Below are 56325 nucleotides of genomic sequence, written 5' to 3'. Positions count from 1 at the left end.
CGATTATGCTGCTGGCGATTGGCGGCGCCTGGTTGTTTATCCGCATCCAGAACCGACCCTTGGTGGATTTGGAGCATGCGGCGTTACAGGTCGGTAAAGGCATTATTCCGCCGCCGCTGCGTGAATACGGCGCGTCGGAAGTGCGTTCGGTGACGCGGGCGTTTAACCAGATGGCGGCCGGTGTGAAGCAGTTGGCCGACGATCGTACCTTGTTGATGGCGGGTGTCAGCCATGACTTGCGTACGCCGCTGACGCGTATTCGTCTCGCCACCGAGATGATGGGCGAGCAGGATGGTTATCTGGCGGAGTCGATCAACAAAGATATCGAAGAGTGCAACGCGATCATCGAGCAGTTCATCGATTATCTGCGCACCGGTCAGGAGATGCAGACCGAGCGCGCCGATCTGAACAGCGTGCTGGGCGAAGTGGTGGCGGCAGAGAGCGGCTACGAGCGCGAGATCGAGAACGCGGTGATGTCCGAGGATTTGATGCTGGATATCAACCCGCTATCGATTAAGCGCGCGCTGGCGAATCTGGTGGTCAATGCGGCGCGTTATGGCAACGGATGGATTAAGGTCAGCAGCGGCAAGGAGCTGAACCGCGCATGGTTCCAGGTGGAAGATGATGGTCCGGGCATTAAGCCGGATCAGCTACAGCATCTGTTCCAGCCGTTTGTGCGCGGCGACAGCGCGCGCAGCACCAGCGGCACCGGCCTCGGTTTGGCGATTGTGCAGCGTATTATCGACGCGCATGAAGGTTCGCTGGAGATTGGTGATAGCGACCGCGGCGGATTGCGGATTCGTGCCTGGTTGCCGATTCCGGAAGGTAATAGCAGTACGGCGGTGGTGAGTATTAATCACAGTTCGTGATAGCAGGCTTTATTGTGGTAGATAACCAGGTGGGCATAAATGCCCACCTTACAAAATCTGATGGGCACAAATGCCCCATCAGATTTTAACTTACAACTGCGGACCCGCCTGCACCAACGCCTTCCCGGCGTCGTTATCCGTATACTTCTCAAAGTTCGTAATAAAGCGATGCGCCAGATCCTGCGCGGCTTGCTGCCAGGCCGCTTCTGTTGGCCAGCTGCGGCGCGGATCGAGAATCGCGCTATCCACCTGCGGCAGAACTTTAGGCATCTGCAGGTTGAACACCGGCAAAGTTTCAGTCTCAACCTCATCCAGCTCACCGGCCAGAATCGCGTTGATAATGGCGCGCGTGTCTTTCAGCGAAATGCGCTTACCACTGCCGTTCCAGCCAGTATTCACCAGATACGCCTGTGCACCTGCCGCTTCCATCCGCTTCACCAGCACGTCGGAATATTGCGTTGGGTGCAGCGTCAGGAACGCCGCGCCGAAACAGGCTGAGAAGGTTGGCGTTGGCTGCGTAACGCCGCGCTCGGTACCGGCCAGTTTGGCGGTAAAGCCAGACAGGAAGTGATATTGCGTCTGTTCCGGCGTTAAGCGTGAAACCGGCGGCAGTACGCCAAAGGCATCAGCGGTGAGGAAAATCACTCGCTTGGCATGGCCCGCTTTTGACACCGGCTGCACGATGTTTTCGATATGCTCAATCGGATACGAGACGCGGGTGTTCTCGGTCTTGCTGCCGTCAGCATAATCAACAGTGCCATCGGCGCGCACCACCACGTTTTCCAGCAGCGCATCGCGACGAATCGCGCGGTAGATTTCCGGCTCCGCCTGCTCAGACAAGTTGATGGTTTTGGCGTAGCAGCCACCTTCAAAGTTGAACACGCCATCGTCATCCCAGCCGTGTTCATCATCGCCAATCAGCTGGCGATCCGGATCGGTGGACAAAGTGGTTTTGCCGGTACCGGACAGGCCGAAGAACACCGCCACATCGCCCGCTTTACCGACGTTAGCCGAACAGTGCATCGAAGCGATGCCTTTCAGCGGCAGCAGGTAATTCATGATGGCGAACAGACCTTTCTTCATCTCGCCGCCGTACCAGGTGCCGCCAATCAGCTGCATGCGTTCGGTCAGGTTGAAGGCGACGAAGTTCTCGGAGTGCAGACCTTGCGCCTGCCAGTCTGGATTAGTGCACTGCGCGGCATTCATCACCACGAAATCCGGTTTGAAGTCAGCCAGTTCGGCTTCGCTCGGGCGGATAAACATGTTTTTTACGAAGTGTGCCTGCCACGCCACTTCCATCACGAAGCGCACGCTGAGGCGCGTGTCGGGATTGGCACCGCAGAACGCATCAATCACAAACAGACGCTTGCCGGAAAGCTGCTGGGTGCAGCGATCTTTTAACGCCTGCCAGGTTTCCTGTGACAGCGGCTGGTTATCATTTTTGCCGTTGCCGACATCGTTCCACCACAGCGTGTCGCGCGTGGTGTCATCCCGAACGATGTACTTATCTTTTGGCGAGCGACCCGTGAAGATGCCGGTATCCACGGCAATAGCACCGCTCTGCGTCAGAATGCCTCGCGCATAACCTTCCAGCTCTGGGCGAGTTTCTTCCTGAAACAGGGTGTCGAAATCAGGGTTGTACACCACTTCAGTGGTGCCGCTGATGCCCATAGAGGCGAGGTCTTGCGATGTCAGGCCGTTAACGCGCATGTGACTGCTCCTTTAATCGGTATCTGTTACTGCATATTTTTTATGGGGTGATTCTGCTGCCTGCCTGCATAGCCACGCAGGGCAGATCGCGCGCAGTGTACTCTTCTGAGCACGGCGGAAAAGAGAAGATAGTCAGAAATGCGAGCTGGAACGTGACAAGTAGAGAAATCTGCCACTTATGAAACTAAAGTCAGCGTTATTTAGCTAATAACCGTGATAAATGATAGGGATACGTTCAGCAGGAAAGCGGGCGGATGAACCGCCCGGCAGGTGATTAATGCACTTGATCGCTGTTGTTGGTTGGCGCGTTGCGAAGGGCGGCAATATCTACCGCATCGAACACGTAATGCGAATTGCAATAGTCGCAATTCATGTCGATTTCGCCATCCTCTTCGAGTATTTCGTTTACTTCTTCCACTGGTAGCGTGCTCAGCACTTCGCCACAGCGCTCGCGTGAACAGGTGCACTTAAAGCTCACCGGCGTTGGGTCAAACACCGTGGCTTCTTCCTGATGGTACAGACGCCACAATACGTCGGTCGCTGGCAATTCGATCAACTCTTCGCCTTTCACGGTTTCCGTCAGCGTAGCGAGGTGATTGAAATCATCGAGGCTCGACTCTTGCGCAGGCAACACTTGCAGCAGAATACCGGCTGCGCCTTTGTCGCTGGTGCGGATAAACAGGCGCGTTGGCAGCTGCTCAGAACGCATGAAATAATCTTCCAGACAACCCGCCAGCGTATCCGCTTCCAGGCCAACCACGCCTTGATAGCGCTCGCCTTTCTCTGGCGAGATGGTGATCACCAGATAGCCGTTGCCGACCATCTCTTTCAGGCTGCTGCCCGGTGCGATCTCCGCGTCTTCTTGCACGCGCGCCACGCCACGCAACTCCTGACGGTTATTACCGTTGATCACCGCCAGCGTCAGCGGACCGTCGCCCTGCAACTGCACCGTGATATCACCGTCAAACTTCAGCGTTGCCGTCAGCAGGCTGGTGGCCACCAGCAGCTCGCCCAGCAAGGTTTTTACCGGCTCAACGTAGTCGTGATTTTCGACGATTTCACGCCAGGTTTCGGTCACATTTACCAGCTGGCCGCGCACGGCGACGTTTTCGAACAGGTAACGGTGCAGTTGATCGTTTGTAGACATAGTGTTTCTCTCGTTGGGGCGCGTTATTTATCGCCCGACAATTTAAATTTCATCAGATCGCGGCGCTCTTTCTTATCCGGGCGACGATCGGGGTGCGGCATGGTTAGTGAATTCATCTTGCGTGCCAGCGCAGTTTTCTCGCGCTTGTCGATGCTGGCGGCGGTTTCGGCATACAGCGCCTGGGCTTCGCTGGCCGGGCGGCGCTGATCGGTCACTGCGGTGATCACCACCGTGCGCTCATCGTTGCCCTGACGCAGCGTTAATTCGGCATTCAACTCCACCAGTTTGCTTGGCTTGCTGCGCTGGCCGTTGTAATGCACTTTACCGCCTTCCACCATTTCACGTGCCAGCGCACGGGTTTTATAGAAGCGCGCGGCCCACAGCCATTTATCGAGGCGCACGCCTTCGCTCACTTTCTCTTTCATGGTATTGCGGCTCCTGCTTTAACGCAGCGTCTCGCACAATTGACGATAATCGCCTACCGCCGGATGACGCTGGAAAGATTGATCGGGCCGACCGGAATCCGGATTGCTGACGCCTAAGCACCAGCGAATGCCCCAACTTGTCGCTGCATCCAGAATCGCTTCGCTGTCATCAATGAATAGCGTGCGCGCGCTGTCAAACGCAGTATGTTGCTGAACGGCCTGCCAGAGACGCGGATCCTCTTTCGGATATCCAAAGGTATGGGTGGAAAGTAATAAATCAAGGTGGGCAGCTAATCCGGTCTGCTCCAGTTTCACATCCAGATTGTAGGGATGCGCATTGGTCAGCAGAATGGTGCGTTTACCTGCGGCACGCAGCGCCTGCAACAGCGGCAGCGTATCTTCACGCATTGCCGCGCGGTGGCGCTTCTCCCACGTCATGGCGCGAATATCCAGCGCCAGCTCCTGCGACCAGTAATCGAGACAATACCAGTTTAGCGTATGCATCACGGCCTGATACTTCTGCTCAATCAGCTGATGCGCTTCGCCCAGCGTGATGGCGCGTTCGCGGCTCAAGGTTTCCGGAACATGTTCCAGCCAGAAGTGACGGTCGAAGGCGAGATCGAGCAAGGTGCCGTCCATATCCAGCAGCACGGTATCAATCTCTGACCAGTTAAGCGTAACCTGCATTTTCTTTCTCGCCGCAAAAAAGTGGGCGACAGGGTAGCACAGAAGGGAAGGGCTCAGAACAGCGAGCGCACGCTCTGCATAGTGTTCAGATTGTGGTTGAAGCACTTATCGTAATACTGCTGAATTTCCGCCATGCGCAGGCGATTACGATGAATACGACGCAGCGCCAGCAAGCCGTTTATCACCGCGCTGGCAATCAGCACCAGCATCAACAGCGCGGTGCCCAAATAGCGCCACTGCGCCATGGCATCCGGCTCGTTATGCAACGCGATATGGCGTGTGCCGTTGGCATCGGTAGTAATGCTGGTGATGATACCGCTGGCGGCGAACGGCGTGTGCAGCAGCATGCCGGACATGCGTTGCAGTTCGCGCCATTGTGAAGGTGCATCAAGATCAAACAGCGCGACCGATGGCTGCGGCTGCGTCACCATCTGACGACCTTCATCACTGATAATCAGGAAGCCACCCGGCGGCGGGCTGTTGAGGTTTTCCGCCGCGCGACGCGTTTCACGCGCGAAGAAGCTGGACGTGGCGGTGTTCACCAGGTTTTCCAGCGCTTCGGCACTCACCGGACGCAGCAGCACGTTCATGCCATTCAGCTTGCCGGAATCCGCTCGGTGAATCAGTGAATCCCAATCTTTAGCGTTGCCGAGATTCACCAGCGCATTTTTCAGGCGTACACAATCCTGCTGCTGGCTGCATAGATCCTGAGTTTTCAGTACCAAATCGGAGAAATCATCCAGCAGAATCATGCCGGATTTCTGAATCGCCGAGGCCAGCTGCGGGTTGAGTTTGGGATCGGTGTTAGTTTCCGGATGCAGCTGGCGCGTAGTGGTATCGAGCAGCGCGGAGGCTTTATCGATGATATCCGATTGCGGCTGTGGCAGCGGCGCGGCGTTATTCCAGTAAATTGCTGAGCAGTCGAACGGCATATAAGCGTAGCTGCGATTGCTTTGGTAATTGCCCGGCACCGAACACATGCCGGTGCCAGCCACTTTCAGGCTATCGCCGATGTGCAGCGGCAGCGCATTCAACTTATCCACGCTATTCACTTCAATGCTTTCGGTGCCTTTGACCCACGCAAGGCTGAGCTTGATCGGCATGCTGAGAGGAATCCAGGTGAACAGCATCACCAGCACCAGCAGCGAACCGCATGCCAGCACCAGATTTTTACGCCAGCGCTGCACCGGGAAATTACGCACTTCATCCTGCAGCGACAGGAAGCGACCCTGACGCACCACTTGACGATTGAGATACATCTCGACGTCGGTGGTCTGGCCTAAATCATGCGCCACATACGGCTGCCAGTGCGCGGGATAGATTAAATCGATAATACCCAGCGAGATGTTGCTCTGCTCCTGATTGGATTCACCAAACAGGCCCCAGCGCTTAGGCGCGCCGCGCAGGCAATGCACATCACGTAAGCCTTTGGCGCCAGGGAAGCGATAGAGGAACCACAGGCTGACGGCGATCATCAGGCAGCCGAGCAGGGCAATCCAACCCATCAGGCTGCCGGGCAGCACCAGACTCAGGAAGAACAGCAGGAAAGCGAAACAGATGGCGACCGCTTCGCGCGTGCCGTCGGCGCGTGACAGTTGATACTCTTCCGAGGTCTCTTTGCGTACCTGCAGCAACTCAACGTTTTCGCTCTCTTCTTTGCGAATCGATGCGTTGGTGGACATCGGACGCACCAGCGGCGGCAGCGCCGGTTGTTCCACGGCGTAATTCACCAGCGAATGTCCGTTGAGTGAAATCACCAGCGGCAGCGTTTGCGTGCGGATCAGCTCTACGTAGTTCTCTTCGGCGATGTACTGTTCCCACAGCGGCGGCAGATGCACTTCGACTTCGTCGAGATAGTAGCGCCATTTCTGCGGATCGTCGGTGGAGAGGCCATAGCGGGTAATGGAACGGGTGACAGGGTAAACATTGTTGCTTTGCGCGGTGAGCGTCAGCGCTTCAGGTTCGCGCGACTTCTTTGCCGAGCGTGCGCTGCTGTGTTGCTGCTGTTTGGCGATGAGCGCGATGTACTTTTCAACAGCGGTGCGTTCTTCGTCGGTGAGCTTGCGATTAGGCGGACTGATAAACGGCAGCGGTTTCGCCAACGGCGGACGATGCCGCATAGCGTACCAATAGCCGATACCTGCTAAGAGGGAACAGGCGAGCATGACAGCCAGAATGACAATGTAAGTGCTCATGCTTTGCTCAATCCAGCCAAAAAACTGCCTTCACGTTAACGATTTACTCCCGGTGAATCCATCAATACAAGTCAATTTTGGCGAGCAGATGTCATTCTGACAAGGGAAAAGTCAGATAAAATAACGCGCAAAATCATTTAATTATAGTTTGTTAGATTATTCCTCAACGGGATGTTAACCAGACATGACTCAATTAAATATCGGTATTTTCTGAATTTAACAATACACCGTTGACTTATTGTGAATTTTTAATTGCATAGATAACAAGAAGTTGTTAGCAGCCGTAAGTGAATGTGTGTCACCATAGTTTACTTACGCTGCGTGTCGCACAATAGTTCTGGCTTCGGTATGCTGGCGTCATCACGTTTCACAGGGTTGTGCTAAGTTTGAGGCTGATATGAAAACCCCAATGAAAAAACCTGACATCCTCAATGTGGCAGCGGTGGCCCGCTCCCGCCTGTTCACTATCGAAGCGGTCGATCTCGCTTTCAGTAATGGCGCGCGCCGCGTCTATGAACGCATGAAACCTTCCGATCGTGAAGCGGTGATGATTGTGCCGATTATTGGCGATGACGTGATCCTGATTCAGGAGTACGCCGTCGGTCTGGAAAGTTACGAACTGGGCTTTCCGAAAGGGCTGATCGATCCCGGCGAAAGCGCCTTTGAAGCGGCCGATCGCGAACTGAAAGAAGAAGCGGGATTTGGTGCCACCAAGCTGGAAGCGCTGGGCAAGCTGACCATGGCACCCTCATATTTCTCCAGCAAGATGAATATTGTAGTGGCGGAAGGGTTGTACGAAGAGAAACTGGAAGGTGATGAGCCGGAGCCGCTAATCGTCCATCGTTGGCCGCTGAATAATCTGCTGGCGCTGCTGGAGGAACCGGACTTCCGCGAAGCGCGTAACGTCAGTGCGCTGTTTATGGTGCGCGAGTGGCTGGTGAAGCAGGGCCGTTTAAGCTACTAAATTTCATCATGGTATAAAAAAGAAAGCCGGCAAATTTGCCGGCTTTTTTGATCAGAACAGTTCGTGGCTTTGGCCGTTGTCCATGATGGTGGTGCCCACATCATGCACCGAATACTCCGTTGGCTGCGTGCCGTTGATGAAGTACTCCTGACGCGAGTTGCCGCCATTGGCCAACTTGCCGGTGCCGCGATCGATGTTAACGGTGACCACGCCATCTGGCGGTGTCAGCGGCTGCACCGGCACGCCTTCCAGCGCGGATTTCATATAGTCATCCCACGCTGGCTGTGCACTCTTCGCGCCGCCTTCGTAACCGGAGATCTGATCCGGAATCGCGCCTGACATGGTTGAGCGACCCAGCGCGCGTGAATCATCGAAACCAATCCACACCGACGTCACCACGCCCGGACCGTAACCGGAGAACCACGCATCTTTCGAGCTGTTGGTGGTACCGGTTTTGCCGCCGATATCATTACGCTTCAGGTCACGACCGGCACGCCAGCCCGTTCCCATCCAGCCTGGTTCGCCGAAGATGTTGGTGTTCAGCGCGCTCTTGATCAGGAATGACAGCGGCGTGTTGATCACGTGCGGGGCATACTGCTGCTCGCCACCCGGCTGCGGTTGGGCAGGAACTTGCTCCAGCTCCGGCTGCGGCACGGTTTGGTTCTGCGATTGATCGGAGGTCGCGACATTCTCGACGCTCTCTTCGTTCAGCGCGACCGACTTTTTGGTATCGCCATAGATCACCGGCAAGTTGCACTGCGGACAGGCAATCTTCGGTTTCTCTTCAAAGATCACGCCGCCTTGTTCGTTCTCAATCTTAGTGATGAAGTACGGGTCGACCAGGAAGCCGCCGTTCGCCATCACCGCGTAGCCACGAACCACCTGCATTGGGGTAAAGGACGCGGCGCCTAACGCTAACGATTCGGTATGCACGATGTTCTGCGCCGGGAAGCCGAAACGCTGCAGATATTCCGCCGCGTAATCCACGCCCATCGCACGCATCGCACGCACCATCACCACGTTTTTCGACTCGCCTAAGCCCTGACGCAAACGGATTGGACCCGCATAAGTAGGCGGTGAGTTCTTCGGACGCCAATCGGCACCTGCACCGGCATCCCAGCGCGAAATCGGTACGTCATTGAGAATCGATGCCAGGGTTAAACCGCGATCCATCGCTGCGGTATACAGGAATGGCTTGATGTTGGAGCCCACCTGGCGCAGCGCCTGGGTCGCGCGGTTGAACATGCTCTGGTTGAAGTCGAAGCCGCCGACCAGCGCGCGAACCGCACCATCTTCTGGATTGAGTGACACCAGCGCGGAGTTCACCGCCGGAACCTGGCCGAGCCACCAATCATCATTCACTTTACGCACCCAAATCTGCTGACCAGCTTGCAGCACCTGCGTCACGCTACGTGGCGTAGGGCCTTGCAGCGTGTCAGATTTGTAAGCACGCGCCCAGCGCACGCCCGCCATATTCAGCGTGACGCTGCTGCCATCTTTCAGCATTGCCGTGGCTTGATCGGCGCTGGCGCTGGTGATCACCGCAGCATTCAGCGGTCCGTAAGTCGGCAGATTTTTCAGCGCGTTCTGGATGCGGGTTTGATCCCAGCTCGCTTCGCCCACTTTCCACAGTACGTTGGTCGGGCCGCGATAACCGTGGCGCATGTCGTACGCCATCACATTGTTACGCACCGCCTGCTGCGCAGCTTCCTGCAGATGGCGAGTAACGGTGGTGTAAACCTTGTAGCCATCTTCATAAGCGCTGTCGCCGTAACGCTTCACCATCTCCTGACGCACCATTTCACTTAAGTATGGTGCAGAGAAAGCGATTTCCGGGCCGTGATAGCTGGCCGCCAGCGGCGTGTTACGCGCGTCGTTATATTGCTGCTGCGTGATGTAGTTTTGGTCCAGCATACGCGCCAGCACCACATTACGACGCGCCAGCGCACGCGTATGAGAGTAGAGCGGGTTGAAGGTCGAAGGGGCTTTCGGCAATCCTGCAATCATCGCCATTTCACTCAGCGACAGTTGATCAATAGGTTTACCAAAGTAGACCTGCGCCGCCGCGCCCACGCCGTACGCGCGATAGCCGAGATAAATCTTGTTGAGATAGAGCTCAAGAATTTCATCTTTGCTCAGCAACTGTTCGATACGGATCGCGAGAAACGCTTCCTTAATCTTACGCATCAAGGTGCGTTCAGGGCTGAGGAAGAAGTTACGCGCCAACTGCTGAGTAATGGTACTGGCGCCCTGCGAGGCGTGACCGGACATCAGCGCAATGCTGGCTGCACGGAAAATCCCCACCGGATCGACACCGTGATGCTCGTAGAAACGGCTATCTTCGGTGGCAATAAACGCTTTGATTAACTCAGGCGGCATCTGTTGTAGGGTCAGCGGGACACGGCGCTTCTCGCCGTATTGGGCGATCAAATCGCCATCCGCGCTGTAAACCTGCATAGGAGTTTGCAGGCGCACATCTTTCAATGTGTTCACATCAGGCAGCTGCGGCTCTATGTATTTGTACAAACCATAAACCGTGCCGGCTCCCAGCAAAATGCAACACACTGCAAGGATCAATAAATACTTTACGAACTTCACCTGAGAATTCCCATCTGTTGTCGTTTGAGCAGTTTATAAGCAACCGCGCGGTAGTATAAAGACAAGCCTGACGCTTTGATATACCCGCAATAATTGAAGTTGGCCGGGTATTGGAGCTCATTACCTTCAATGATAAGGAGATCATGCGTATGGCTTTTCAGCGCTGGCAAATTGGACTGGACATCCAAAACGGGCAACTGTGCGCCCTTGGCATCGAACGTCGACGTCATGGTTGGCAGTTGCGACACTGGTGGCAACAAACGCTGCCGCAAGATACGTTAAGAAACGGCGTGCTGCAAACCACGCCTGCGTTACTGGATATGTTAGGGCGCTGGCAGCGCCATCTGCCGAAACGCTATTCACTGCGCGTTGGCCTGCCGCCGCAGTTGGTATTGCAACGCACTTTGCCCATGCCGGAAACCTCGCTGCGTGAGCCCGCGCTGGGGCGCTATGTGGCGGCTTCCGCACAGCGCCTGTTTCCCGTCGAGCCCGCTTCGCTGTCGCTGGATTATCGCTCGCCGGGCAAAGATTCTTCGCTGTGCGTCACCGCCGCGCGGCGTGAGGTGATTGCACAATGGCTGACGCCGCTCAAGCAGGCCGGTCTGCGCCCGGACGTGTTCGAACTGAGCAGCCTGGCGCTGACGCAGATCGCCATGCGCCTGCCGTTACGCCACAACCAGTTAATGATTCATCCGCTTAGCGATCATTGGCTGTGGACGCTGGCGGGTGAAAGTACCACTTCAGGCGCGGCCACCGAACCTCTCAACCTCGCGCAACTGCGCGAAACCTTCCCGCAGATGGAAAGCGTGTTCTGCACCTCAAACCTGGTTTTGCCCGAGGAGCAGGTTAAACGCTGTAAACCCTTTTCGCTGCTGCATTACCTGCAACCGCCGCTGCCCGTGCAGGAAGGTATTTTTACCATCGCGCTTGGGCTGGCGCTGCGCCCGGAGGATGTCTGATGCTGGCGGTTAACCTGCTTCCCTGGCGCATTCAGCAATCGCAGCGGCGGCGCCAGCAGAGCATCTCGCTGCTATTGCTTACGGTGGCGGTGACCTTGCTGGTCCTCTCATTATTATGGTGGCGTGGCGTTATTGCGCGGCAGCAACAGACGGACGCACTGATGGATATCACCTTTATCCTCAGCGCACTGCAGCAACAGCTGGAACAGCAGCAATCGCTGTTGAAGCTGCGTGAATCACTGCTCCAGGCGCAGCAGGAACAGCTGCAACGGCAAGATCAGCATCAGCGCTGGCAGCATTTTTGGCAGCAACTGCCGCAGTTAATGCCTGACACCTTGTGGCTGAATCGCCTCGAACGCCGGCAAGGGCAATTGGTGCTGGAAGGGCAGGCGCAGAGCATGGCGGCGGTCAGTGATTTTCGTCATCAGCTGATCACCCAGCCGCTGTTCAGCAGCGTAAAGCAGGGCAGTGTAAAGCGCGAGACGGGTGGCGACTATCGCTTTGCTTTGCATGCGCGGGTGCAGGAGGCGACAGATGAATGAACTCCTGCAGCGCTGGCTGATGCTAACGCTGCCACTGCGTATGGTTTGGCTGCTGATGTTATCGCTGCTGCTGTTTGCGCTGATGTGGATTGTGCTGCTTCGTCCGCAGCAGCAGATGCGTGAAGTGCAAGCGCGGCAGTTGGAACAGATGCGGCAACAGCAGCAACAGCGGCTAAAACAGCTGGCTTCACTTCCGGCGATTGATGCCTTGCAGAGCGAGATTAGTCTGCTTCAGCAACCTAAGAAGGATGCAGACGCTCAGCAAACGCTGGAGCGAATCGTGGTGGCGCGCGGCAATCAGCTGGAAGCCTGGCATCCGGATAGCCAACCGCAACAGCTGCAGTTAAGGCTGATCTGGCCGCAATTTCTGCCGTTGTTTAGCGAATTAGCCAACACCCGATTACCGGTGCCACAACGCTTTCAGCTGCAAGCCGAGCAGGGCGTGTTGAACACGCAACTTTGGCTGGAGAGTGATGATGCGGAGTAGCGCATTGCTGTTATTGCTCTGTAGCTCGCTGGCGTTGGCGCGCGACCCTTTTCAGCCGCTGGCAGAAACGCTGTGTCAGGCGCAGGTGGCTGCCCCAGAAGGCTGGCGTTTGCAGGGCATTATTGGCACGGCGACGCACTACGTGGCGTGGCTGGTGTCGCCACAAGGCAAAAGCCATCGGCTGAATGATCAAGCGTCTTTACCCCAGTCGCCCTGGCAGGTCGTGCAGCTTACGTCGCGCACGCTGGTATTGAGTGCAGCACAAAGCTGCACGCCGCAGCAAATTACATGGGTAATAAAAGGAGGTTTCTATGAAATGGATGACGTTACTGATGCTGCTGTGTCTGAGCATGCCGCTGCGCGCTAATGACGACCGCTTAAGCCTGACGTTTGATGATGCGCCGGTTGAACGTATTTTGCAGGCGCTGGCCGATTATCAACAGACTAACCTGCTGATCGCACCGGGCGTTGAAGGTCGGCTATCGCTGCGATTAGATAATGTTGGTTGGGATCGTGCACTTGCTCTGGTCACACAGCTGGCAAAACTCACCGTGGTGCAGGAAGAGGGCGTTTTGCTGGTCTACCCGGAAAGCTGGCAACAGCTGCAGGTGCAACAGGAAAAGGAGGAACGCGAGGAGGAGAAGCAGCAAACGCCGCTGGAGCAACAAACCGTAACGCTGCATTACGCCAGCGCCAGCGATATTTATCGTAGCCTGCAAGCCGAGCGTTCGTTGATGACGCCGCGCGGTAGCGTCACGGTTGATAGCCGCACCAACAGTTTGCTGCTGCGCGACACGGCTGAGGCGCTGCGTGACACCGAACGCTGGTTAAAAGCGTTGGATTTACCGCTCGAGCAGGTTGAGCTCACCGCACACATCGTCACCATCAATGAAGAGCATCTGCGTGAGCTGGGCGTTAACTGGGGCACGTCACCGGCCGAAGTGGTGACGCAAGCGCTTCGCAACCCGTTGCTTGAGATTCCACTGGCGGTGAGCAATCCGGCGTTTCGCGCTGGTGTGACGTTGGGCCAGGTCAGCGGCGAATTGCTCAACCTCGAGCTGAGCGCGCTGGAGCAGGAGAACCAAATCGAAATCATCGCCAGTCCGCGCTTGTTTACCTCGCATCAGCAAACCGCCAGCATCAAGCAGGGCACGGAAATCCCTTATGAGGTGAAATCAGGCAACAGCGGCGCGACGGCCATTGAATTTAAGGAAGCGGTTTTGGGCATGGAGGTGACGCCAGTGGTGCTGGGAAATGGCCGCATCCAGCTCAAATTACGGCTGAGTCAGAACTTGCCGGGACGCAGTCTAAACATTGGCGACAATCAGGTGCTGAGTATTGATAAGCAGGAGATCGAGACTCAGGTAACGCTGCGCGATGGCGAAACCTTAGCGCTGGGCGGCATTTTCCAGCAGCAGCGTTCGCAGAGCGAAAAACGCGTGCCCTGGCTTGGCGATCTGCCGTTACTGGGCAATTTGTTCCGTCAGCAAACCGATGAGCAGAAGAAAAAGGAGCTGGTGATCTTTATTACTCCCCGACTGGTCAGGGAAGCAGCGCTTACTGCCGGATAAAGCGGAAAATTCGCTCTGTGAGGCCAACTGCGTTGACGCAGGGCTGGAATTAGCTTACAAGGTTTAGCGATTTTCAAAACGGTGTAACGGAACGCGGCAGAATAACCTTCCGAATGACGTTGGTCACAAGCGATACTGACGTCAAAAGAAATATCTCCAAAATAATTCGAGCTCCAGTAAGACGTTAAATGAGTGAATGCACTGTGCTTACATCGGTAAGCGATTACAGTGGATGACCCCGGCCAGCGTGCCTGTAGCACGAAATATAGCGGATTAGCGGAGGTGCGTTACCGTCTCGCGAACCACAGACCGGTCCTGTTAAGAGGTCGCCGGGGGCAATTTATTCGGTTGCCAAACGGCCATGAGTGTTGAGATAATTTTCCGTCTGACTCTTGTTAACGCTCATGAGGTCTCAGTTCCTGTCCCGCCAGCTACGCTGAACGCGGGGTATCATCAACGAATTCTTAGTAATACCGATAAAATGGCAGAGAAACGCAATATCTTTCTGGTTGGGCCGATGGGTGCCGGCAAAAGCACTATTGGTCGTCAGTTGGCTCAGCAACTCAATATGGAATTTTTCGATTCCGATCAGGAAATTGAGCGACGCACCGGAGCGGATGTAGGCTGGGTATTTGATGTGGAAGGCGAAGAAGGCTTCCGCGATCGTGAAGAAAAGATCATTAATGAGCTGACCGAGAAGCAAGGCATTGTCCTCGCGACCGGTGGCGGCTCAGTCAAATCCCGCGAGACCCGTAATCGTCTCTCCGCCCGCGGTGTGGTCGTATACCTTGAAACCACCATCGAAAAGCAACTTGCTCGAACCCAGCGTGATAAAAAGCGTCCGCTGTTGCAGGTTGAATCACCGCCGCGCGAAGTACTGGAAGCGCTCGCAGGTGAACGTAATCCGCTTTATGAAGAGATCGCTGATGTCACTATTCGCACTGACGATCAAAGTGCAAAAGTGGTGGCCAATCAGATCATCAACATGCTGGAAAAGAACTAATCCAGCGCCCTGAGGGCTCAGCAATAGGTATCGGTCATCATGGAGAAGATCACTGTCTCACTCGGGGATCGCAGTTACCCCATCACCATCGCTGCCGGACTGTTTAACGATCCGGCTTCTTTTTGGCCGCTCAAAGCAGGCGACAATGCCATGCTGGTGACAAACCAGACACTGGCGCCGAGCTATCTTGAATCTCTGTCAGCGCTGCTCAGCAATGCCGGCATTAAGGTAGATCAGGTCATTTTGCCTGATGGTGAGCAGTACAAAACGCTGGCGGTCATGGACGAGGTATTCACCGCGCTGCTGAAAAAGCCGCACGGTCGTGATACCACGTTGATTGCACTTGGTGGTGGCGTGATTGGTGACTTGACCGGCTTTGCTGCAGCCAGCTATCAGCGTGGTGTGCGCTTTATTCAGGTGCCGACCACGTTGTTGTCTCAGGTTGACTCCTCCGTCGGTGGAAAAACCGCGGTCAACCATCCACTCGGCAAAAACATGATTGGGGCGTTTTATCAGCCCGCGTCTGTCGTGGTGGATACCCATTGCCTGTCTACTCTGCCACCGCGCGAATTAGCGTCCGGTCTGGCGGAAGTGATCAAATACGGCATTATCCTTGATGGCGAATTCTTCCAGTGGCTGGAGCAGAACCTTGATGCTCTGCTGGCGCTGGATGAAAAGGCCCTGGCTTACTGCATCCGTCGCTGCTGCGAGCTTAAAGCAGAAGTGGTTGCGGCTGATGAGCGCGAAACCGGCGTACGTGCACTGCTCAATCTGGGCCATACTTTTGGTCATGCGATTGAAGCGCACATGGGTTACGGCAATTGGCTGCACGGCGAAGCGGTGTCGGCTGGCATGGTGATGGCCGCACGTACCGCTGAACGTTTAGGGCAGTTCACCTCTGCTGAAACCGATCGCATTATCGCGCTGCTGTTGCGTGCTGGTTTGCCTGTCCATGGCCCGGCGAGCATGGCGGCGGAAGATTATTTGCCACACATGATGCGCGATAAGAAAGTGCTGGCGGGCGAACTGCGTCTGGTGCTGCCTCTCGCTATTGGCCGCTCTGAAGTGCGTGGCGGTGTGGCACATGATATGGTGCTGGCAGCAATCAACGATTGCCAGAAACCCTGAATATTAGAAGTGAGTGGTGATGCGGCGTGTGGGAAGCGCGTCGTTTTACGGAGGAGGCTAAATGGATGAGTTCAAACCGGAAGACGAGTTAAAACCTGACGCCAGTGACCGCCGTCCGACGCGGCCACGCAAATCGTCTTCTGCGCCGAAAGTGAAAGTACCGGTTTCTCGTCAACATATGATGATGGGCATTGGTATTTTGGTTCTGCTGTTGGTGGTGCTGGGAATTGGTTCAGCATTAACCGGCCCAGACGAGAAGAAACCTGCAACCAATACCGCAAATAATGGCGCGGCACCTTCTGCCGGTGGCAGCGAAAAGAACATCGACCTTTCGGGATCGACGTCCATGAGCGGCCAGCAAAACGCCACGCCTTCTGCTGATGGCAGCGCACCGCAAAACACAGCGGGCAGCGACGGCCAATCCATCTCGATGCCATCAGTCTCCTCTACGCCGACGCAAGCTGCACCTGTGGATACGCCAGCCAACCAGCAGCGTGTCACGCTGCCGGGCGATCTCAATACTGCGCTGAATAATCAGCAAGGTTCTGTCGATGCCGCAGCACAAGGCGCGCAGGGTAATAGCTCGCTGCCAACCGCGCCGGCCACGGTCAGCGGCAACGGTAAAGCGATTACGCCACCCGCAATGCGTTCAGAAACCCCAGCGCGCACCAGCAACAACGGTACACGCGAGACGCACGCATCGACTCCGCACAAAACACCGGCCGCCACTAAACCGGCACCCGTGAAAGAGAACAACACCCGCACCACCGCGACGCGTAATTCCGCGCCTGCCAGTACCAGCGGTGCCAGCAAATCGCTGCCTTCGGGCGGAAATTACACGCTGCAGTTGAGCGGTGCGTCGAAAGAAGAGAGCCTGAACGCCTGGGCGAGAAAACAGAACCTGAGCGGTTATCACGTGTATAAAACCACGCGTAACGGCGAGCCTTGGTATGTGTTGGTGAGCGGCGCTTACGCCACGCCAGCCGATGCGAAACGCGCCGTGGCATCGCTGCCAGCGGAAGTGCGAGCAGCCAATCCGTGGGTAAAACCGCTTAGCCAGGTGAAGAAAGAAAGTCAGTAATGAGATGTGGGGCCGCAAACATGCGGCCCCGTTTAAAGCGCAGAGCTGCTGTCGGTTTCACCACAGCCAATAATTAAGATGTAATAACCACGACAGCATGAAAAAAAATCGCGCTTTCCTGAAATGGGCCGGAGGAAAATACCCGCTCCTTGATGACATCCGTCGTCATTTGCCACAAGGTGATTGTCTAATCGAACCCTTTGTCGGCGCCGGTTCCGTGTTCCTCAACACCGATTATGACCGCTATCACCTGGCGGACATCAACGGTGATCTCATCAATCTGTATAACATCGTCAAAACGCGAACTGCGGCTTTCATAGAAGACGCGCGTCAGCTCTTCAACGCTGAAGGCAACACGGCAGAAACCTACTACGCGCAGCGCATCGCCTTTAATGCGAGCAAAGATGAATATCAGCGCGCGGTGCTGTTCCTGTATCTCAATCGCCACGGTTATAACGGGCTTTGCCGCTACAATTTGCGCGGTGAATTTAACGTGCCATTTGGTCGTTATCGCAAGCCGTATTTCCCGGAAGCGGAGTTGTTATGGTTTGCCGAACGGGCGCAAAAAGCGACCTTTGTCTGTGAATCGTACGATGTTACTCTGAACAACGCCGTTGAAGGCTCAGTGGTTTATTGCGATCCGCCGTATGCACCGCTTTCGGCGACAGCGAATTTTACCGCTTACCACACCAACAGTTTTAGTCTGCGCGAGCAGCAGCATCTGGCGGAACTGGCCAATAAGCTGGCGCAGCAAAACCGCATCCCGGTACTGATTTCAAATCACGATACGCTGCTCACGCGTGAGTGGTATCAGAATGCGGATTTACACGTAGTCAAAGCCCGGCGTTCCATCAGCCGAAGCATAAGTGGTCGCACGCAAGTCGACGAACTGCTGGCGCTTTTCCGCTAGCCTGTTTCGTCCGCGACCAAGGCATTACGCCAGCTCAGGCTGGCGCACAAAATTGGGAGAATCGGATGAAACAATTTTTACTGGCCCCTTCAATTCTGGCTGCTGACTTCGCGCGTTTGGGTGAAGACACAGCTAAAGCGCTGGCGGCAGGTGGTGATGTGGTCCATTTCGATGTGATGGACAACCACTACGTTCCCAATCTGACGATGGGGCCGATGGTGCTGAAAGCGCTGCGCGATTACGGCATCACTGCACCTATTGATGTGCATCTGATGGTTAAACCTGTGGATGCATTGATCCCGGAATTCGCTAAAGCGGGCGCCACCTTCATCACTTTCCACCCGGAAGCCAGCGAGCATGTTGATCGCACGCTGCAGCTGATCAAAGAGCACGGTTGCAAAGCGGGTCTGGTATTCAACCCTGCGACGCCGCTCGACTACCTCGATTATGTGATGGATAAGCTGGATATCATTCTGCTGATGTCGGTGAACCCAGGCTTCGGCGGTCAATCCTTCATTCCCGGTACGCTCGACAAACTGCGTCAGGCGCGTCGCCTGATTGATGAGAGTGGCTACAACATTCGTCTGGAAGTGGATGGCGGCGTGAAGATCGATAACATCGGCCAGATTGCTGCCGCCGGTGCCGATATGTTTGTGGCCGGTTCCGCGATCTTCGGTCATCCGGATTACAAAAAAGTGATCGATGAGATGCGTGGCGAACTGGAGAAAGTTAATGGCTCATTTCACTGATATCCGCGCGCTGGCGTTTGATCTCGACGGTACGCTGGTTGATAGCGCGCCCGGTTTGTCACAAGCCATCGATCATGCGCTGAGCGATCTGCAGCTACCGCCGCCGGGTTTGGCATTGGCCTCGACCTGGATTGGTAACGGCGCTGACGTGATGATGACCCGCGCACTGACCTGGGCGCTGGGACGCGAGCCGCATGCCGAAGAGCAACGCGACGCGCGTGCGCTGTTTGATAAGTATTACGCGCAAACGGTGGAAGCGGGCAGCACGCTGTTCCCGCAGGTGAAGGAGACGCTGGCGGCCTTACAGGCGAAAGGCCTGCCGCTGGCGATCGTCACCAACAAGCCCACGCCGTTTGTGGCGCCGCTGCTGAAGTCGCTTGGAATTGACGAGTACTTCACGCAGATTATCGGCGGTGACGACGTAATTGTGAAAAAGCCCCATCCGGCGGCCATTTTCCTCGTCCTCGGCCATTTTGGCGTGCTTCCGGGACAATTGCTGTTTGTCGGCGATTCCCGCAATGATATTCTCGCGGCCCAGGCGGCAGGCGTACCGAACATCGGTATGACTTTTGGCTACAACTACGGTGAGCCGATTGCGACAAGCCAACCCGATTTAACTCTCGACTCTTTTGACGAACTTTTGCCCGCTATCGGGCTGTGATTATCAGGACATAACATGAGCAAACCCATCGTTTTCAGCGGCGCCCAGCCTTCCGGTGAACTGACCATTGGCAACTATATGGGTGCGCTGCGTCAGTGGGTGCAGATGCAGGATGATTTCCACTGCATTTACTGCATCGTCGATCTGCACGCCATCACCGTACGTCAGGATCCAACCGCGCTGCGTAAAGCCACGCTGGATACCTTAGCGCTCTATCTTGCCTGCGGCATCGATCCGGCGAAGAGCACCATCTTTGTTCAGTCGCACGTGCCAGAGCATGCGCAACTGAGCTGGGTGCTGAACTGTTACGCCTATTTCGGCGAACTGAGCCGCATGACGCAGTTTAAAGATAAATCCGCGCGCTACTCGGAAAACATCACCGCAGGCCTGTTTGATTATCCGGTGCTGATGGCGGCCGATATCCTGCTGTATCAAACCAATCAGGTACCGGTTGGCGAAGATCAGAAGCAGCATCTGGAGCTGAGCCGCGACATCGCCCAGCGTTTCAATGCGCTGTATGGCGATGTGTTCAAAGTGCCTGAGCCGTTCATTCCGAAATCGGGTGCACGCGTGATGTCGCTGCTTGAGCCGACCAAGAAAATGTCCAAGTCAGACGACAACCGTAATAACGTGATTGGTCTGCTGGAAGACACCAAAGCGGTGGTGAAGAAGATCAAACGCGCGGTAACTGATTCCGCCGAGCCGCCAGTGGTGCGCTACGACGTTAAAGAGAAGGCCGGCGTTTCTAACCTGCTGGATATTCTCTCGGGCGTGACCGGTAAAAGCATTGCGCAGTTGGAGCAAGAGTTCGAAGGCAAAATGTACGGCCACCTGAAAGGTGAAGTTGCTGAAGCGGTTTCTGGCATGCTGACCGAACTGCAGGAGCGTTATCATCGTTTCCGTAACGACGAAGAGCTGCTGAATCAGGTGATGCGTGATGGCGCAGCGAAAGCCCGCGCCCATGCGCAGGAAACGCTGAAGAAAGTGTACGAAGCGGTAGGTTTTGTCGCACAGCCGTAAGCGGCTAGCGGGATAGAACAGAACGGCGGGTCATTTAACCCGCCGTTTTTTATTTGATGCGATGTAACGCCAGTTCCGCGCCATCCCAGAACAAGCGGGCGTTACCGTCAGCCAGCACGCTGATCACCGCGCCTGGCGCAGGTCCCCACGCCTGATTGCCACAGCTCACATTGAAGCCATAACGGAAGGTGAAATCACGATCCTGTCCCGCGCCATTGGCGGCGCTGAGACGCGGTTTACCGTTGCAGTTATCGACAGAAGGATTGATGCTGCGCTCGTCAGTACCGCGCGTCCAGGTTATCGCATTTGGCTTAAACGCCACGCGCGCGCCCATAAACTGCGGATCATTCTTGATATACAGTTGGCCGACTTCCTTCTTAGGCGTTACCGCCACCACTTGCCATTCACCCACCACGTTCGACCAGGTAACGGGTGCAGCGGTAGCAACCGCGCTCAACGGCAATAACAACGCGCAAACCAGTGAAGCAACGCGCATGGAAACTCCTTATTGATGAGAAAGATGGCCTGTAGTCTGGCGACAAAGCGCAGCGCTGTACAGTTTTTTGCCGTGTCAGAACCAGCGTAACTGTGAACGCAGTTCCACTACGCGACCAACAATAATCAGAGCCGGACTGGCAAACTGCTGCGCCAGCGTGGCCAGTTCTGCCAGCGTTGCGGTCTCTACGCGCTGCTGCGGCGTGGTGCCATTCTGCACAATCGCTACCGGCATCGCAGCATCCATGCCGTGCTGTAACAGCTGCTGCTGGATTTCCGGCGCCTGCGCCAGCCCCATATAGAACACCAGCGTTTGCTGCTCTGCCGCCAGTTTGCGCCACTCGATTTCGCCGTGCTGCTGCAAATGACCGGTGACGAAACGCACGCTCTGCGCGTGGTCGCGATGCGTCAGCGGAATGCCGCTGTAGGCAGAACAGCCCGATGCGGCCGTAATACCCGGCACCACGCTAAACGGGATGTTATGCTGCGCCAGCAGTTCCAGCTCTTCACCACCGCGACCAAAGATAAAGGGATCGCCGCCTTTTAGTCGCACCACGCGCTTGCCGCTCTGCGCCTGCTCAAGCAAAACCTGGTTGATCTGCGATTGCGGTACGCAGTGATTGCCGGCTTGTTTGCCAACAAAGATGCGCTCCGCATCGCGGCGTACCAGATTGAGAATAGGCTCGGAGACTAAGCGGTCATACACCACCACATCGGCCTGCTGAATATGCTGCAAGCCTTTCAGCGTCAACAGTCCCGCATCGCCCGGCCCGGCGCCGACCAGTACCACTTCGCCTTGCTGCGACAGCGGCGCATCGAACAAGGTTTCGACGATGTGTTCCGCGCGTGGCCGATCGCTATTCGCCAGCGTTTGCGCCAGCCGGTCGCTCACGAAGAAGCGCTCCCAGAAAGCACGCCGCTGCGCCATGCTGTTAAAGGTGCGTTTGACGCGACTGCGCAGCGATCCGGCTAATGACGCTAACTCACCAAGATGTTGTGGCAGCATCGCTTCGAGTTTTTCGCGTAGTAAACGCGCCAGCACCGGCGCGCGACCGCCAGACGACACGGCAATCATCAGCGGCGAACGATCGACAATCGATGGCATTATCGCGCTGGCTTCCTGCGGTGCATCCACCAGATTGCAGAAGATGCGACGCAACTCCGCCGCATCGCCAACCTGCTGATTAACCGCATCATTATCGGTGGCGGCAATCACCAGCCAACAATCCTCGAGCCAGCGCTCATCAAACGCGCCGGGTAATAAGGTCACCTTTCCCTGTTGTGCCCACTGCTGAAAAGCAGGGGAGAAATCCAGCGCGCCAACCTGCAAATCGGCACCGGCGTCCAGCAACAAACGCGCTTTGCGTTCTGCTACATCGCCACCGCCAACCAGCAAACAGCGTTTGCCTTGCAGGCGGCAAAACAGCGGAAAGTAGTCCATAGCTCATCCTGAAAAAAGCCCGCGCAAGGCGGGCTGAAAAAGTGTTATGCCATTTTGAGCGGCGCGGCTTGCGCTTCAGCCTGCGGGCGCTGCGCCTGCGGTGTGGCGTACCAATAACCGAGGCCCATCAGCACCATGCCGGAGAACATATTGCCCAGCGTCACCCACAGCAAGTTGTGGCCGATGCCGCTCATTGTGAAGTCCGCATTATGCTGACCAAACCACGACAGCGCAAAGACCGTCATATTGGCAATCGAGTGTTCGTAGCCGGAAGCGATGAACGCCAGCAAACACCACCAGATGGCGATGAACTTCGCCGTTCCTTCGGTACGCACCGCCATCCAAATCGCCAGACAAACCAGCCAGTTACATAGCGCGCCTTTAAAGAATAGCGCCATGGCTGTCTGCGTGGTTTTCGCCAGCGCCGCGCTGTGCAGCAGCGATCCGGCATTCGGCAGCAGCGGACCCGCCGCATAGTAATAAATCAGTGCGACCAATACTGAACCGACAAGATTACCCAGCCAGGTTTGCGGCAGAACGCACCACATCTGGCCTTGCTTGATGCTGCCGGCTTTCACGCCGATGGTCAGAAACATAGTGTGACCGGTGAACAGCTCGGAACCGGCGATGATCACCAGCGTTAAGGCGATACCGAAAGTCGCGCCCATCAGCAGCGGACGATAAGCCGGTTCGACCAGATTGCCGAGCGTGAAGATCAGGATAATCGCCAGGCCAACATAGGCGCCCGCCATCGCCGAGCTGATCCAGAAGGCCAGCGGGCTGTGCTGCGCCGTACGCACAATGCGCGCCGCGTTGGCGGCGCATTTATTCAGGGTGTCAGTAAACATAGTGACGTCTCATAAAGTGAAGGAATGCTGTCAGGCGCAGATCTCGACCTTGCCATCGCGAACGCGCACCGGATAGCTCGCCACCGAGCGCGCTTCGTCTTCCAGACAAAAGCCATCGCTCAGGCGGAAGCGCTGTTTCTTCAGTGGACTTGCCACCCACAGCGCCTGCTGGTGCTCCGCAATCAGGCCGCGTGACAACACGCTGGCCTGGGCGAAAGGATCGATATTGCTTAAGGCGTAGAGTTGCTCATCGTCATGCGGACGAAAGATGGCAATCTGCTGGCCGTTGATCAGCGCGCAAACGCCGGTCGCAGGCAGAATTTGGCTGAGTTCACACACCGAATGCCACTGGCTCATGCGTCGATCTCCTCAATCAGAGTGACCGCAATGCGCTCGGCGGGTTGCGCCGGACGATGCTGATCGCGTTGGTTGATATGCTGCACCAGCGGATCGCGCCGATCGCTGTTGATAAAGGTGCTGAAGTGGCGCTGCTGTTGTGGATCCTGCACCGTTGCGGTCCACTCACATTCCACCGCCGCGCGCAGACGCGCCAGCTCCGTTTCCAGCTGTGTATTCAGGCCGAGTTTGTCATCGATAATCACGCTGCGCAGATAATCAATGCCGCCGTCCATGCTTTCCAGCCACAGCGAGGTGCGCTGCAGGCGGTCGCCGGTGCGAATGTAGAACATCATGAAGCGGTCGAGATAGCTCAGCAGCGTATCGCGATCGAGATCGGCGGCCAGCAAATCGGCGTGACGTGGCTTCATGCCGCCGTTGCCGCACACATACAGGTTCCAGCCTTTCTCGGTGGCGATGACGCCAACGTCTTTGCCCTGCGCTTCGGCGCATTCGCGCGTGCAGCCGGAGACGCCAAACTTCATCTTGTGCGGGGTGCGAATGCCTTTGTAGCGATGCTCCAGCTCAATGCCGAAGCCGAGGCTGTCGCCCACGCCAAAGCGGCACCAGACGCTGCCGACGCAGGTTTTCGCCATGCGCAGCGCTTTTGCATACGCTTGTCCGGTTTCAAAACCGGCATCAATCAGCTGCGTCCAGATAGCCGGCAGATCGTCGCGCTGCGCACCAAACAGGCCAATACGCTGCGAGCCGGTGATTTTGGTGTAGAGATTGTACTGGCGCGCCACGGCGCCAATCGCCATCAATCCTTCCGGCGTGATTTCGCCACCGGCCGAACGCGGAATCACTGAGTAAGTGCCGTCTTTCTGGATATTGCCGAGGAACAGGTCGTTGCTGTCCTGCAGCGGCGCGAGCTGTGGCTTCAGCACATATTCGTTCCAGCAGGACGCCAGCAGCGAACCGACCGTCGGTTTACACACTTCGCAGCCGTAGCCCTGACCATATTTAGCCAGTAGCGCGTCGAACGATGTGATCTCTTCCACGCGAATCAGGTGATACAGCTCCTGACGCGAGTAAGAGAAGTGCGCGCACAAATGATTGTTGACCTCGATGCCCTGACGGCTCAGTTCAGCGTTCAGTACCTGAGTAATTAACGGAATGCAGCCGCCGCAGCCGGTTCCGGCGCGGGTTTCGGTTTTCAGCGCCGCGACGGTGTGGCAACCGCCTTGCACCGCTTTGACGATATCGCCTTTGCTGACGTCGAAGCAGGAGCAGATTTGCGCGCTGTCCGGCAGCGCATCAGCGCCCATCACCGGCTTCTCGCCGCTGCCTGCGGGCAGGATCAGCAAGGCCGGATTTTCCGGTAACGTGATGTTATTCAGCGCCAGCTGCAGCAGATTGCCGTAATCGCTGGTGTCACCGACTAATACCGCGCCGAGCAGCGTGCGGTTATCTTCGCTGACGATCAGGCGCTTATAGATATTTTTCTGCTCGTCGAGCCACACGAAGCTGCGCGCGCCCGGCGTGCGGCCATGCGCATCACCAATTCCGCCCACATCAACGCCCAGCAGTTTCAGCTTGGCGCTCATATCCGCGCCGGCAAACGCGTTATCGCGGCCAATCAATCGGTCGCTGGCGACCTGCGCCATCTTGTAACCCGGCGCGACTAAACCATAAATACGGTTCTGCCAGGCGGCACATTCACCAATCGCAAAGATGTGCGCATCGCTGGTCTGGCAGTTATCGTCAATGGCGATACCGCCGCGTGCGCCAAGTTGCAGGCCGCACTGTTTGGCGAGCTTGTCCTGTGGGCGAATGCCGGTGGAGAAGACGATGAAATCGACATCCAGCGCGCTGCCGTCAGCAAACTCCAGCGTTTTACCGCCTTGTGGATGATGGACGATCTGCTGGGTGTTTTTACCGGTGTGAACGCGCACGCCCATCTGCTCAATCTTACGGCGCAGCTGCTCGCCACCTTGAGGATCGAGCTGTTCCGCCATCAGCACCGGCGCGAACTCAATGACGTGGGTTTCGACGCCAAGGTTTTTCAGCGCACCTGCCGCTTCCAGTCCTAACAGGCCGCCGCCAATCACCGCGCCGCGTTTGCTGCGGCGTGAACAGGCTTCGATGGCGTTGAGATCTTCAATGGTGCGATAGACATAGCAATCGCTGCCTTCCGCGCCTTTAATCGGTGGAATCCACGGATAAGAGCCGGTGGCGAAAATCAGCGTGTCGTAATGCACCGCGCGACCGGTATTCGAGTGAATCAGTTTTTCGTCGCGGTTGATGGTGATGGCACGTTCGCCGAGCAGCAACTTTACCTGATGCTTTTCGTAATAACCTTCGCGAACCAGCGAGAGTTCTTCGGCGGTGTGATGGGAAAAATAGGCGGAAAGGTGGACGCGGTCATAGGCGACGCGGGGCTCTTCACAGAAAACGGTTATCGCAAACTCATTGGATTGATCTTTGTCGATAAGTTCTTCTATAAAGCGGTGGCCGACCATGCCGTTGCCAATAATAACGACACTGTGCTTGCTCATGCTTGCCTCAAAAATTGCGGTATCTGCGCCTACCTTAACTCGGCGCTTTTGGCGCTTATTGATGTACATCAAGCGCGCCCCTATATACCCATTTTGAGGTATGTGGCTGATTTTGAACGAATTAGTTAAGTGGCTTATTTGGCTGATTATTGTTCTGGTTGCCATAAATGGCGTAATGCCGCTCAATTAAGCAATAAATTGCATATGTAAGTAGGTGCGCATGAATGCGCACCCTACAAAATCACCGTAGGGTCGCCATTCATGGCGACCGATTCACGCTTATCTGACAAGCCTTACGCCATACGTGGCGACCCTACGTTGGTTTCCCTTTTTCGTGCTAGCTTTAGGCTTTGTGTTTTACAGGAGTACGGCATGGCAAACCCGTCACTGAAGTGGATCAACAACCTGCGCTTAGCGGGCCAGCAGGGCTTGTGGCAGATCGAAATCGATAACGGCAAGATTGCGCAGATTAGCCCGCAGCCGCCGCAAACCGCAGCACAGCCGGACGCGCTGGATGCGGAGGGCGGACTGGCGAGCGCACCGTTTATCGAGCCGCATATTCACCTCGACACCACGCAAACCGCCGGCGAACCTGCGTGGAACCAATCCGGCACGTTGTTTGAAGGCATCGAACGCTGGGCGGAGCGCAAAGCGCTGCTGAGCCATGACGATGTGAAACAGCGCGCGCAGCAAACCCTGAAATGGCAAATCGCCAACGGTATTCAGCATGTGCGTACTCACGTGGATGTCTCCGATCCCACGCTCACCGCGTTAAAGGCGATGCTGGAAGTGAAAGCGGAAATGGCGCCATGGATCGACATCCAGATTGTGGCGTTTCCGCAGGAAGGCATTCTCTCTTATCCCAACGGGGAAGCCTTGCTGGAAGAGGCGCTGCGTATGGGCGCGGATGTGGTGGGCGCGATTCCGCACTACGAATTCACCCGCGAATACGGCGTGGAGTCGCTGCATAAAACCTTTGCGCTGGCTAATCGCTACGATCGGCTGGTGGATGTGCACTGCGACGAGATCGACGATGAGCAATCGCGCTTTGTCGAAACCGTGGCAGCGCTGGCGCATCGCGATGGCAACGGCGAGCGCGTCACCGCCAGCCACACCACGGCGATGCACTCATACAATAATGCCTACACGTCGCGGCTGTTCCGTCTGCTTAAGCTCTCAAATATCAACTTTGTTGCCAATCCGCTGGTGAATATCCACCTGCAAGGGCGCTTTGATAGCTATCCGAAACGTCGCGGCATCACGCGGGTGAAAGAGCTGCTGGAAGCGAACATCAACGTCTGTTTTGGGCACGATGATGTGTTCGATCCCTGGTATCCGCTCGGCACTGCCAGCATGTTGCAGGTGCTGCATATGGGATTGCATGTTTGCCAGTTGATGGGCTACGAGCAGATTGATAATGGCTTGCAGCTGATTACCGCGAACAGCGCCAAAACCATGCAGCTGGCGAATTACGGTATTGAGGCGGGTAATGATGCCAGTTTGATTATTCTGCCAGCGGAGAGTGGATTTGATGCGGTGCGGCGTCAGGTGCCGGTACGTTATTCACTGCGCAAAGGCGTGTTGGTGGCAGCGACGCAGCCCGCCAGCAGCGAGATCTATTTAGCGGAAAAAGAAGCGGTAACCTTTAAACGTTGAAGAGCAGGGCGGACCGAAATCCGCCCATCAAACTTAGTGCGTTACGTGGCCGTGCTGGCGATGTTTGGTCACAAAGCCGAGCAGTACACACATCACAAACACCACGGCGTACAAACCGTTAGCGGTAGAGAGCGCGGCATGTGCGCCACCTTGCGCCACGATTGGGCCGGTAACCACGAACGTCAGCATGGTGCCGACGGTACCGCAGGTCAGGATGAAGTTCACCAGCTTCGGTGAAGAGACTTTGGTTTGCAGCGATCCCAGCGTGATGATGGTGGTGTAAATCGCGCTTGAGCTGAAGCCCAGCGTCATGATGATCCAGTGCAGCATGCTGGCGTCTTTAGAGGTGACAAACCAGTACATCAAACCGGTCGCCAGCGCGGCCAGCACCATCAGGATGCGCTGCAGATCGAAGAAGCGCAGCACGAAGCTGAACACCCACATGCCGACCATGTACGCGGTCCAGAAGTTACCCACCAGTTGACCAGCTGCAGCGATATCCATGCCCATCGATTTGGTGGCGTATTCTGGCACCCACGAAATAAAGCCGAGCTGACCGAGGATGTAGCACAGCGCAGCAATCGACAGGAACAGCACGCCGATGCCCCATTTCTCTTTCTCAACGCCTGGCTTAGCCGCTTCGCTTTTCAGCACCGGGAACTCAATGAACAGCGTCAGCACAAAGATGGCTACATAAATGATGCCGATGCAGGCGTAAACCCAATACCACGGCAGCGCGCGCGCCAGCAGAATACCGGCGATGATCGGGAAAATGGTGCCCGCCATGCTGAAGAACGAATCGGTAAACAGCAGACGTGCGCCGCGCTGACGGCCATCGTACAGATGGGTGATCAGGAAGGTACCAATCGACATGGTGATGCCGCTCACCACGCCGAGGATGAACATGCACAGTGAGAAGACGGTGAGATCGTGGCTGGTCATCAGACCCGCAACGGCGAGGATCATCAGCACAAAGCCAAAGATCAGCTGGCGCTTCAACGGCACAATCACCATCAGCCAGGCGTTCAGGAACACCGACACCAAAATGCCCGCATTAAGGAATGTGAAGGTGTTGCTCATTTCTGAAATAGGGCGCTGGAAATACTGCGCGATATTGTCCAGCACCATACCGGTAACGATCACCAGTGCGCCGGTGAGCGCATAGGAGAAATAGCTAATCCAGGTAAGGCCAATGCGATTACGGTTTGTCATGTTCTGAACCTGTTAAGCGCCGAGATTGGCAAAAAGTGTCATGAATTGTAAGTGTTGCTGTGATCTTAATAAACAACGAGTGTAACAAGGCGGAAATATTTCATTGAGAGTGTGATTTTCGTCACGCAAATGATTGCGTGGCGGCAAAAGTATGACAATAGCAACATCCGCGTAAATATCGGTAAAACGCTGGCTCTTGGATCACATGCTCTTTACAATCAATCTCGTTTTTGAGCTAGCTCTCCATGGTAAGGAATCTTTCATGCTTAAACGTACTTTGACAGCGGCGGTTGCCCTGTTAGCGCTCTCTTCTGTATCTTCTGCCGCGCTTGCCGCAAAAGGGGATCCACATGTGCTGCTCACCACCTCTGCGGGCAATATTGAACTCGAACTGAACAACCAGAAAGCCCCGGTTTCGGTGAAAAACTTCGTTGATTACGTCAACAATGGTTTCTACAACAACACCATTTTCCACCGCGTGATCCCTGGTTTTATGATTCAGGGCGGTGGTTTCACTACCGATATGCAGCAGAAGCAAACGGTAGCGCCGATCAAAAACGAAGCCGACAACGGCTTGCGTAATCTGCGCGGCACCATTTCGATGGCGCGTACCGCAGATAAAGATAGCGCCACCAGCCAGTTCTTCCTCAACGTAGCCGATAACGCCTTCCTCGATCACGGTCAGCGTGATTTTGGTTATGCGGTGTTTGGTAAAGTTGTGAAAGGCCAGGATGTAATCGACAAGATTGCGCAGGTCCCGACTAAAGATGTCGGTCCGTACCAAAATGTGCCGTCAAAACCGATTGTTATCCTCTCCGCCAAAGTCCTGCCTTAATTCTTAAACGCGCCGTTTTTCACTGGCGCGTCATTTGCACTCCGGCAAAGCAAAAAATTGCTGCTTATACTTAGGGCTCACTGCTTGCCGGAGGCGCTATGACCAGCAAACTCACCGAGAAACAGAAAGCCACCTTGTGGCAGCAGCGCCGTGCTGCGAGCTATCAAGCCAGTTGCCGCCTGGCCGGTTACACGTCCAGTGAGCCGCTCATCGAGGCCGAACATGCCGAAGAACGCCTGGCGTCACTGAGGAGGCAATATGGCGGATAACAGCTTAGCGGTACGCGATCCCTATCTGTGGCACAACGACAGCGTGCTGAAGAATCGTCTCGATATTCATGATGAAGCCCAGCTGCGCAAAGCGGAACTGGCGTTCAGCACCGCGCGCCTGGCGACGTTAGAACTTGGCCAGCGCAGCATCGGTTTGCCGCGCCTATGTCACATTCATCGTACGCTGTTTCAGGATCTCTACAGCTGGTCGGGAGAATTGCGCACCATCGACATCTGGCGCGATGAAACGCCGTATTGTCATTGCGAGTACATTGAGAAAGAGGGCAACACGCTGATGCAGGCGCTGGAGGAAGAGCGCGGCTTGGCTGACCTTGAGCAGGAACTTTTCGTGGCGCGCATTGCGCATTACTACTGTGAGATCTTCGTACTGCACCCGTTCCGCGCCGGCAATGGCCGCGCGCAGCGCATCTTCTTCGAGCAGCTGGCACTGCATGCCGGTTATCAGCTTGCGTGGGAAACGCTCGAACGCGATGAATGGCGCGCCGCAATTTCGGCTGGCGTTGCGGGCGATTTAGCGCCGCTTTCCGCGCAGTTTGCGAAAGTGGTGAGCCCGGCGAACTAAAATGGGTAGAATAGCGCCGCTTTTACTGGCCTGAGGGCGCTATGCTGCTGCTAATCGATAACTACGACTCCTTCACCTGGAATCTCTACCAGTACTTTTGCGAACTGGGCGCGGAGGTGCGCGTGGTGCGCAATGACGCCATTACGCTGGATGAGATGGCAGCGCTGCCGCTGACGCATCTGGTGATTTCGCCGGGCCCGTGTACGCCGGATCAATCTGGCATCTCGCTCGCGGCGATTCGCCATTTCGCCAGGTGCGTGCCGATCCTCGGCGTTTGCCTTGGGCATCAGGCGATTGCGCAAGCTTACGGTGCGCAGGTGGTGCGCGCGCGCCAGGTGATGCATGGCAAAACCTCGCTGATCCAGCACACTAATCAAGGTGTGTTTCGCGATCTGAATAATCCGCTTACCGTGACGCGCTATCACTCATTGATTGTGGCGCGCGATACGCTGCCCGCTGAGTTTGAAGTCACCGCGTGGACCCTGCGCGACGGCCAGCCGGATGAGATCATGGGTTTCCGCCATCGCAGCTTGCCGCTGGAAGGCGTGCAGTTCCATCCGGAAAGCATCCTCAGTGAGCAAGGGCATCAGCTACTGGCTAATTTCCTCAACGCGTAACTTATGTTTGCCTTCGTGTGATTTTTTATGCATATTTTGTGATTATATTTTCACATCAGCTCAACAAATAACCCGATGAGGTCGTCAATGGCAGCGGAAAAACTAGCGGTAACCCGGGAAACGTTCGATAACGTTATTTTGCCTGTTTATGCACCTGCGCAGTTTGTGCCGGTAAAAGGTAAAGGCAGCCGAGTGTGGGATCAGCAGGGCAAAGAGTATATCGATTTCTCTGGCGGGATCGCGGTGACTGCATTGGGGCATTGTCATCCGGCGCTGGTGGAAACGCTGAAAACCCAGGGCGAAACGCTGTGGCACACCAGCAACGTGTTCACCAACGAACCGGCGCTGCGTCTGGCGAGTAAACTGATTGCCGCGACCTTTGCCGATCGGGTGTTTTTCGGTAACTCCGGCGCGGAAGCCAACGAAGCGGCATTCAAGCTGGCGCGTTATTACGCCTGCAAAAAACACAGCCCGTTCAAAAGCAAAATCATTGCCTTCCATAACGCTTTCCACGGCCGCACGCTGTTCACCGTGTCGGTTGGCGGCCAGCCGAAATACTCCGATGGTTTCGGTCCAAAACCGGCGGATATCGTGCATGTGCCATTCAACGATCTCGATGCGGTAAAAGCGGTGATTGATGATCACACCTGCGCCATCGTGGTCGAGCCAATTCAGGGTGAAGGCGGCGTGATGCCGGCCACGCCAGAATTTATGCAAGGTCTGCGCGCGCTGTGCGATGAACACAATGCGCTGCTGGTGCTGGATGAAGTGCAGAGCGGCATGGGACGTAGCGGTAAACTGTTTGCGTATGAGCATTACGGTATCAAGCCCGATATTATTACCAGCGCGAAAGCGCTGGGCGGCGGTTTCCCGGTGAGCGCGATGTTGACCACCAACGATATTGCCTCGGTGATGGCGCCGGGCGTTCACGGCACCACTTACGGCGGTAATCCGCTGGCCTGTGCCATCGCTGAAACTGCGCTGGATATCATCAATACGCCAGAAGTGCTGGAAGGCGTGGAAGCGCGTCGTCAGCAGTTTGTTGAAGCGCTGCAAGCTATCGACAGCAAGTTCGATATTTTCAGCGAAATTCGCGGCAAAGGGCTGCTGATTGGTGCCGCGCTGAAGCCGCAGTTCGCCAGCAAGGCGCGTGACATCCTCAATGCTTCTGCAGCGGAAGGGCTGATGATTCTCACCGCTGGCACCGACGTGATTCGTTTTGTGCCGTCGCTGGTGATTGAACCTACCGATATCGCCGAAGGCATGACGCGTTTCGCCAGCGCGATTGAAAAGGTGCTGGCTGCTTAATCCGCTTTCGGACGTAACACCTTGAGCCAGCGACCATGATGCGGTCGCTGGCTCCACGCCAGCGATGAGATGGTATGCATCACGCTGAGGTGCTGCAAAATCCGCTTCACATGCTGTTCGACAATCGTCACCGGCCCTTCATTCAGATTCTCCGGCGCTTCCAGAATATTGCTGTCGTTGCCCGGTCCGTCATACGCCAGCCGCTGCTGACAACGCTGCAGCGCGATTTCACAGGATTGCAGATAACGTTCCGCCAGCTTGGCCGTCAACATGGTGTGCTCACGCGCCAGAATCGTCATGGCGTTAATATGCTCGACGATGAACTGACTGTGCGTAACCCACATGCGCATATCTTTCAGATATTGCAGGTTAAAGCCCGGCTCGCTCGATGCCTGGTTCAATGAATTGAACAGCGCGTTGTGCGCCTGATTAACCTTCATGCGCTGATAAGCCAGTTTCTCCGGCGACTGTTCCGGCCCCAACAGCATTCGCAGCGCTTCCTGATAGGCTTCCAGCGCATCGTGCGCGTTCTTGCGCAGTAGCCCGCTTTGCCACTGCGGCCACAGCCAAATCATCCCGGCGAAGGCAATTAAACAGCCCATCAAGGTATCCATCATGCGCGGCAGCAGAAACTGTGCACCGTTGAGCGACAGCAGCTGCAGCGAATACACCGCCGTGACGGTGAAGCCAATCATCGACCAGCCGTAATATTTCCGCGTGATCAGATAACTCGCCAGCGTGATCCCCAGCATAAACAGCAGCGTGATCGATTCCGGTACCGCCAGCCGTAACGAGGCGGCGGCGATCAGCAAACCGGCAAAGGTGCCCAGCGCACGGTGCTGGATGCGCACGCGCGTCGCGCTGTAACCGTTCTGGCTGACGAACATGATGGTCATCAGAATCCAGTAAGGTTTGGGGATGTTAAAGAACAGCGCCAGCGCGCTGCCAAACATCAGCATTACGGCGAAGCGTGCCGCGGTGCGTAACGCGGTGGATTTGAATGACAGATAACTGCGCAGCGCCGGTAACAGCGGCAACCGGCGCTGGCGATCGGCCATCAGGTCACGCGTGTAGAGCGGCTTCTGCGTACGCAATACGCGGGCGATGCGGCTGAAGTGATACAGGCAGAAGTTGCCGACCGGATTATCCGGATGCTGGCGCGCAATTTTCTCCAGCGCGCCGAGCTGTTTCTCCATGTGGAAACGGTCTGGCAGCTGATGGTAGAGAATCGCATCCGCCAGCACGCGCAGTCGCGCCGAGATGATTTTGGCGTTCCAGCGAATCACCGCTTCGGCGTGGCTCTCTTCAACCAGCTTCTGCACCTCTTCCGGCTGATGCAAACTCACCGAGATGTGTTCCTGTAAATCCAGCGCCACCTGGAAAGCGCGCGTCAGGCGTTTGTGGCTGTTATCGCGGCTGGCCGACAGCATATGCATTTGCTGGTAGCAGGTGGTGATGAGATCGACCGCCTTTTGCTGACGCGCCAGCAGCGGCGGCAGCGCTTTTTCTGGATCAGTCAGCTGCGTCAGTAAGGTGTATTTAGCATCGCAATAATCCGCCAGTTCGCGGAACAGCAGGCTGAGCGACTCGCGCATCGGCTGCTCTTTCCACAGCCAGAACCAGAACCAGTTGAATAAGCCGTACCACAGCGTGCCGCCAATGTAGAGCAGCGGCGGCACCCACATCGGCATGCGTCCCACTAAGCTGAGCGTAAAGATGGCGGCTATCAAAGTTGCGGGCAGCAAGCGCGCATGCAGCGGGCCGATTTCGCCGGTTACGCCAATCAGCAGCGGCAGCGCCAGCAAAATCAGCGGCAGCGGAATCTGGTAAGCGGTGAGGATTTGCATCAGGAAACTGCCGGTGGCAAACAGCGAGCCACCCACAATCAGGCGTTTGAAAAAGCGTTTGTGCGGCGTATCCAGCCCCGCCATGTTGCAGCAGGCCGGCACTAATGAGAACAGCAGACCTTTTTGCAGATCGCCAAACAGCCAGCCGAGAGCCACAGGCAGGCACAGCACCAGCGTTTGCCGCAGCGCATAGTTAACTTCGGGATGATAGATGATTCGGCGCCACATCAGCTCATCGCAAATAGAAACGGCGCGATGTTGCCATCACGCCGTGGGTGAGAAGAAATTAGCGGGTGCCGTAAACGACGATGGTTTTACCGTGTGCGGAGATCAGGTTTTGATCTTCCAGCATTTTCAGGATACGACCCACGGTTTCGCGTGAGCAGCCCACGATCTGACCAATCTCCTGACGGGTGATTTTGATTTGCATCCCGTCTGGGTGAGTCATCGCATCTGGCTGTTTGGCCAGATTTAGCAGCGTTTGCGCGATACGTCCGGTTACATCGAGGAAGGCAAGGTTGCCCACTTTCTCAGATGTGACTTGCAGACGACGCGCCATTTGCGACGAAAGTCGCATTAAAATATCCGGGTTTACCTGAATCAGCTGACGGAATTTTTTGTATGAAATTTCAGCCACTTCGCAGGCAGACTTCGCACGTACCCAGGCACTACGTTCCTGGCCTTCTTCGAAAAGACCGAGTTCGCCGATGAAATCTCCCTGATTGAGGTAGGAGAGAATCATCTCTTTGCCTTCTTCATCTTTAATCAGTACCGCTACGGAACCTTTTACGATGTAGTACAGCGTTTCCGCTTTCTCACCCTGATGGATGAGCGTGCTTTTGGATGGATATTTGTGAATATGGCAATGGGACAGGAACCATTCGAGTGTAGGGTCTGTTTGCGGTTTGCCGAGAACCATTCGCTATTATCCTCTGTTGTAATCGTGCCCAAAATACAGGGGGCATTTTTCCCTGTCAGGCGGTTTAATCGTCGAGCGTTTCCAGTAAAGGAAAAATTATTCCGGGTGGACTCTTAAGCTACGCTTTTGATTCTTCCGGCCTTCGTCTGTGATGACGAAAATATTTTCAGCACTGTTTGTAGCACAGCTTTTGCGAGCTGTCTTGTGTTGTCTCGCTTCAGCAGAAGGGGGATTACTCTGGATTGCTGTTTGTCAGGTGAAAGCGTACTCTGGCGGCAAAACCGCCGCTTCAGGAGAGAGAATAATGCAGGCACGAGTGAAATGGGTGGAAGGTCTTACCTTTCTCGGAGAATCCTCATCTGGCCATCAGGTATTAATGGACGGTAATTCCGGTGACAAAGCGCCAAGTCCAATGGAGATGGTGCTGATGGCCGCAGGCGGCTGTAGCGCCATTGATGTGGTGTCGATCCTGCAAAAAGGGCGCAGCGATGTGGCCGATTGCGAAGTGAAACTCACCTCAGAACGCCGTGAAGAGGCGCCACGCATTTTTACCACCATCAACCTGCATTTTATTGTCAGCGGCAAAGCGTTGAGCGATAAAGCGGTTGCGCGCGCGGTTGACCTGTCGGCGGAAAAATATTGCTCGGTGGCGATCATGCTGGGTAAAGGCGTGGAAATTACCCACAGTTATGAGGTTGTCGAGTTGTAATCGGTCGTAGGGGAGGCATTCATGCCTCCCTTTTCACAGCCCGCACCAAACCTATTCAATCCGCTTCCCTTCAATCAGTCGCTGCACCAGCGGCAGCATAATCAGCTCCATCGCCAATCCCATTTTGCCGCCCGGCACCACCAGCGTATTGATGTGCGAAATAAACGATCCCTGAATCATCGCCAGCAGATAGGGGAACGCGATACCTTCCAGGCCACGGAAATGAATCACCACGAAGCTTTCGTCGAGCGACGGAATTTCGCGGGCGGCAAACGGGTTTGAGGTATCAACGGTCGGCACGCGCTGGAAGTTAATGTGGGTGCGCGAGAATTGTGGCGTGATGAAGTTAATGTAATCCTCCATCGAACGTACTACCGAATCCATTACTGCTTCGCGTGAATGACCGCGCTCGCCGGTGTCACGCACCAGCTTCTGAATCCATTCAAGGTTAACAATTGGTACCACGCCAACCAGCAGATCGACATGCTCCGCCACATTTTGCTGCTGCGTGACCACGCCGCCGTGCAAGCCTTCATAAAACAGCACATCGGTGTTTTCCGGCAGCGGCTGCCACGGCGTGAAAGTGCCCGGCACCTGATTCCACGGCACCGCTTCATCGTAGGTGTGCAGATATTTGCGTGATTCGCCGAGGCCGGTTTGGCCGTAATGTTTGAACGTCTGCTCCAGTAGGCCGAAATCATTGGCTTCCGGGCCGAAGTAGCTGATGTGGCGACCGAGATCGCGCGCTTTGCGGATCGCCATGTCCATTTCCGGACGTGTGAAGCGATGGAAACTGTCGCCCTCGAGTTCCGCCGCATGCAGATTCAGCTGCTGGAAAATCTTGCGGAAGGCGAGGCTGGTGGTGGTGGTTCCGGCGCCGCTGGAACCGGTGACGGCAATAATTGGATGCCTGGCTGACATAACAGAGCTCCCTGTGAGGTCCGGCGATGAGCATTGTTACCACGAATTGCCGCTGGGTGCATCAGCCGCGGAATTCACCCTTCGGCATAATATTGATCGATTCATGCAGTTCCGACCACACCAACACCACGTCGCCGCGCTCCAGCTGGCGGCGCACATCGGCGACTTTTTGCAGCAAACTGCGTTCCTGCTCGCCGTAATCGGTGCCTTCGCGTAACACGAAGGTTTCAATCAGGTTTTCCAGCGTCTCCGCTTCGAGTTCTTGCCAGGGAATAATCACAATTACACATCCAGATAGGTTGAGAGCCAGTCGGGCACGCGCTGTTCCAGCCACATTTTCGGTTTAAGCAAGGTGCCGCCGACAAAGCCGACGTGGCCGCCTTGCTGCGTCAGCTGATACTGAATGGAAGCTGACAGCTGGTCAGGTTGCGGGATCACGGCATCGGTCATAAAGGGATCGTCTTGCGCATGAATGATCAGCAGCGGTTTGCGCACGCCGGTGAGCAGCGGCATAGCGCTGGCTCGTTGATAATAGTCGTTGGCGTCAATAAAACCGTGCGCCCGTGCGGTTATCGCATCATCGAACTCACGTAAGCGGCGGAAAGCACGTAGCTGGCTGAGATCGACCGGCAGCGTGCCGGGCCAGGCGCGCAGTTTACGCGTGGCGTTCTTTTTCAGCTGCGTCAGTAAATAGTGCTGATAGAAGCGCGAGAAGCCAACGTCCAGCTTGCCGCTGCACGGCTCCAGCGCCAGCGGCGCTGAGATAGCGATGCCGGCATCAATCGGTACGTCGTGACCTTGCTGACCCAGCAGGCAAGCCAGCATGTTGCCGCCCAGCGAAACGCCGACAGCGGCGGTCGGCACGCTGCCCCATTCGCGTTGCAGCCAGTTAAGGAAGTAGGTGGCGTCTTCAGTTTCACCGGAGTGATAGATGCGCTTTAAGCGATTAGGCTCGCCGCTGCAGCCGCGAAAGTGCATCACCACCGCCAGCCAGCCGCGCGCCTGACACGCCTGCATCAGGCCGTGCGCATACGGGCTGCGAAAGCTGCCTTCCAGGCCGTGAAACATCACCATGCGCGGTTTATGACGCGCCTGTGCCGGATCTTCACTCCATGCTAAATCGACAAAATCGCCGTCCGGCAGGTCAAGACGCTGCCAGTGCGGACGCAACGTGACGCGGCGGCGCAGAATGCGCGGCAGCAGCGTTTGCAGATGCGCGTTACTGAATCCGCGCAGTGGTTTAAAGCGCTCGCCGCTGGGGCGATCAAAATAGCTTGGGTAAAGGCTTGTCTGATGCATAAGTCGCTGATAGCTTCGATGGGTTGTTCGCTTTACTGGGTGAGGAGCACCCGAATATACATGGAACTGAGTCTTTTTTTATCAATGTTAGGTTTTCTTTGGGTCGCGGCCATCACGCCCGGGCCCAATAATATGTTACTTACCGCCTCGGGTGCTAATTTTGGCTTCCTGCGCACCATTCCGCTGCTCATTGGTATCATGATTGGTATGCAAGTCATGTTGCTGATGGTGGCATTTGGCATCGGCGGTCTCATCCTGCTTTATCCTTCGCTGCATCTCATCCTGAAGATTGCCGGTAGCCTTTATCTGCTGTGGCTGGCCTGGAAAATCGCCAGCGCCGAGTATGAAAAGCTGGAAACCGATGATGTGACGGTAAAACAGATGCCGTTCTGGCAAGGCGGTTTGCTGCAGCTGATCAACCCGAAAGCCTGGCTTATGGCGCTCGGTGCGGTGGCCAGTTTCAGCCTGGCGGGTAGCGAATATCTGCATTCGGTGCTGGCGATCAGCCTCGGCATGTTCATGGTAAATGTGGTTTCCGGGGTGATCTGGATGGGCTTTGGCTCGCTGATTGGACGTCTGCTGCGCAGCCCACGCGCGTGGAAAATGTTCAATCTGGCGATGGGCTTGCTCACCGCCGCGTGCGTATTGCTGATTTGGCGCTGAGTTAACTGGAAGCGCGTTCAACGCGCTTCCACGGCAACACTTCATGTACTACCGACGAGTTGGGCTGGCGGATGCGTTGCAGCAGCAGCTGTACGCTGCGCACACCCATGCGATTCATCGGCTGCTCAATCGTCGTCAGCGGTGGATTCAGGCTGCTGGTAAAGTTGATGCCATCAAATCCCACCACCGCTAAATCTTCCGGCACGCGTAAACCCGCTTCCAGCGCTGCGTGTATTACGCCAACCGCCAACACATCCGACACCGCAAACACTGCATCCGGCCGTTCCGGCTGCGTCAGCAGTTCGCGCAAGGCCGCACTGCCCGACTCGCAGGTGACATTCTCGGCGTAGGCCACGCCGCACCAGCTGAGTTCCAGCTGTTCCAGCGCGGCGCGATATCCCTCTTCGCGCTTGTGCGAATAGAGGTAGCGCATATCACAGTTCACCAGCGCAATACGGCGTCGGCCTTTGCTCGCCAGATAACGCACGGTTTCGAAAGCCGCTTCTTTATTATCAATCGCCACGCTTGAGGCGGCGATCGCCGGATCGTATTCGGCGCACTGCACCCAAGGCGCATCGCCAATCAATTCCTTTAGCTCCTGCAAACTGCTGGCGGCATCCATGGTGATCACGCCGTCGACCACTTTGCCGGTGAGCAGGGCGATGTAGGCCGCTTCGCGACGCAGCTGCGATCCCGAGTTACACAGCAGAATGTGGTAACCCTGCGCTTCCGCTTCGGCTTCAATGCCCTGAACCACGCGCGAGCAGAACGGATTGGTGATGTCGGGAATCAGCACTAACAACATATGGCTTTGTGAAGTACGCAGCTGGCGCGCCAGTAAGTTGGGCTGATAGTCGCAGATGTCGATGGCCGCCAGCACTTTGGCGCGCGTGTCCGGGCGCACGCCGGGATTCTGGTTCAAAACCCGTGAAACGGTGGCTTTGGACACGCCAGCCAGGTGTGCGACTTTCTCAATCGACATGGATTCAGGACCGCTCGTTAAGAGTGAAAAATGAGATGTCTATCAATATCACAGCTGCTATGTGAGCGCGTGACATATTTACCGATTTCCCTTTTCTTTCCATTTGCACTTCCTGCATAGCCTTACCCGATGTTGATCTAAGAACGGATCGTCATTAGGGATAATTTTTAATTCCTTTATGAAATTACTCTTGCTGGAGAAACTGCGCAGACAAAAACACATTGGGGTGAATGATGATGGCGATGAAAAAAACAATAACGGCAGTCGCAGCGGCTCTGGCCCTGATGGCGTTCCAGGCGCAAGCGGTCAACGTTACCGTGGCGTATCAGACGTCGGCGGAACCGGCCAAAGTGGCGCAGGCGGATAACACCTTCGCCAAAGAGAGCGGTGCCACCGTGGACTGGCGCAAATTTGATAGCGGAGCCAGCGTGCTGCGTGCTCTGGCATCGGGCGACGTCCAGATTGGTAATATCGGTTCCAGCCCGCTGGCGGTCGCCGCCACGCAAAAGCTGCCAATTGAAGCTTTCCTGCTGGCCTCACAGCTCGGTAACTCCGAAGCGCTGGTGGTGAAGAAAACCATCAAAGATCCTAAAGACCTGATTGGTAAGCGCATCGCCGTGCCGTTCATCTCGACTACGCATTACAGCTTCCTCGCCGCGCTCAAGCATTGGGGCATCAAGCCTTCGCAAGTGACCTTAGTCAACCTGCAGCCACCGGCGATTATTGCTGCCTGGAAACGCGGTGACATTGACGGTGCTTACGTCTGGTCTCCGGCGGTAAATGAGCTAGAGAAAGATGGCAATGTGCTGACGGATTCCTCGCAGGTTGGCAAGTGGGGCGCGCCAACGCTTGATGTGTGGGTGGTGCGTAAAGACTTTGCACAGCAGCATCCAGAAATCGTCACCGCCTTTGCCCGCAGCGCGCTTGAAGCGCAGCAAGCTTACATTGCCAATCCGGATCAATGGCTGAAGCAGTCAGACAATCTGAGCAAGCTGGCGCGCCTGAGTGGTGTACCCGAAGCGGATGTGCCGGTGCTGGTGAAAGGCAACACCTATCTCACCGCGCAGCAGCAGGTAGAGCAGCTCGGCAAACCGGTGAACAAGGCGATTGTCGATACCGCCGGCTTCCTGAAAGAGCAGGGCAAAGTGCCAGAAGCGGATAGCGATTACAGCAGCTTCGTTACCACGCGCTTCGTTGCACCCTTAGCGAAATAACCGGAGGTCGTATGCTTAACATCACCAATCTCAATGCGCGTTACGCCGGACAACCCGCGTTGCAGGACATCAACCTGCAGCTGGGCAGCCGAGACCTGCTGGTGGTGTTAGGCCCTTCCGGCTGTGGCAAAACCACGCTGCTGAACCTCATCGCCGGCTTTCTGCCGCTGGAATCCGGCAGCATTACGCTGGATGGCAAAAAGGTGGAAGGGCCGGGCGCGGAACGCGGCGTGGTATTTCAGAATGAAGGCTTGCTGCCGTGGCGCAACGTGATTGATAACGTTTCGTTCGGCTTGCAACTGGCGGGGATGGCGAAGGCGGAGCGCCATACCCTTGCACGCCGTTTGATCCGCAAAGTAGGACTGGAAGGTGCAGAAAAGCGTTTTATCTGGCAGCTCTCTGGGGGTCAACGTCAGCGCGTGGGCATTGCGCGTGCGCTGGCGGCTGATCCTCAGTTGCTGCTGTTAGATGAGCCGTTCGGTGCGCTGGACGCCTTTACCCGCGAACAGATGCAAACCCTGCTGCTCACACTGTGGCGTGATACCGGCAAACAGATTCTGCTGATCACTCACGACATCGAAGAAGCGGTGTTCCTCGCCAGCGAACTGGTGCTGCTGTCGCCGGGACCGGGCCGCATAGTGGAACGTTTGAAACTCGACTTCGGTCAGCGCTTCGCCGCCGGGGAAGCGTGCCGCAGCATCAAATCCGATCCGGCGTTTATCGAACGTCGCGAATATGTCCTGAATCAGGTGTTTTCCCAGCGTGAGGCGTTTATATGAGTGCGGTGATTGATGAGAAAACCCAAGCGCGTCGTCGCGGACTGCGCTGGCCGTTCTCGCGCCAGTTCTCACTCAGCCTGCTCAGCGTTGGCCTGTTGCTGCTGTTGTGGTGGGCGATAACTGCGCTCGGCTTAGTGGCGCCGCTGTTTTTACCGCCGCCGCAAGTGGTGCTGCAGAAGCTGATCTTGATTGCCAGCCCGCAAGGCTTTATGGACGCCACGCTTTGGCAGCACTTGGGCGCGAGCCTGGCGCGCATGCTGGTGGCGCTGTTCTTTGCCGCGCTGATTGGCATTCCGGTCGGGATTGCCATGGGCCTGAGCCCGGCGATTCGCGGCTTGCTTGATCCGCTGATCGAACTCTATCGCCCGGTGCCGCCGCTGGCCTATTTGCCGCTGATGGTGATTTGGTTCGGCATCGGCGAAACGTCGAAGATTTTACTGATTTATCTGGCGATTTTCGCGCCGGTGACCTTATCGACACTGGCAGGCGTGAAGAATGCCCAGCAGGTACGCATTCGCGCGGCACAGGCGTTGGGCGCATCGCGCTGGCAGCTGCTGCGCTTTGTGATTCTGCCCGGCGCGCTGCCGGAGATCCTCACCGGCTTGCGCATTGGTCTCGGCGTGGGTTGGTCAACGCTGGTGGCGGCGGAATTGATTGCCGCTACGCGTGGACTCGGCTTTATGGTGCAGTCGGCGGGTGAGTTCCTCGCCACCGACGTGGTACTGGCCGGTATCGCCGTGATTGCCCTGATTGCTTTTGGCTTAGAACTGGGTCTGCGCGCCTTGCAGCGCCGACTGACGCCCTGGAATGGAGAACAGCAATGAACGAACGACTTTCTTTTACCGCTTTGGGCCCGCATATCGGGGCGCAGGTTAGCGATGTTGATCTCAGCCGTCCGCTGAGCGATGCACAGTTTGAACAGCTTTATCATGGCCTGGTGCGCCATCAGGTGTTGTTCCTGCGCAATCAGGTGATTACTCCGGAACAGCAGCGCGCGCTGGCGATTCGCTTTGGCGATCTGCATATCCATCCGGTCTATCCGCATGCGGAAGGCGTGGAGGAGATCATCGTGCTGGATACCCATCAGGATAATCCGCCGGATAACGACAACTGGCACACCGATGTCACCTTTATTCAAACGCCACCGGCAATTGCGATTCTGGCTTCCAAACTGCTGCCGGAGAGCGGCGGCGATACCTTGTGGTCAACCGGCATTGCGGCCTATGAAGCGCTTTCTGAGCCCTTTAAGACGCTGTTGAATGGGCTGCAGGCGGAGCACGACTTTAAGAAGTCGTTTCAGGAGTACAAATACCGTAAAACCGAGGAAGAGCATCAGCGCTGGCAGCAAGCGGTTGCCAAAAATCCGCCGGTGCAGCATCCGGTGATTCGTACGCATCCGGTGAGCGGACGCAAGGCGCTGTTTGTGAATGAAGGTTTTACTACGCGTTTGCTGGGCTTAAGCGAAAAAGAGAGCGATGCGCTGCTTAACTTCCTGTTCTGGCATAGCGCTAAACCGGAGTTCCAGGTGCGCTGGCGCTGGCAGGAGAATGATGTGGCGATCTGGGATAACCGCGTGACGCAGCATTATGCCAATGCGGATTATTACCCGGCGCGGAGAGTAATGCATCGTGCGACGGTGTTGGGGGATAAGCCGTTTTGATTTGGAATAGTGCTCGCTGTCCCCCATCCCGGCCTTCCCCCGCAAGCGGGGGAAGGAGATGCTGCCACATGCAGCTTCATCACTGACATGTGGCAGCATCTTCCTCCCCCATTTATGGGGGAGGACCGAGGAGGGGGACAGCGCGCACAATCAACCAGCCAGCATCTGCTCCAGCTGTTCCTGCGCATCCAGCCATGCCATTTCGACCTCTTCCAGCGCGGCTTTACTCTCGGCCTGACGCTGCAGCGCCACGTTCAAGTCGGCTTTGCGGCTCTGATCGTAAATTGCGCTGTCGGCTAACTGCGCTTCGGCATCGCTGAGCTGGCTTTGCCACTTCGCCATCTGCTTCTCAAGCTTTTCGATCTCTTTGCGCAGCGGCTGCGTTTGTGCACGCAGTTCGGCGTCGCGGCGTTTCTGGTCTTTACGGGATTGCGCGCTGTTGCCGTTATCCTGCTTCGGCGCGGCATCCTGTTGCGCTTGCTGCTTCTGCAGATCGCTCAGCCACTGCTGATAATCTTCCAGATCGCCTTCAAATACATCGACCTTGCCGTCGTGCACCAGATAGAGATCGTCGGTGGTGGCGCGCAGCAGATGACGATCGTGCGAGACCACCACCAACGCGCCTTCGAAATCAATCAGCGCTTCGGTCAGCGCCTGACGCATATCGAGATCGAGGTGGTTAGTCGGTTCATCAAGCAGCAGCAGGTTCGGGCGCTGCCAGACAATTAATGCCAGCACCAGACGCGCTTTTTCGCCGCCGGAGAAACGTTCAGTGATTTCGCTGACTTTATCGCCCTGGAAGCCGAAGCCGCCAAGATAGTCGCGCAGCTGCTGCTCAAGCACTTTCGGCGCGATGCGTGATAAATGCTGCAACGGTGATTCATCGGCGCGCAGATATTCCAACTGATGCTGAGCGAAGTAACCGAGCTTGATGCCTTTCGCCAGGCCAACTTTGCCATCCAGCGCCTCGAGCTCACCGGCGAGCAGTTTAATTAGCGTCGATTTACCCGCGCCGTTACGGCCCAGCAGGCCAATACGCGAACCCGGCACAAGGTTGAGTTTGATGGCGTCGAGAATGATGCGTTCGCCATAACCGGCGGTGACGCGCTCCATCTTCAGCAACGGATTCGGCAAACTTTCCGGCGCGCGGAAACTGAAGCTGAATGGGTTGTCGACGTGCGCCGGCGCAATCAGCTCCATGCGCTCCAGCATTTTGATACGGCTTTGCGCCTGCTTCGCTTTGGTGGCCTGCGCGCGGAAGCGATCGATATACTTCTGCAGGTGCGCCACTTTTTCCTGCTGGCTCTGGAACAGCGCCTGCTGTTGCGCCAGCTTGGCGACGCGCTGACGTTCGAACGAGCTGTAGTTGCCGGTGTATTCAAACATCGTTTGCTGTTCGATGTGGATGATCTTATCGACCACCGGATCGAGGAAGTCGCGGTCGTGCGAAATCAGCACCAGCGTGCCTTCGTAGCTTTTCAGCCAGCGTTCAAGCCAGATCACTGCATCGAGATCGAGGTGGTTGGTCGGTTCATCGAGTAGCAGCAGATCGGAACGGCACACCAGCGCCTGCGCAAGGTTAAGGCGCATGCGCCAGCCACCGGAGAAGTCACTCACCGGCCGCATTAATTGTTCCTGGCTAAAGCCCAAACCGTGCAACAAACTTGAGGCGCGAGCAGGTATGCTCCACGCCTGAATCGCGTCCAGCTTGCCGTGCACCAAGGCGATGGCGTTGCCATCGTTGCGCGCATTGGCGTCGGCTAATTCGGATTCAAGCTGACGATATTCACGGTCGCCGTCGATAACATACTCCAGCGCGGGTTTGCTCAGCGCCGGGGTTTCCTGATTGACCCACGCCAGCGCCCAGTTGCTCGGGAAGGTGGCGTTACCTGCATCGCTGCTGATTTCGCCCTTCAGCAATGACAGCAGCGTTGATTTGCCGCAGCCGTTTTTACCCACTAAGCCCACTTTCTGGCCTGGGTTAATGGTGGCTGTTGCGTTATCCAGCAGCACGTTGGTGCCGCGGCGAATTTGTAGTGCTGAAAAGACAATCATAAGCGCCGTATCGTCAGAATATGTTAATTTACCGGCAACATAATTCGAGAAAATTTGTTGCGTCGAGCATGGTAGCGGAATTCCTGTGCCGTGACGACGCTTTGGAGGGGAACGATGTCGCAGCCACCCAAAATATTGCTGCTTTACGCCCATCCGGAATCACAGGATTCGATTGCTAATCGGGTTTTGCTGCAGTCGGCTATGGAACTGGACCACGTCACGGTGCACGATTTATACGCCCACTATCCGGATTTCTTTATTGATATTCACCATGAGCAACAGTTGCTGCGCGAACATCAAATCGTTGTATTCCAACATCCACTTTATACCTACAGCTGCCCGGCGCTCCTGAAGGAGTGGCTGGATCGTGTGCTGTCGCGCGGCTTTGCCAGCGGTCCGGATGGCAATGCGCTGGAAGGGAAATACTGGCGCAGCGTGGTGACCACCGGCGAACCCGAAGCGGCATATCACCATAGCGGCCTGAATCGCTATCCGATGAGTGACATCATGCGTCCATTTGAGCTGACGGCGCAGATGTGTCGCATGCACTGGATGACGCCGATGGTGATTCATTGGGCGCGTCGGCAGACGCCGGAAGTGATGCGTAATTTTGCGCGAGCGTACGGCGACTGGCTGGCTTCACCGCTGCCGCAAGGAGGTGTGTGATGGAAGGCGAAACGTTACTGACGGCGGGCGTCATTTATCTGGTTGCGGCGGTGCTGATTGTGCCGATTGCGGCGCGTCTCGGCATTGGCGCGGTGCTGGGCTATTTGCTGGCCGGTATTGCGATTGGTCCGTGGGGATTGGGTTTCATCAGCGACGTTGAGGAGATTCTGCACTTCTCCGAACTCGGCGTGGTGTTCCTGATGTTCATCATCGGGCTGGAACTGAACCCGTCGAAACTCTGGGCGCTGCGCCGTTCTATCTTTGGCGTGGGTGCCGCTCAGGTGCTGATCTCGGCCGCCATTCTCGGTGGATTGCTGTGGCTGACCGACTTTAGCTGGCAGGCGGCGGTGATTGGCGGCATTGGCCTGGCGATGTCATCCACAGCGATGGCGCTGCAGCTGATGCGCGATAAAGGCATGAACCGCAGTGAATCGGGTCAGCTCGGTTTCTCGGTGTTGCTGTTCCAGGATTTGGCGGTGATCCCCGCGTTGGCATTGGTGCCGCTGCTGGCGGGCGGCGATAGCGGCCACGTTGACTGGTTGAAAGTCGGGATGAAAGTGCTGGCGTTCGGCGGGATGCTGATTGGTGGCCGTTATCTGCTGCGCCCGATTCTGCGCTTTATTGCCGCATCCGGCGTACGCGAAGTGTTTACTGCCGCGTCGCTGCTGCTGGTGCTGGGTTCGGCGCTGTTTATGGACGCGCTCGGCCTGTCGATGGCGTTGGGTACTTTTATCGCCGGTATTCTGTTGGCGGAAAGTGAATATCGTCACGAGCTGGAAGTGGCCATCGAACCGTTCAAAGGCTTGCTGTTGGGCTTGTTCTTTATTTCGGTTGGCATGGCGCTGAATCTCGGCGTGCTTTATACCCACATCACTGAAATTTTGTTGGGCGTGCTGATTCTGGTGACGGTGAAAACGCTGGTGCTGTATGTGCTGGGACGCATTTATGGCCTGCGCAGTTCAGAGCGCCAGCAGTTTGCCGGTGTGTTAAGCCAGGGCGGCGAATTTGCCTTTGTGCTGTTCTCAGCGGCGTCTTCGGCCAAAATGTTCAGCGGCGACCAAATGCCGCTGCTGCTGGTAACGGTGACGTTGTCGATGATGACCACGCCGCTGCTGATGAACGGCATCGACCGTTTACTGGCGCATCGCTTTAATGAACCCGATGAAAACGCCGAGAAGCACTTTGTCGAAGACGATCAGCCGCAGGTCATTGTGGTGGGATTTGGTCGTTTTGGTCAGGTGGTTGGCCGTTTACTGATGGCCAACAACAAACGCATTACGGTGCTGGAGCGCGACATCTCTGCAGTGAGCCTGATGCGTAAATATGGCTATAAGGTTTATTATGGCGACGCCACCGAGCTGGAGCTGCTGCGTGCAGCGGGCGCCGAGAATGCGCAATCCATCGTCATTACCTGTAACGATCCGGAAGATTCGATGACCATCGTGCAGCTGTGTCAACAGCACTTCCCGCAGTTGGAAATCCTGGCGCGCGCGCGTGGACGTGTTGAGGCGCACGAACTGTTGCAGGCGGGCGTCACGCTGTTCTCACGTGAGACGTTCTCCAGTGCGCTGGAGCTGGGCCGCAAAACGCTGATCTCGCTGGGCATGCATCCGCATCAGGCGCAGCGCGCACAGCAGCATTTCCGTCGTCTGGATATGCGCATGCTGCGTGAACTGGTGCCAAGCCATGATGACAGCGCGCAGGTTTCACGTGTGCGTGAGGCGCGGCGCGAGCTGGAGGATATCTTCCAGCGCGAAATGCAGCACGAAAAACGCCAGTTCGACGGCTGGGATGAGGAGTAGATCTATACTTACTTAATCCGTTCATTAACGACGGCAGGAAACAGTATGCGTAAACGCTTTATAGCCGGTGCGGTTTGTCCAAAGTGCCAGGCAAAAGATACCTTGGCGTTGTGGCGTGAAAACAACGTTGAAGTGGTGGAATGTGTTCAGTGCGGCCATCAGATGCGTGAAGCTGACAAGCAGGTGCGCGATCAGGTTCGCACTAATGAGCAAGTGATCGGAGTTTTTCATCCTGAGTAGCGCAATGGCGCAGCTTTTTTTAAGCTTGAACTTACAGCGGGATTGAATTCCGCTACAATCGGCGCCATTAACGCTGAGCAGTATGCCGCAACACTATTGGCATCCTCAGTCTTGAACCTTTCTGGTTGGTTTATTGCACGCAAAATTGACCAATGGGACGGGATCTTAGTTCTCAACGGTTAGGAGATATCATGAAAGTAGCAAAAGACCTGGTGGTGAGCCTGGCGTATCAGGTTCGTACCGAAGACGGTGTATTGGTTGACGAGTCACCGGTGAGTGCACCGTTGGACTATCTGCACGGTCATGGTTCCCTGATTTCTGGTCTGGAAAAAGCGCTGGAAAATCATGATGTAGGCGATAAGTTTGACGTGCATATCCCGGCGAATGACGCTTACGGTCAATACGATGACAACCTCGTACAGCGCGTACCAAAAGACGTGTTTATGGGCGTTGATGAACTGCAGGTTGGCATGCGCTTCCTGGCAGAAACCGATCAAGGTCCAGTACCGGTTGAAATCACCGAAGTTGAAGATGAGCACGTAGTGGTTGATGGTAACCACATGCTGGCGGGTCAGAACCTGAACTTCAACGTGGAAGTTGTGGCAATTCGCGCAGCGACCGAAGAAGAGCTGGCGCACGGTCACGTGCATGGCGCGGATGGTCATCATCACGATCATGACCACGACCATGGTCACGATCACGGCCAGGGCGGCTGTGGCACTGGCGGCTGCGGCTGCAGCCACTAATCAGTGTTACGCTGACGAGGCCACCTTCGGGTGGCCTTTCTTTTTAGTAATGCGGCGGCGGCGTTTCTTCTGACTGTGATGCGATCATCGACGGCGCGCTATCTTTCACTTTATCGATTAACAGACGCACTTGCTCGCGCAGTCTAATCATCTCCAGTTCATGCTGAACCACCGTTTGATTGAGCTGATCGATGGTGTATTCCTGAAAAGCCAGCTTGCTCTCCAGCGCCTCAAGGCGTTGTTCCCATTCTGTTGGTTGCATGATCTTTCCTCATCTTGCGGTGCTGCGCGTTAGTCTGTTTCGGGCGTGATTCTACGGCGTTTCACTTCAGAATCACCTGATATTTTACCTTTCCGCGTCATGCTGCATTGAAACGGCGCATAACGCCTATATCTCTGATGAAACTTCCTGAAGCAAAAAAGGTCGGAGGTTGAACGGGTAATTACATTGTGGGAGTGTTCGCCGCTGCCACGTAAAGTTATAGTGTGGGCCTCAGTCCGCAATGATTCCCGAGGTTAGAGGCTTCGGTTTTGGAGAAAGGATGAATTCACTGTTTAAAGTCACATTGTTAGCTACCACCATGGCCTTCGCGCTGAATGCACCGCTGGCAATGGCAGCAGAAACCGCCGCTGCTCCAGCAGACGCCGCTCAGGCCGCGCCGCAAGCACCGAAAAATGCTGCCTTCAAAAACGAAGATCAGCAATCAGCCTATGCACTTGGCGCGTCCCTTGGTCGCTACATGGACAACTCTCTGAAGGAACAAGAGAAGCTGGGCATCAAACTGGATAAAGATCAGTTGATCGCGGGTGTTCAGGACGCCTTTGGCGGCAAGAGCAAACTCTCTGATCAAGAGATCGAGCAAACCCTGCAGGCCTTTGAAGGCCGCGTGAAAGGTGCAGCTCAGGCGAAGATGGAAAAAGACGCGAAAGAGAACTCCGATAAGGGCTCTGCTTACGCTGACAAGTTCGCCAAAGAAAAAGGCGTGAAGAAAACCGAATCTGGCCTGCTGTATCAGGTAGAGAAAGAAGGTACCGGTGATGTGCCTAAAGACAGCGACACTGTGGTTGTGAACTACAAAGGTACGCTGATCGACGGTACTGAGTTCGATAACTCGTATACTCGTGGCGAGCCGCTGTCGTTCCGTCTGGATGGTGTGATTCCGGGCTGGACCGAAGGTCTGAAGCACGTGAAGAAAGGCGGCAAGATCAAACTGGTGATCCCACCGAACCTGGCTTACGGCAAAAATGGCGTTCCGGGTATTCCGGCTAACTCCACGTTGGTGTTCGATGTTGAACTGCTCGACATCAAACCCGCGCCGAAAGCGGATGAAAAAGCGCAGGCTCCAGTCGCTGGCGATCAGAAAGCGCAGTAATCTGAACTTTCTGCACCACGCCGCCTACGGGCGGCGTTTTTATTTCGGAGATAGAGGTAAAGGTCTGGCTAAAGACCATGACATTTGCCAGACTAACGCCTGCTTAACTATCACCATATGAGTCTGCCCCAATGCTGTCGAGACAGGCTCCAGCCATTTAGGGTAATGTCTTCGATGTCTAATCCATTCAATCCCGGTGAACTGACTGACTTCGATTTACTGGAGCAACGTCCGTTCGAGCAAGCAGACTACGATATCCTCAAATCATACGAAGCCGTTGTCGATGGCCTGGCGATGCTGATTGGTTCGCACTGCGAAATCGTGCTGCACTCGCTGGAAGATTTGAAGTGTTCTGCGGTGCGTATCGCCAACGGTGAACATACCGGGCGTAAAGTGGGTTCGCCGATTACCGATTTGGCCCTGCGTATGTTGCACGATATGCACGGCGCAGACAGCAATGTCTCCAGAGCCTACTTCACGCGCGCGAAAAGCGGCGTGCTGATGAAATCGGTCACTATCGCGATTCGTAATCGTCAGCAGCGCGTCATTGGCTTGCTGTGCATCAATATGAACCTCGACGTTCCATTCTCGCAAATTATGTCGACCTTTATGCCGCCGGAAATGCAGCAGGTGGATTCCAACGTCAACTTTGCCAGCTCGGTGGAAGACCTGGTGATGCAGACGCTTGAGTTCGCAATAGAAGAAGTGAGCGCTGACCGTAACGTTTCTAACAATGCCAAGAATCGCCAGATCGTGCTCAATATGTATGAAAAGGGCATCTTCGACATTAAAGACGCGATTAACCAGGTGGCTGACCGCCTCAATATCTCCAAGCACACGGTTTACCTCTACATTCGCCAGTTTAAAAGCGGTGATTTTCAGGGGCAGGATCGCTAATGCGCTACACCTTGCTGGTCACCGGACCGGCATACGGCACGCAACACGCCAGTAGCGCGCTGCTGTTTGCCCGTGCGCTGATAAAGGCCGGACATCAGCTGGAGAGCGTGTTCTTCTATCGTGAAGGCGTGTTGAACGCTAACCAACTGAGCGCGCCGGCCAGCGATGAAGTGGATATGGTGCGTGAATGGCAGCAGCTGCGTGCTGAAAGTGGTACCGAGTTGAATATCTGCGTGGCCGCAGCACTTCGTCGTGGAGTAACCGACGCGCAGGAAGCCGCGCGCTTGCAACTGGCGGGCAGCAATTTACAGCCAGGTTTTGAACTCAGCGGTTTGGGCGCGCTGGCAGAAGCCGCGCTCGGCTGCGATCGTCTGGTGCAATTCTAATGAACCGCGTGGCGTTTCTGTTTACTCAGGCACCGCACGGAAGTAGTGCGGGCAGGGAAGGGCTCGATGCTGTGCTGGCAACGGGCGCGTTAAGCGAAGATATCGGTCTGTTCTTTATCGGTGATGGCGTGCTGCAGCTCAATTGCGACCAGCAACCCGAGCAGATTCTGGCGCGCAACTACATCGCGACCTTTGGCGTGCTGGCGCTGTACGATATCGACCAGTGTTTTGTCTGCGCCGATTCACTGCTGGCGCGCGGGCAAAGTTTAGCTGCTGAACGTGTGTTGGCTGCAGAGGTGCTGGATGCTGCATCGCTGCGCGAGAAGCTGGCTGCCTATCACCGTGTTATTCGATTCTGAGAACTGATCATGCTCTACACGTTGCTGCAATCTCCCTGGCAATGCGATATCGATAGCCTGCTGCTTTTATTGCAGGAAGGCGACGATCTGCTTTTATTGCAAGATGGCGTAACCGCCGCTTTGGCTGGCAGCCAGATGTTAACCAGGCTCAGCGCATCGCCGGCTACGCTGTGGGTATTAGAAGAAGATGTGGCGGCGCGCGGCCTAATTGAGCAAATTTCGACCAAATTAGCACGTTTGGACTATACTGGTTTCGTTGCGTTGACAGCGAAGCACCAACAACAAGTGGCCTGGTAAGAGCGAAAACCTGGTTATTTCTTGACACCCTTTTGACACAGCCCTAAAATTCTGCCTCCTCGTAGTAATACGAGGCGATTTATTACGTGTTTACGAAGCAAAAAGCTAAATCCCAGGAGCTATTTAATGGCAACAGTTAACCAGCTGGTTCGCAAACCACGCGTACGCAAAGTTGCAAAGAGCAACGTGCCTGCGCTGGAAGCTTGCCCGCAGAAACGTGGTGTATGTACTCGTGTGTACACCACTACCCCTAAAAAACCAAACTCAGCACTGCGTAAAGTTTGCCGTGTGCGTTTGACTAACGGTTTTGAAGTTACCTCCTACATCGGCGGTGAAGGTCATAACCTGCAGGAGCACTCAGTGATCCTGATCCGTGGCGGTCGTGTTAAAGACTTGCCAGGTGTGCGTTACCACACCGTTCGTGGCGCGCTGGACTGCTCAGGTGTTAAAGACCGTAAGCAGTCACGCTCCAAGTACGGCGTGAAGAAGCCAAAGGCTTAATGGTTCTCCGTTAAGTAAGGCCAAACGTTTTAACTTAAATGTCAAACTAAACTCGTAGAGTTTTGGACAATCCTGAATTAACAACGGAGTATTTCCATGCCACGTCGTCGCGTCATTGGTCAGCGTAAAATTCTGCCGGATCCTAAGTTCGGATCAGAGCTGCTGGCTAAATTTGTAAATATCCTGATGGTAGATGGTAAAAAATCTACTGCTGAATCTATCGTCTATACCGCGCTTGATACCCTGGCTCAACGCGCTGGTAAAGATGGCCTGGAAGCGTTCGAGGTTGCTCTCGAAAACGTACGTCCGACTGTCGAAGTTAAGTCACGTCGCGTTGGTGGTTCTACCTACCAGGTTCCAGTTGAAGTCCGTCCGGTTCGTCGTAATGCCCTGGCAATGCGTTGGATCGTAGAAGCTGCTCGTAAACGCGGTGATAAATCTATGGCTCTCCGCCTGGCGAACGAACTTTCTGATGCTGCAGAGAACAAAGGTACTGCAGTTAAGAAACGTGAAGACGTTCACCGCATGGCTGAAGCCAACAAGGCGTTCGCACACTACCGCTGGTAACAGCAACGTAGTTGTTATAAACCCAGCGGGCGTCCCAGTGACTCACCTGCTGGGCTTTTTTAACTTAGAACGTCTAAGAATCAGAGGAATCAAATGGCTCGTAAAACACCCATTGAGCGCTACCGTAACATTGGTATCAGTGCGCACATCGACGCCGGTAAGACTACAACTACCGAACGTGTTCTGTTCTACACCGGTGTAAACCACAAAATCGGTGAAGTTCATGACGGCGCAGCAACCATGGACTGGATGGAGCAGGAGCAGGAACGTGGTATTACCATCACGTCCGCTGCGACTACCTGTTTCTGGTCTGGTATGGCTAAGCAGTTTGAACCACACCACGTAAACATCATCGACACCCCGGGACACGTTGACTTCACCATCGAAGTTGAGCGTTCTATGCGTGTGCTTGATGGCGCAGTAATGGTTTACTGTGCAGTTGGTGGTGTTCAGCCACAGTCTGAAACCGTATGGCGCCAGGCTAACAAATATAAAGTTCCACGCATCGCGTTCGTTAACAAAATGGACCGTATGGGTGCTAACTTCCTGAAAGTTGTTGACCAGATGAAAGTGCGCTTGGGTGCAAACCCAGTTCCACTTCAGCTGGCTATCGGCGCAGAAGAAGGTTTCACCGGTGTTGTTGACCTGGTGAAAATGAAAGCGATCAACTGGAACGATGCCGATCAGGGCGTTACCTTCGTTTACGAAGATATCCCAGCTGATATGCAGGAACTGGCTGAAGAGTGGCGTGCAAATCTGGTTGAAGCCGCTGCTGAAGGTTCTGATGAGCTGATGGAGAAATTCTTCGGCGGTGAAGAACTGACAGAAGAAGAGATCAAAACTTCTCTGCGTAAGCGCGTTCTGAAAAACGAAATCATCCTGGTTACCTGTGGTTCTGCATTTAAGAACAAAGGTGTTCAGGCGATGCTGGATGCGGTAGTTGAATACCTGCCAGCACCGACTGACGTTACCGCGATTAACGGTATGCTGGACGACGGTAAAGACACGCCGGCTGAGCGTCATTCCGATGACAAAGAGCCGTTTGCTGCACTGGCGTTCAAAATCGCTACCGACCCGTTTGTTGGTAACCTGACCTTCTTCCGCGTTTACTCTGGTGTTGTTAACACCGGTGACACCGTGTACAACCCGGTTAAGTCAAACCGTGAGCGTCTGGGCCGTATCGTTCAGATGCACGCGAACAAGCGTGAAGAGATCAAGGAAGTTCGTGCAGGCGATATCGCCGCTGCGATCGGTCTGAAAGACGTAACTACTGGTGACACCCTGTGTGACCCAGACAACGTCATCATTCTTGAGCGTATGGAATTCCCTGAGCCGGTAATCTCTATCGCCGTTGAGCCGAAAACTAAAGCTGACCAGGAAAAAATGGGTCTGGCTCTGGGTCGTCTGGCGAAGGAAGATCCATCATTCCGCGTATGGACTGATGAAGAAACCAACCAGACCATCATCGCTGGTATGGGTGAGCTGCACCTCGACATCATCGTTGACCGCATGAAGCGTGAATTCAACGTTGAAGCGAACGTCGGTAAACCTCAGGTTGCTTACCGTGAAGCGATTCGCGCGAAAGTTACCGATATCGAAGGTAAACACGCCAAGCAGTCTGGTGGTCGTGGTCAGTACGGTCATGTTGTTATCGACATGTACCCACTGGAACCAGGTGTGAACCCGAAAGGTTACGAATTTGTCAACGATATCAAGGGCGGTGTGATTCCAACTGAATACATCCCTGCGGTTGATAAAGGTCTCCAGGAGCAGCTGAAATCAGGTCCACTGGCTGGTTATCCGGTAGTAGATCTGGGTGTTCGTCTGCACTTCGGTTCATACCATGATGTCGACTCCTCTGAGCTGGCGTTTAAACTGGCTGCATCTTTGGCCTTTAAAGATGGCTTTAAGAAAGCACAACCAGTGCTGCTTGAGCCAATCATGAAGGTTGAAGTAGAGACTCCGGAAGAGAACACCGGTGACGTTATCGGTGACCTTAGCCGTCGTCGTGGTATGCTCAAAGGACAGGAATCTAACGCTACTGGCGTTCAGATCCATGCTGAAGTTCCGCTGTCTGAAATGTTCGGATATGCAACCCAGCTGCGTTCTCTGACCAAAGGCCGTGCTTCTTACTCCATGGAGTTCCTGAAGTACGATGATGCGCCGAACAACGTCGCTCAGGCCGTTATTGAAGCTCGTAGCAAATAAGCTACGGTTTAAAAATTGTGAACTGATGCCTTCATGACTCATGAAGGCACAACGTAAGGAATTATCGCCATGGCGAAAGAGCAATTTCAGCGTAACAAACTGCACGTAAACGTCGGCACCATCGGTCACGTTGACCATGGTAAAACCACTCTGACTGCAGCAATCACCACCGTTTTGGCTAAAACCTACGGCGGTAAGGCAAGCAAATTCGACGAGATCGATAAAGCGCCAGAAGAGAAAGCACGTGGTATCACCATCAACACTTCTCACGTTGAATATGAAACCCCGAATCGCCACTATGCGCACGTTGACTGCCCAGGCCACGCCGATTATGTGAAAAACATGATCACCGGTGCTGCACAGATGGATGG

59 protein-coding genes (1 of these 59 only partly in view) are annotated in these 56325 nt (G+C 55.5%); 39 read left to right on the top strand and 20 right to left on the bottom strand.

All coding sequences use genetic code 11. From position 1 onward, the window contains the following. Positions 1 to 869, top strand: partial view of a two-component system sensor histidine kinase EnvZ gene (gene envZ / locus BM323_RS22525; protein WP_008107911.1) — the 3' portion only. The gene continues 496 nt to the left of window position 1, outside the view; the window shows 869 of its 1365 coding nt (coding positions 497–1365); its start codon lies off the left edge, out of view; its stop codon occupies positions 867 to 869. A gap of 90 nt (positions 870 to 959) precedes the next feature. On the opposite strand, the gene pckA is transcribed toward envZ, so the two are convergent. From pckA to BM323_RS22500, 5 genes are all read right to left on the bottom strand, one after another. Then, entirely contained in the window at positions 960 to 2579 is a 1620-nt protein-coding gene (gene pckA, locus BM323_RS22520; protein ID WP_008107909.1) for a phosphoenolpyruvate carboxykinase (ATP), read from the bottom strand. A 274-nt stretch (positions 2580 to 2853) separates the two neighbouring features. Beyond that, positions 2854 to 3726: an Hsp33 family molecular chaperone HslO gene (gene hslO, locus BM323_RS22515; protein ID WP_008107907.1), complete on the bottom strand. Its 873-nt coding sequence runs from the start codon at positions 3724 to 3726 to the stop codon at positions 2854 to 2856. A gap of 23 nt (positions 3727 to 3749) precedes the next feature. Continuing rightward, entirely contained in the window at positions 3750 to 4151 is a 402-nt protein-coding gene (hslR, locus tag BM323_RS22510; protein WP_008107905.1) for a ribosome-associated heat shock protein Hsp15, read from the bottom strand. Between the two features lie 18 nt (positions 4152 to 4169). Then, on the bottom strand, positions 4170 to 4838 hold the full coding sequence (gene yrfG / locus BM323_RS22505; protein WP_008107903.1) for a GMP/IMP nucleotidase: 669 nt from the start codon (positions 4836 to 4838) through the stop codon (positions 4170 to 4172). Positions 4839 to 4891: 53 nt separating this feature from the next. Next, on the bottom strand, positions 4892 to 7033 hold the full coding sequence (locus BM323_RS22500) for an intracellular growth attenuator family protein (protein ID WP_008107900.1): 2142 nt from the start codon (positions 7031 to 7033) through the stop codon (positions 4892 to 4894). A 397-nt stretch (positions 7034 to 7430) separates the two neighbouring features. On the opposite strand from BM323_RS22500, the gene nudE reads away from it, so the two are divergent. Next, entirely contained in the window at positions 7431 to 7997 is a 567-nt protein-coding gene (gene nudE / locus BM323_RS22495) for an ADP compounds hydrolase NudE (protein WP_008107898.1), read from the top strand. A 51-nt stretch (positions 7998 to 8048) separates the two neighbouring features. On the opposite strand, the gene mrcA is transcribed toward nudE, so the two are convergent. After that, entirely contained in the window at positions 8049 to 10595 is a 2547-nt protein-coding gene (gene mrcA, locus BM323_RS22490; protein ID WP_008107896.1) for a peptidoglycan glycosyltransferase/peptidoglycan DD-transpeptidase MrcA, read from the bottom strand. A 149-nt stretch (positions 10596 to 10744) separates the two neighbouring features. On the opposite strand from mrcA, the gene pilM reads away from it, so the two are divergent. The 12 genes from pilM to trpS all read left to right on the top strand — a co-directional run bounded on the left by pilM (position 10745) and on the right by trpS (position 20706). Next, on the top strand, positions 10745 to 11554 hold the full coding sequence (gene pilM, locus BM323_RS22485) for a pilus assembly protein PilM (RefSeq protein WP_008107895.1): 810 nt from the start codon (positions 10745 to 10747) through the stop codon (positions 11552 to 11554). Beyond that, the gene (locus BM323_RS22480) at positions 11554 to 12096 is read left to right on the top strand and encodes a PilN domain-containing protein (RefSeq protein ID WP_008107894.1); all 543 of its coding nucleotides are present in this window, start codon (positions 11554 to 11556) and stop codon (positions 12094 to 12096) included. Before pilM ends, BM323_RS22480 begins: the two co-directional genes overlap by 1 nt. Then, positions 12089 to 12583, top strand: a complete 495-nt coding sequence (locus BM323_RS22475) for a HofO family protein (protein ID WP_008107892.1) — start codon at positions 12089 to 12091, stop codon at positions 12581 to 12583. The genes BM323_RS22480 and BM323_RS22475 overlap by 8 nt, the downstream gene beginning before the upstream one ends. Continuing rightward, complete coding sequence (locus tag BM323_RS22470) at positions 12570 to 12950, top strand: HofP DNA utilization family protein (RefSeq protein WP_238541738.1); 381 nt, start codon at positions 12570 to 12572, stop codon at positions 12948 to 12950. The genes BM323_RS22475 and BM323_RS22470 overlap by 14 nt, the downstream gene beginning before the upstream one ends. Next, a complete protein-coding gene (gene hofQ, locus BM323_RS22465; protein ID WP_008107888.1) occupies positions 12895 to 14154 on the top strand; it encodes a DNA uptake porin HofQ in 1260 nt (419 codons plus the stop codon). The genes BM323_RS22470 and hofQ overlap by 56 nt, the downstream gene beginning before the upstream one ends. Before the next feature lie 481 nt (positions 14155 to 14635). Beyond that, positions 14636 to 15157: a shikimate kinase AroK gene (aroK, locus tag BM323_RS22460; protein ID WP_008107887.1), complete on the top strand. Its 522-nt coding sequence runs from the start codon at positions 14636 to 14638 to the stop codon at positions 15155 to 15157. A 39-nt stretch (positions 15158 to 15196) separates the two neighbouring features. Further along, positions 15197 to 16285 (top strand): 3-dehydroquinate synthase, encoded by a 1089-nt coding sequence (gene aroB / locus BM323_RS22455; protein ID WP_008107886.1) that lies wholly within the window; start codon positions 15197 to 15199, stop codon positions 16283 to 16285. A gap of 61 nt (positions 16286 to 16346) precedes the next feature. Further along, positions 16347 to 17366, top strand: coding sequence for an SPOR domain-containing protein (locus BM323_RS22450; protein ID WP_008107885.1), 1020 nt, complete (start codon positions 16347 to 16349; stop codon positions 17364 to 17366). Between the two features lie 97 nt (positions 17367 to 17463). Then, a complete protein-coding gene (gene dam, locus BM323_RS22445) occupies positions 17464 to 18276 on the top strand; it encodes an adenine-specific DNA-methyltransferase (RefSeq protein ID WP_008107884.1) in 813 nt (270 codons plus the stop codon). Positions 18277 to 18341: 65 nt separating this feature from the next. Next, on the top strand, positions 18342 to 19025 hold the full coding sequence (rpe, locus tag BM323_RS22440) for a ribulose-phosphate 3-epimerase (RefSeq protein WP_008107883.1): 684 nt from the start codon (positions 18342 to 18344) through the stop codon (positions 19023 to 19025). Next, the gene (locus tag BM323_RS22435; RefSeq protein WP_008107882.1) at positions 19009 to 19686 is read left to right on the top strand and encodes a phosphoglycolate phosphatase; all 678 of its coding nucleotides are present in this window, start codon (positions 19009 to 19011) and stop codon (positions 19684 to 19686) included. Before rpe ends, BM323_RS22435 begins: the two co-directional genes overlap by 17 nt. A 15-nt stretch (positions 19687 to 19701) precedes the next feature. Next, positions 19702 to 20706, top strand: a complete 1005-nt coding sequence (trpS, locus tag BM323_RS22430; protein ID WP_008107881.1) for a tryptophan--tRNA ligase — start codon at positions 19702 to 19704, stop codon at positions 20704 to 20706. A gap of 49 nt (positions 20707 to 20755) precedes the next feature. Here the strand turns inward: trpS and BM323_RS22425 are convergent, their stop codons facing one another. From BM323_RS22425 to nirB, 5 genes are all read right to left on the bottom strand, one after another. Next, positions 20756 to 21202, bottom strand: a complete 447-nt coding sequence (locus tag BM323_RS22425) for a hypothetical protein (RefSeq protein WP_008101792.1) — start codon at positions 21200 to 21202, stop codon at positions 20756 to 20758. A gap of 75 nt (positions 21203 to 21277) precedes the next feature. After that, complete coding sequence (gene cysG, locus BM323_RS22420) at positions 21278 to 22642, bottom strand: siroheme synthase CysG (RefSeq protein WP_008101794.1); 1365 nt, start codon at positions 22640 to 22642, stop codon at positions 21278 to 21280. A 44-nt stretch (positions 22643 to 22686) separates the two neighbouring features. Continuing rightward, positions 22687 to 23490: a nitrite transporter NirC gene (gene nirC, locus BM323_RS22415; protein WP_008101796.1), complete on the bottom strand. Its 804-nt coding sequence runs from the start codon at positions 23488 to 23490 to the stop codon at positions 22687 to 22689. A 30-nt stretch (positions 23491 to 23520) separates the two neighbouring features. Further along, entirely contained in the window at positions 23521 to 23847 is a 327-nt protein-coding gene (nirD, locus tag BM323_RS22410) for a nitrite reductase small subunit NirD (protein ID WP_008101797.1), read from the bottom strand. After that, the gene (gene nirB, locus BM323_RS22405) at positions 23844 to 26384 is read right to left on the bottom strand and encodes a nitrite reductase large subunit NirB (protein ID WP_008101799.1); all 2541 of its coding nucleotides are present in this window, start codon (positions 26382 to 26384) and stop codon (positions 23844 to 23846) included. Before nirB ends, nirD begins: the two co-directional genes overlap by 4 nt. Positions 26385 to 26756: 372 nt before the next feature. On the opposite strand from nirB, the gene BM323_RS22400 reads away from it, so the two are divergent. Beyond that, the gene (locus tag BM323_RS22400) at positions 26757 to 28040 is read left to right on the top strand and encodes a cytosine deaminase (protein WP_008101800.1); all 1284 of its coding nucleotides are present in this window, start codon (positions 26757 to 26759) and stop codon (positions 28038 to 28040) included. A gap of 33 nt (positions 28041 to 28073) precedes the next feature. Here BM323_RS22400 and tsgA read toward each other — a convergent pair whose 3' ends face one another. Next, positions 28074 to 29252 carry an MFS transporter TsgA gene (tsgA, locus tag BM323_RS22395; protein ID WP_008101801.1) on the bottom strand — a complete coding sequence of 393 codons (1179 nt, stop codon included), beginning with the start codon at positions 29250 to 29252 and terminating at the stop codon, positions 28074 to 28076. A 262-nt stretch (positions 29253 to 29514) separates the two neighbouring features. Here tsgA and ppiA point away from each other — a divergent pair, with 262 nt between their 5' ends. From ppiA to BM323_RS22370, 5 genes are all read left to right on the top strand, one after another. Then, complete coding sequence (gene ppiA / locus BM323_RS22390) at positions 29515 to 30087, top strand: peptidylprolyl isomerase A (RefSeq protein ID WP_008101803.1); 573 nt, start codon at positions 29515 to 29517, stop codon at positions 30085 to 30087. A 98-nt stretch (positions 30088 to 30185) separates the two neighbouring features. Next, positions 30186 to 30356 carry a YhfG family protein gene (locus BM323_RS22385; protein WP_008101805.1) on the top strand — a complete coding sequence of 57 codons (171 nt, stop codon included), beginning with the start codon at positions 30186 to 30188 and terminating at the stop codon, positions 30354 to 30356. Beyond that, positions 30346 to 30939, top strand: a complete 594-nt coding sequence (locus tag BM323_RS22380; RefSeq protein WP_008101806.1) for a putative adenosine monophosphate-protein transferase Fic — start codon at positions 30346 to 30348, stop codon at positions 30937 to 30939. Before BM323_RS22385 ends, BM323_RS22380 begins: the two co-directional genes overlap by 11 nt. A 41-nt stretch (positions 30940 to 30980) precedes the next feature. Further along, a complete protein-coding gene (locus BM323_RS22375; RefSeq protein ID WP_008101808.1) occupies positions 30981 to 31556 on the top strand; it encodes an aminodeoxychorismate synthase component II in 576 nt (191 codons plus the stop codon). Between the two features lie 87 nt (positions 31557 to 31643). Further along, complete coding sequence (locus BM323_RS22370) at positions 31644 to 32864, top strand: bifunctional acetylornithine/succinyldiaminopimelate transaminase (protein WP_008101810.1); 1221 nt, start codon at positions 31644 to 31646, stop codon at positions 32862 to 32864. Here BM323_RS22370 and BM323_RS22365 read toward each other — a convergent pair. Beyond that, on the bottom strand, positions 32861 to 34939 hold the full coding sequence (locus BM323_RS22365) for a YccS/YhfK family putative transporter (RefSeq protein WP_008101812.1): 2079 nt from the start codon (positions 34937 to 34939) through the stop codon (positions 32861 to 32863). The genes BM323_RS22370 and BM323_RS22365 overlap by 4 nt on opposite strands. Before the next feature lie 58 nt (positions 34940 to 34997). After that, a complete protein-coding gene (gene crp / locus BM323_RS22360) occupies positions 34998 to 35630 on the bottom strand; it encodes a cAMP-activated global transcriptional regulator CRP (RefSeq protein WP_003852956.1) in 633 nt (210 codons plus the stop codon). A gap of 304 nt (positions 35631 to 35934) precedes the next feature. Here crp and BM323_RS22355 point away from each other — a divergent pair, with 304 nt between their 5' ends. Continuing rightward, complete coding sequence (locus BM323_RS22355) at positions 35935 to 36339, top strand: OsmC family protein (RefSeq protein ID WP_008101814.1); 405 nt, start codon at positions 35935 to 35937, stop codon at positions 36337 to 36339. A 51-nt stretch (positions 36340 to 36390) separates the two neighbouring features. Here the strand turns inward: BM323_RS22355 and BM323_RS22350 are convergent, their stop codons facing one another. The 3 genes from BM323_RS22350 to BM323_RS22340 form a co-directional block, all read right to left on the bottom strand. Next, positions 36391 to 37260, bottom strand: a complete 870-nt coding sequence (locus BM323_RS22350) for a phosphoribulokinase (RefSeq protein ID WP_008101816.1) — start codon at positions 37258 to 37260, stop codon at positions 36391 to 36393. A 61-nt stretch (positions 37261 to 37321) separates the two neighbouring features. Then, a complete protein-coding gene (locus BM323_RS22345; protein WP_008101818.1) occupies positions 37322 to 37540 on the bottom strand; it encodes a YheU family protein in 219 nt (72 codons plus the stop codon). Between the two features lie 2 nt (positions 37541 to 37542). Then, positions 37543 to 38559, bottom strand: a complete 1017-nt coding sequence (locus BM323_RS22340; RefSeq protein WP_008101820.1) for a hydrolase — start codon at positions 38557 to 38559, stop codon at positions 37543 to 37545. Between the two features lie 60 nt (positions 38560 to 38619). On the opposite strand from BM323_RS22340, the gene BM323_RS22335 reads away from it, so the two are divergent. Continuing rightward, on the top strand, positions 38620 to 39222 hold the full coding sequence (locus tag BM323_RS22335; protein ID WP_008101822.1) for a LysE family translocator: 603 nt from the start codon (positions 38620 to 38622) through the stop codon (positions 39220 to 39222). A 1-nt stretch (position 39223) separates the two neighbouring features. Here BM323_RS22335 and BM323_RS22330 read toward each other — a convergent pair whose 3' ends face one another. Further along, complete coding sequence (locus BM323_RS22330; protein WP_008101823.1) at positions 39224 to 40204, bottom strand: LacI family DNA-binding transcriptional regulator; 981 nt, start codon at positions 40202 to 40204, stop codon at positions 39224 to 39226. 233 nt (positions 40205 to 40437) lie between these two features. Between BM323_RS22330 and tauA the strand changes: the two genes are divergently transcribed. From tauA to tauD, 4 genes are read left to right on the top strand one after another with little or no spacing between them, the layout of a single operon-like run. After that, positions 40438 to 41418, top strand: a complete 981-nt coding sequence (gene tauA / locus BM323_RS22325; protein WP_008101825.1) for a taurine ABC transporter substrate-binding protein — start codon at positions 40438 to 40440, stop codon at positions 41416 to 41418. 11 nt (positions 41419 to 41429) lie between these two features. Further along, positions 41430 to 42197, top strand: a complete 768-nt coding sequence (tauB, locus tag BM323_RS22320) for a taurine ABC transporter ATP-binding subunit (protein WP_008101827.1) — start codon at positions 41430 to 41432, stop codon at positions 42195 to 42197. Then, entirely contained in the window at positions 42194 to 43021 is an 828-nt protein-coding gene (gene tauC, locus BM323_RS22315) for a taurine ABC transporter permease TauC (protein ID WP_008101829.1), read from the top strand. Before tauB ends, tauC begins: the two co-directional genes overlap by 4 nt. After that, complete coding sequence (gene tauD / locus BM323_RS22310) at positions 43018 to 43857, top strand: taurine dioxygenase (RefSeq protein WP_008101831.1); 840 nt, start codon at positions 43018 to 43020, stop codon at positions 43855 to 43857. Before tauC ends, tauD begins: the two co-directional genes overlap by 4 nt. 150 nt (positions 43858 to 44007) lie before the next feature. On the opposite strand, the gene BM323_RS22300 is transcribed toward tauD, so the two are convergent. Beyond that, the gene (locus tag BM323_RS22300; RefSeq protein WP_008101833.1) at positions 44008 to 45912 is read right to left on the bottom strand and encodes an ABC transporter ATP-binding protein; all 1905 of its coding nucleotides are present in this window, start codon (positions 45910 to 45912) and stop codon (positions 44008 to 44010) included. Positions 45913 to 46026: 114 nt separating this feature from the next. Between BM323_RS22300 and kefG the strand changes: the two genes are divergently transcribed. The 4 genes from kefG (at position 46027) to slyD (ending at position 49366) form a co-directional block, all read left to right on the top strand. Beyond that, positions 46027 to 46578 carry a glutathione-regulated potassium-efflux system ancillary protein KefG gene (gene kefG, locus BM323_RS22295; protein ID WP_008101835.1) on the top strand — a complete coding sequence of 184 codons (552 nt, stop codon included), beginning with the start codon at positions 46027 to 46029 and terminating at the stop codon, positions 46576 to 46578. Beyond that, positions 46578 to 48380 (top strand): glutathione-regulated potassium-efflux system protein KefB, encoded by a 1803-nt coding sequence (kefB, locus tag BM323_RS22290; protein WP_091004317.1) that lies wholly within the window; start codon positions 46578 to 46580, stop codon positions 48378 to 48380. Before kefG ends, kefB begins: the two co-directional genes overlap by 1 nt. Positions 48381 to 48425: 45 nt before the next feature. Beyond that, positions 48426 to 48620: a YheV family putative zinc ribbon protein gene (locus tag BM323_RS22285; RefSeq protein WP_008101839.1), complete on the top strand. Its 195-nt coding sequence runs from the start codon at positions 48426 to 48428 to the stop codon at positions 48618 to 48620. 191 nt (positions 48621 to 48811) lie between these two features. After that, positions 48812 to 49366, top strand: a complete 555-nt coding sequence (gene slyD / locus BM323_RS22280; RefSeq protein ID WP_049851962.1) for a peptidylprolyl isomerase — start codon at positions 48812 to 48814, stop codon at positions 49364 to 49366. Between the two features lie 43 nt (positions 49367 to 49409). On the opposite strand, the gene BM323_RS22275 is transcribed toward slyD, so the two are convergent. After that, positions 49410 to 49628, bottom strand: a complete 219-nt coding sequence (locus tag BM323_RS22275) for a protein SlyX (RefSeq protein ID WP_008102200.1) — start codon at positions 49626 to 49628, stop codon at positions 49410 to 49412. 280 nt (positions 49629 to 49908) lie between these two features. Between BM323_RS22275 and fkpA the strand changes: the two genes are divergently transcribed. From fkpA to BM323_RS22230, 9 genes are all read left to right on the top strand, one after another. After that, entirely contained in the window at positions 49909 to 50739 is an 831-nt protein-coding gene (gene fkpA, locus BM323_RS22270; RefSeq protein WP_008102198.1) for an FKBP-type peptidyl-prolyl cis-trans isomerase, read from the top strand. A 174-nt stretch (positions 50740 to 50913) separates the two neighbouring features. Continuing rightward, positions 50914 to 51636, top strand: coding sequence for a helix-turn-helix transcriptional regulator (locus BM323_RS22265; RefSeq protein WP_007886240.1), 723 nt, complete (start codon positions 50914 to 50916; stop codon positions 51634 to 51636). After that, on the top strand, positions 51636 to 52022 hold the full coding sequence (tusD, locus tag BM323_RS22260) for a sulfurtransferase complex subunit TusD (RefSeq protein ID WP_008102196.1): 387 nt from the start codon (positions 51636 to 51638) through the stop codon (positions 52020 to 52022). Before BM323_RS22265 ends, tusD begins: the two co-directional genes overlap by 1 nt. Beyond that, positions 52022 to 52381, top strand: coding sequence for a sulfurtransferase complex subunit TusC (gene tusC, locus BM323_RS22255; protein ID WP_008102194.1), 360 nt, complete (start codon positions 52022 to 52024; stop codon positions 52379 to 52381). The genes tusD and tusC overlap by 1 nt, the downstream gene beginning before the upstream one ends. A gap of 9 nt (positions 52382 to 52390) precedes the next feature. After that, the gene (tusB, locus tag BM323_RS22250; protein WP_008102192.1) at positions 52391 to 52678 is read left to right on the top strand and encodes a sulfurtransferase complex subunit TusB; all 288 of its coding nucleotides are present in this window, start codon (positions 52391 to 52393) and stop codon (positions 52676 to 52678) included. A gap of 126 nt (positions 52679 to 52804) precedes the next feature. Next, positions 52805 to 53179 carry a 30S ribosomal protein S12 gene (gene rpsL, locus BM323_RS22245; protein ID WP_006120575.1) on the top strand — a complete coding sequence of 125 codons (375 nt, stop codon included), beginning with the start codon at positions 52805 to 52807 and terminating at the stop codon, positions 53177 to 53179. A 96-nt stretch (positions 53180 to 53275) separates the two neighbouring features. Next, a complete protein-coding gene (gene rpsG / locus BM323_RS22240) occupies positions 53276 to 53746 on the top strand; it encodes a 30S ribosomal protein S7 (protein WP_007886246.1) in 471 nt (156 codons plus the stop codon). 93 nt (positions 53747 to 53839) lie between these two features. Beyond that, a complete protein-coding gene (gene fusA / locus BM323_RS22235; RefSeq protein WP_008102189.1) occupies positions 53840 to 55954 on the top strand; it encodes an elongation factor G in 2115 nt (704 codons plus the stop codon). 69 nt (positions 55955 to 56023) lie between these two features. Then, positions 56024 to 56325, top strand: a 302-nt coding sequence (locus BM323_RS22230) for a GTP-binding protein (protein WP_254773311.1), incomplete at its 3' end; no start/stop codon positions are given.

It is taken from the genome of Pantoea sp. YR525 (assembly GCF_900116775.1).
Taxonomy (GTDB): Bacteria; Pseudomonadota; Gammaproteobacteria; order Enterobacterales; family Enterobacteriaceae; genus Pantoea; species Pantoea symbiotica.
The sequence above is the reverse complement of the archived record's forward strand: the minus strand, read 5'-3'. Positions and strand labels throughout refer to the sequence as shown.

Bases quoted from the DNA above. Each gene is read 5' to 3' on its own strand.
- fusA (WP_008102189.1), top strand. From the start codon at position 53,840: ATGGCTCGTAAAACACCCATTGAGCGCTACCGTAACATTGGTATCAGT.
- BM323_RS22265 (WP_007886240.1), top strand. From the start codon at position 50,914: ATGTCTAATCCATTCAATCCCGGTGAACTGACTGACTTCGATTTACTG.
- rpsG (WP_007886246.1), top strand. From the start codon at position 53,276: ATGCCACGTCGTCGCGTCATTGGTCAGCGTAAAATTCTGCCGGATCCT.
- tusB (WP_008102192.1), top strand. From the start codon at position 52,391: ATGCTCTACACGTTGCTGCAATCTCCCTGGCAATGCGATATCGATAGC.
- BM323_RS22435 (WP_008107882.1), top strand. From the start codon at position 19,009: ATGGCTCATTTCACTGATATCCGCGCGCTGGCGTTTGATCTCGACGGT.
- BM323_RS22425 (WP_008101792.1), bottom strand. From the start codon at position 21,202: ATGCGCGTTGCTTCACTGGTTTGCGCGTTGTTATTGCCGTTGAGCGCG.
- pckA (WP_008107909.1), bottom strand. From the start codon at position 2,579: ATGCGCGTTAACGGCCTGACATCGCAAGACCTCGCCTCTATGGGCATC.
- BM323_RS22500 (WP_008107900.1), bottom strand. From the start codon at position 7,033: ATGAGCACTTACATTGTCATTCTGGCTGTCATGCTCGCCTGTTCCCTC.
- rpsL (WP_006120575.1), top strand. From the start codon at position 52,805: ATGGCAACAGTTAACCAGCTGGTTCGCAAACCACGCGTACGCAAAGTT.
- BM323_RS22450 (WP_008107885.1), top strand. From the start codon at position 16,347: ATGGATGAGTTCAAACCGGAAGACGAGTTAAAACCTGACGCCAGTGAC.
- BM323_RS22370 (WP_008101810.1), top strand. From the start codon at position 31,644: ATGGCAGCGGAAAAACTAGCGGTAACCCGGGAAACGTTCGATAACGTT.
- tusD (WP_008102196.1), top strand. From the start codon at position 51,636: ATGCGCTACACCTTGCTGGTCACCGGACCGGCATACGGCACGCAACAC.
- nirB (WP_008101799.1), bottom strand. From the start codon at position 26,384: ATGAGCAAGCACAGTGTCGTTATTATTGGCAACGGCATGGTCGGCCAC.
- tusC (WP_008102194.1), top strand. From the start codon at position 52,022: ATGAACCGCGTGGCGTTTCTGTTTACTCAGGCACCGCACGGAAGTAGT.
- dam (WP_008107884.1), top strand. From the start codon at position 17,464: ATGAAAAAAAATCGCGCTTTCCTGAAATGGGCCGGAGGAAAATACCCG.
- crp (WP_003852956.1), bottom strand. From the start codon at position 35,630: ATGGTTCTCGGCAAACCGCAAACAGACCCTACACTCGAATGGTTCCTG.
- slyD (WP_049851962.1), top strand. From the start codon at position 48,812: ATGAAAGTAGCAAAAGACCTGGTGGTGAGCCTGGCGTATCAGGTTCGT.
- tauA (WP_008101825.1), top strand. From the start codon at position 40,438: ATGATGGCGATGAAAAAAACAATAACGGCAGTCGCAGCGGCTCTGGCC.
- kefB (WP_091004317.1), top strand. From the start codon at position 46,578: ATGGAAGGCGAAACGTTACTGACGGCGGGCGTCATTTATCTGGTTGCG.
- aroK (WP_008107887.1), top strand. From the start codon at position 14,636: ATGGCAGAGAAACGCAATATCTTTCTGGTTGGGCCGATGGGTGCCGGC.
- tsgA (WP_008101801.1), bottom strand. From the start codon at position 29,252: ATGACAAACCGTAATCGCATTGGCCTTACCTGGATTAGCTATTTCTCC.
- yrfG (WP_008107903.1), bottom strand. From the start codon at position 4,838: ATGCAGGTTACGCTTAACTGGTCAGAGATTGATACCGTGCTGCTGGAT.
- nudE (WP_008107898.1), top strand. From the start codon at position 7,431: ATGAAAACCCCAATGAAAAAACCTGACATCCTCAATGTGGCAGCGGTG.
- hslO (WP_008107907.1), bottom strand. From the start codon at position 3,726: ATGTCTACAAACGATCAACTGCACCGTTACCTGTTCGAAAACGTCGCC.
- nirD (WP_008101797.1), bottom strand. From the start codon at position 23,847: ATGAGCCAGTGGCATTCGGTGTGTGAACTCAGCCAAATTCTGCCTGCG.
- BM323_RS22340 (WP_008101820.1), bottom strand. From the start codon at position 38,559: ATGCATCAGACAAGCCTTTACCCAAGCTATTTTGATCGCCCCAGCGGC.
- BM323_RS22400 (WP_008101800.1), top strand. From the start codon at position 26,757: ATGGCAAACCCGTCACTGAAGTGGATCAACAACCTGCGCTTAGCGGGC.
- BM323_RS22355 (WP_008101814.1), top strand. From the start codon at position 35,935: ATGCAGGCACGAGTGAAATGGGTGGAAGGTCTTACCTTTCTCGGAGAA.
- tauB (WP_008101827.1), top strand. From the start codon at position 41,430: ATGCTTAACATCACCAATCTCAATGCGCGTTACGCCGGACAACCCGCG.
- BM323_RS22375 (WP_008101808.1), top strand. From the start codon at position 30,981: ATGCTGCTGCTAATCGATAACTACGACTCCTTCACCTGGAATCTCTAC.
- BM323_RS22285 (WP_008101839.1), top strand. From the start codon at position 48,426: ATGCGTAAACGCTTTATAGCCGGTGCGGTTTGTCCAAAGTGCCAGGCA.
- BM323_RS22480 (WP_008107894.1), top strand. From the start codon at position 11,554: ATGCTGGCGGTTAACCTGCTTCCCTGGCGCATTCAGCAATCGCAGCGG.
- aroB (WP_008107886.1), top strand. From the start codon at position 15,197: ATGGAGAAGATCACTGTCTCACTCGGGGATCGCAGTTACCCCATCACC.
- kefG (WP_008101835.1), top strand. From the start codon at position 46,027: ATGTCGCAGCCACCCAAAATATTGCTGCTTTACGCCCATCCGGAATCA.
- BM323_RS22365 (WP_008101812.1), bottom strand. From the start codon at position 34,939: ATGTGGCGCCGAATCATCTATCATCCCGAAGTTAACTATGCGCTGCGG.
- BM323_RS22475 (WP_008107892.1), top strand. From the start codon at position 12,089: ATGAATGAACTCCTGCAGCGCTGGCTGATGCTAACGCTGCCACTGCGT.
- BM323_RS22470 (WP_238541738.1), top strand. From the start codon at position 12,570: ATGATGCGGAGTAGCGCATTGCTGTTATTGCTCTGTAGCTCGCTGGCG.
- cysG (WP_008101794.1), bottom strand. From the start codon at position 22,642: ATGGACTACTTTCCGCTGTTTTGCCGCCTGCAAGGCAAACGCTGTTTG.
- hofQ (WP_008107888.1), top strand. From the start codon at position 12,895: ATGAAATGGATGACGTTACTGATGCTGCTGTGTCTGAGCATGCCGCTG.
- hslR (WP_008107905.1), bottom strand. From the start codon at position 4,151: ATGAAAGAGAAAGTGAGCGAAGGCGTGCGCCTCGATAAATGGCTGTGG.
- BM323_RS22385 (WP_008101805.1), top strand. From the start codon at position 30,186: ATGACCAGCAAACTCACCGAGAAACAGAAAGCCACCTTGTGGCAGCAG.
- tauC (WP_008101829.1), top strand. From the start codon at position 42,194: ATGAGTGCGGTGATTGATGAGAAAACCCAAGCGCGTCGTCGCGGACTG.
- BM323_RS22350 (WP_008101816.1), bottom strand. From the start codon at position 37,260: ATGTCAGCCAGGCATCCAATTATTGCCGTCACCGGTTCCAGCGGCGCC.
- trpS (WP_008107881.1), top strand. From the start codon at position 19,702: ATGAGCAAACCCATCGTTTTCAGCGGCGCCCAGCCTTCCGGTGAACTG.
- BM323_RS22380 (WP_008101806.1), top strand. From the start codon at position 30,346: ATGGCGGATAACAGCTTAGCGGTACGCGATCCCTATCTGTGGCACAAC.
- ppiA (WP_008101803.1), top strand. From the start codon at position 29,515: ATGCTTAAACGTACTTTGACAGCGGCGGTTGCCCTGTTAGCGCTCTCT.
- BM323_RS22330 (WP_008101823.1), bottom strand. From the start codon at position 40,204: ATGTCGATTGAGAAAGTCGCACACCTGGCTGGCGTGTCCAAAGCCACC.
- BM323_RS22300 (WP_008101833.1), bottom strand. From the start codon at position 45,912: ATGATTGTCTTTTCAGCACTACAAATTCGCCGCGGCACCAACGTGCTG.
- tauD (WP_008101831.1), top strand. From the start codon at position 43,018: ATGAACGAACGACTTTCTTTTACCGCTTTGGGCCCGCATATCGGGGCG.
- fkpA (WP_008102198.1), top strand. From the start codon at position 49,909: ATGAATTCACTGTTTAAAGTCACATTGTTAGCTACCACCATGGCCTTC.
- pilM (WP_008107895.1), top strand. From the start codon at position 10,745: ATGGCTTTTCAGCGCTGGCAAATTGGACTGGACATCCAAAACGGGCAA.
- BM323_RS22275 (WP_008102200.1), bottom strand. From the start codon at position 49,628: ATGCAACCAACAGAATGGGAACAACGCCTTGAGGCGCTGGAGAGCAAG.
- rpe (WP_008107883.1), top strand. From the start codon at position 18,342: ATGAAACAATTTTTACTGGCCCCTTCAATTCTGGCTGCTGACTTCGCG.
- BM323_RS22335 (WP_008101822.1), top strand. From the start codon at position 38,620: ATGGAACTGAGTCTTTTTTTATCAATGTTAGGTTTTCTTTGGGTCGCG.
- nirC (WP_008101796.1), bottom strand. From the start codon at position 23,490: ATGTTTACTGACACCCTGAATAAATGCGCCGCCAACGCGGCGCGCATT.